Origin of the sequence: Aquabacterium olei, assembly GCF_003100395.1 — a bacterium.
Classification (GTDB): Bacteria; Pseudomonadota; Gammaproteobacteria; order Burkholderiales; family Burkholderiaceae_C; genus Aquabacterium; species Aquabacterium olei.
This window is the reverse complement of the sequence record NZ_CP029210.1, coordinates 169712-226688: the sequence shown is the minus strand read 5'-3', so window position 1 is coordinate 226688 and position 56977 is coordinate 169712. Positions and strand designations below refer to the sequence as shown.

At 66.6% G+C, this 56977-nt stretch carries 53 protein-coding genes and 4 tRNA genes (2 of these 57 cut by a window edge); 5 read left to right on the top strand and 52 right to left on the bottom strand.

Features of this window, described 5'->3' with window-relative positions; genetic code table 11:
* The 20 genes from hydA to DEH84_RS00885 all read right to left on the bottom strand — a co-directional run.
* A protein-coding gene (gene hydA, locus DEH84_RS00980; RefSeq protein WP_109033928.1) for a dihydropyrimidinase crosses the window boundary here: on the bottom strand, positions 1-688 show its 5' end (the start). It extends 773 nt beyond the left edge of the window; 688 of the gene's 1461 nt are visible here — the first part of the coding sequence; the start codon lies at positions 686-688; its stop codon lies beyond the left edge, outside the window.
* Between the two features lie 40 nt (positions 689-728).
* Positions 729-2033: an NAD-dependent dihydropyrimidine dehydrogenase subunit PreA gene (preA, locus tag DEH84_RS00975; protein ID WP_109033926.1), complete on the bottom strand. Its 1305-nt coding sequence runs from the start codon at positions 2031-2033 to the stop codon at positions 729-731.
* 2 nt (positions 2034-2035) lie between these two features.
* A complete protein-coding gene (locus tag DEH84_RS00970; protein WP_425428978.1) occupies positions 2036-3394 on the bottom strand; it encodes an NAD(P)-dependent oxidoreductase in 1359 nt (452 codons plus the stop codon).
* Between the two features lie 443 nt (positions 3395-3837).
* Positions 3838-4344 (bottom strand): peroxiredoxin, encoded by a 507-nt coding sequence (locus DEH84_RS00965; protein WP_109033923.1) that lies wholly within the window; start codon positions 4342-4344, stop codon positions 3838-3840.
* 150 nt (positions 4345-4494) lie between these two features.
* A complete protein-coding gene (gene rpsQ, locus DEH84_RS00960) occupies positions 4495-4764 on the bottom strand; it encodes a 30S ribosomal protein S17 (protein ID WP_109033920.1) in 270 nt (89 codons plus the stop codon).
* Positions 4761-4967, bottom strand: coding sequence for a 50S ribosomal protein L29 (gene rpmC / locus DEH84_RS00955; RefSeq protein ID WP_109033918.1), 207 nt, complete (start codon positions 4965-4967; stop codon positions 4761-4763). Before rpmC ends, rpsQ begins: the two co-directional genes overlap by 4 nt.
* Before the next feature lie 22 nt (positions 4968-4989).
* The gene (gene rplP / locus DEH84_RS00950) at positions 4990-5406 is read right to left on the bottom strand and encodes a 50S ribosomal protein L16 (protein ID WP_109033915.1); all 417 of its coding nucleotides are present in this window, start codon (positions 5404-5406) and stop codon (positions 4990-4992) included.
* A 2-nt stretch (positions 5407-5408) separates the two neighbouring features.
* Positions 5409-6266 (bottom strand): 30S ribosomal protein S3, encoded by an 858-nt coding sequence (rpsC, locus tag DEH84_RS00945; RefSeq protein WP_109033912.1) that lies wholly within the window; start codon positions 6264-6266, stop codon positions 5409-5411.
* A gap of 14 nt (positions 6267-6280) precedes the next feature.
* On the bottom strand, positions 6281-6610 hold the full coding sequence (rplV, locus tag DEH84_RS00940) for a 50S ribosomal protein L22 (protein WP_109033910.1): 330 nt from the start codon (positions 6608-6610) through the stop codon (positions 6281-6283).
* 12 nt (positions 6611-6622) lie between these two features.
* Entirely contained in the window at positions 6623-6898 is a 276-nt protein-coding gene (gene rpsS / locus DEH84_RS00935) for a 30S ribosomal protein S19 (protein WP_109033907.1), read from the bottom strand.
* A gap of 13 nt (positions 6899-6911) precedes the next feature.
* Positions 6912-7736 carry a 50S ribosomal protein L2 gene (gene rplB, locus DEH84_RS00930; protein WP_109033905.1) on the bottom strand — a complete coding sequence of 275 codons (825 nt, stop codon included), beginning with the start codon at positions 7734-7736 and terminating at the stop codon, positions 6912-6914.
* 2 nt (positions 7737-7738) lie between these two features.
* Complete coding sequence (rplW, locus tag DEH84_RS00925) at positions 7739-8050, bottom strand: 50S ribosomal protein L23 (RefSeq protein WP_109033903.1); 312 nt, start codon at positions 8048-8050, stop codon at positions 7739-7741.
* Positions 8047-8670, bottom strand: coding sequence for a 50S ribosomal protein L4 (gene rplD, locus DEH84_RS00920; RefSeq protein ID WP_109033901.1), 624 nt, complete (start codon positions 8668-8670; stop codon positions 8047-8049). The genes rplW and rplD overlap by 4 nt, the downstream gene beginning before the upstream one ends.
* On the bottom strand, positions 8670-9344 hold the full coding sequence (gene rplC / locus DEH84_RS00915) for a 50S ribosomal protein L3 (RefSeq protein ID WP_109033899.1): 675 nt from the start codon (positions 9342-9344) through the stop codon (positions 8670-8672). Before rplC ends, rplD begins: the two co-directional genes overlap by 1 nt.
* A gap of 311 nt (positions 9345-9655) precedes the next feature.
* On the bottom strand, positions 9656-9967 hold the full coding sequence (rpsJ, locus tag DEH84_RS00910; protein ID WP_035037922.1) for a 30S ribosomal protein S10: 312 nt from the start codon (positions 9965-9967) through the stop codon (positions 9656-9658).
* Positions 9968-10042: 75 nt separating this feature from the next.
* Positions 10043-11233, bottom strand: a complete 1191-nt coding sequence (gene tuf / locus DEH84_RS00905) for an elongation factor Tu (protein ID WP_109033866.1) — start codon at positions 11231-11233, stop codon at positions 10043-10045.
* A 157-nt stretch (positions 11234-11390) separates the two neighbouring features.
* Entirely contained in the window at positions 11391-13493 is a 2103-nt protein-coding gene (gene fusA / locus DEH84_RS00900; RefSeq protein WP_109033897.1) for an elongation factor G, read from the bottom strand.
* An 84-nt stretch (positions 13494-13577) separates the two neighbouring features.
* The gene (gene rpsG / locus DEH84_RS00895; RefSeq protein WP_109033895.1) at positions 13578-14048 is read right to left on the bottom strand and encodes a 30S ribosomal protein S7; all 471 of its coding nucleotides are present in this window, start codon (positions 14046-14048) and stop codon (positions 13578-13580) included.
* Positions 14049-14243: 195 nt separating this feature from the next.
* The gene (gene rpsL / locus DEH84_RS00890; protein ID WP_058088974.1) at positions 14244-14621 is read right to left on the bottom strand and encodes a 30S ribosomal protein S12; all 378 of its coding nucleotides are present in this window, start codon (positions 14619-14621) and stop codon (positions 14244-14246) included.
* A 238-nt stretch (positions 14622-14859) separates the two neighbouring features.
* The gene (locus tag DEH84_RS00885; protein ID WP_109033893.1) at positions 14860-15501 is read right to left on the bottom strand and encodes a hypothetical protein; all 642 of its coding nucleotides are present in this window, start codon (positions 15499-15501) and stop codon (positions 14860-14862) included.
* Positions 15502-15812: 311 nt separating this feature from the next.
* On the opposite strand from DEH84_RS00885, the gene DEH84_RS00880 reads away from it, so the two are divergent.
* Entirely contained in the window at positions 15813-16439 is a 627-nt protein-coding gene (locus DEH84_RS00880; protein ID WP_109033891.1) for a PEP-CTERM sorting domain-containing protein, read from the top strand.
* Positions 16440-16553: 114 nt separating this feature from the next.
* Here DEH84_RS00880 and DEH84_RS00875 read toward each other — a convergent pair whose 3' ends face one another.
* From DEH84_RS00875 to DEH84_RS00865, 3 genes are all read right to left on the bottom strand, one after another.
* Positions 16554-16817, bottom strand: a complete 264-nt coding sequence (locus tag DEH84_RS00875; protein ID WP_159098795.1) for a hypothetical protein — start codon at positions 16815-16817, stop codon at positions 16554-16556.
* A gap of 83 nt (positions 16818-16900) precedes the next feature.
* Positions 16901-19411 (bottom strand): DEAD/DEAH box helicase, encoded by a 2511-nt coding sequence (locus tag DEH84_RS00870; protein ID WP_109033885.1) that lies wholly within the window; start codon positions 19409-19411, stop codon positions 16901-16903.
* 3 nt (positions 19412-19414) lie between these two features.
* On the bottom strand, positions 19415-20833 hold the full coding sequence (locus DEH84_RS00865; RefSeq protein ID WP_109033882.1) for an MFS transporter: 1419 nt from the start codon (positions 20831-20833) through the stop codon (positions 19415-19417).
* A 55-nt stretch (positions 20834-20888) separates the two neighbouring features.
* Between DEH84_RS00865 and DEH84_RS00860 the strand changes: the two genes are divergently transcribed.
* Positions 20889-21227: a hypothetical protein gene (locus DEH84_RS00860; RefSeq protein ID WP_245932644.1), complete on the top strand. Its 339-nt coding sequence runs from the start codon at positions 20889-20891 to the stop codon at positions 21225-21227.
* 78 nt (positions 21228-21305) lie between these two features.
* Here DEH84_RS00860 and rpoC read toward each other — a convergent pair whose 3' ends face one another.
* The 22 genes from rpoC to DEH84_RS00750 all read right to left on the bottom strand — a co-directional run bounded on the left by rpoC (position 21306) and on the right by DEH84_RS00750 (position 47194).
* Complete coding sequence (gene rpoC, locus DEH84_RS00855) at positions 21306-25550, bottom strand: DNA-directed RNA polymerase subunit beta' (RefSeq protein ID WP_109033878.1); 4245 nt, start codon at positions 25548-25550, stop codon at positions 21306-21308.
* 20 nt (positions 25551-25570) lie between these two features.
* Entirely contained in the window at positions 25571-29698 is a 4128-nt protein-coding gene (gene rpoB, locus DEH84_RS00850; protein ID WP_109033876.1) for a DNA-directed RNA polymerase subunit beta, read from the bottom strand.
* Positions 29699-30054: 356 nt separating this feature from the next.
* Complete coding sequence (rplL, locus tag DEH84_RS00845) at positions 30055-30429, bottom strand: 50S ribosomal protein L7/L12 (RefSeq protein ID WP_109033873.1); 375 nt, start codon at positions 30427-30429, stop codon at positions 30055-30057.
* A 49-nt stretch (positions 30430-30478) separates the two neighbouring features.
* On the bottom strand, positions 30479-31009 hold the full coding sequence (gene rplJ, locus DEH84_RS00840; RefSeq protein ID WP_109033871.1) for a 50S ribosomal protein L10: 531 nt from the start codon (positions 31007-31009) through the stop codon (positions 30479-30481).
* 329 nt (positions 31010-31338) lie between these two features.
* Positions 31339-32034 (bottom strand): 50S ribosomal protein L1, encoded by a 696-nt coding sequence (gene rplA, locus DEH84_RS00835; protein WP_109033870.1) that lies wholly within the window; start codon positions 32032-32034, stop codon positions 31339-31341.
* Complete coding sequence (gene rplK / locus DEH84_RS00830; protein ID WP_109033869.1) at positions 32034-32465, bottom strand: 50S ribosomal protein L11; 432 nt, start codon at positions 32463-32465, stop codon at positions 32034-32036. Before rplK ends, rplA begins: the two co-directional genes overlap by 1 nt.
* A 316-nt stretch (positions 32466-32781) precedes the next feature.
* Positions 32782-33348, bottom strand: a complete 567-nt coding sequence (gene nusG, locus DEH84_RS00825; RefSeq protein ID WP_109033868.1) for a transcription termination/antitermination protein NusG — start codon at positions 33346-33348, stop codon at positions 32782-32784.
* 38 nt (positions 33349-33386) lie between these two features.
* Positions 33387-33770: a preprotein translocase subunit SecE gene (gene secE, locus DEH84_RS00820; protein WP_109033867.1), complete on the bottom strand. Its 384-nt coding sequence runs from the start codon at positions 33768-33770 to the stop codon at positions 33387-33389.
* 85 nt (positions 33771-33855) lie between these two features.
* Positions 33856-33931: transfer RNA gene (locus tag DEH84_RS00815), tRNA-Trp, on the bottom strand.
* Between the two features lie 29 nt (positions 33932-33960).
* Positions 33961-35151: an elongation factor Tu gene (tuf, locus tag DEH84_RS00810; protein WP_109033866.1), complete on the bottom strand. Its 1191-nt coding sequence runs from the start codon at positions 35149-35151 to the stop codon at positions 33961-33963.
* Positions 35152-35205: 54 nt separating this feature from the next.
* Positions 35206-35280 (bottom strand) — tRNA-Thr (locus tag DEH84_RS00805).
* Positions 35281-35398: 118 nt separating this feature from the next.
* Positions 35399-35472: transfer RNA gene (locus DEH84_RS00800), tRNA-Gly, on the bottom strand.
* 39 nt (positions 35473-35511) lie between these two features.
* Positions 35512-35597 (bottom strand) — tRNA-Tyr (locus tag DEH84_RS00795).
* Positions 35598-35803: 206 nt separating this feature from the next.
* A complete protein-coding gene (locus tag DEH84_RS00790; RefSeq protein WP_218929743.1) occupies positions 35804-37192 on the bottom strand; it encodes a lipid II flippase MurJ in 1389 nt (462 codons plus the stop codon).
* Positions 37193-37237: 45 nt separating this feature from the next.
* Entirely contained in the window at positions 37238-38065 is an 828-nt protein-coding gene (locus DEH84_RS00785) for an acyltransferase (protein WP_109033864.1), read from the bottom strand.
* Entirely contained in the window at positions 38062-39483 is a 1422-nt protein-coding gene (locus DEH84_RS00780; protein ID WP_109033863.1) for an O-antigen ligase family protein, read from the bottom strand. Before DEH84_RS00780 ends, DEH84_RS00785 begins: the two co-directional genes overlap by 4 nt.
* Positions 39471-40757: a glycosyltransferase family 4 protein gene (locus DEH84_RS00775; RefSeq protein WP_218929742.1), complete on the bottom strand. Its 1287-nt coding sequence runs from the start codon at positions 40755-40757 to the stop codon at positions 39471-39473. Before DEH84_RS00775 ends, DEH84_RS00780 begins: the two co-directional genes overlap by 13 nt.
* Complete coding sequence (locus tag DEH84_RS00770; RefSeq protein ID WP_109033862.1) at positions 40754-42115, bottom strand: beta-galactosidase; 1362 nt, start codon at positions 42113-42115, stop codon at positions 40754-40756. The genes DEH84_RS00775 and DEH84_RS00770 overlap by 4 nt, the downstream gene beginning before the upstream one ends.
* Entirely contained in the window at positions 42112-43365 is a 1254-nt protein-coding gene (locus DEH84_RS00765) for a glycosyltransferase (protein WP_109033861.1), read from the bottom strand. The genes DEH84_RS00770 and DEH84_RS00765 overlap by 4 nt, the downstream gene beginning before the upstream one ends.
* 11 nt (positions 43366-43376) lie before the next feature.
* Positions 43377-45362 (bottom strand): exopolysaccharide transport family protein, encoded by a 1986-nt coding sequence (locus DEH84_RS00760; RefSeq protein ID WP_109033860.1) that lies wholly within the window; start codon positions 45360-45362, stop codon positions 43377-43379.
* Between the two features lie 25 nt (positions 45363-45387).
* Positions 45388-46149, bottom strand: a complete 762-nt coding sequence (locus DEH84_RS00755; RefSeq protein ID WP_109033859.1) for a polysaccharide biosynthesis/export family protein — start codon at positions 46147-46149, stop codon at positions 45388-45390.
* 133 nt (positions 46150-46282) lie between these two features.
* Entirely contained in the window at positions 46283-47194 is a 912-nt protein-coding gene (locus DEH84_RS00750) for a glycosyltransferase family 2 protein (protein ID WP_109033858.1), read from the bottom strand.
* Positions 47195-47455: 261 nt separating this feature from the next.
* Here DEH84_RS00750 and DEH84_RS00745 point away from each other — a divergent pair, with 261 nt between their 5' ends.
* The gene (locus DEH84_RS00745; protein ID WP_109033857.1) at positions 47456-48091 is read left to right on the top strand and encodes a hypothetical protein; all 636 of its coding nucleotides are present in this window, start codon (positions 47456-47458) and stop codon (positions 48089-48091) included.
* Positions 48092-48105: 14 nt separating this feature from the next.
* Here DEH84_RS00745 and DEH84_RS00740 read toward each other — a convergent pair whose 3' ends face one another.
* From DEH84_RS00740 to DEH84_RS00725, 4 genes are read right to left on the bottom strand one after another with little or no spacing between them, the layout of a single operon-like run.
* Positions 48106-48897 (bottom strand): uracil-DNA glycosylase, encoded by a 792-nt coding sequence (locus DEH84_RS00740; protein WP_425428977.1) that lies wholly within the window; start codon positions 48895-48897, stop codon positions 48106-48108.
* A 10-nt stretch (positions 48898-48907) separates the two neighbouring features.
* On the bottom strand, positions 48908-49708 hold the full coding sequence (gene trpC / locus DEH84_RS00735; RefSeq protein ID WP_109033855.1) for an indole-3-glycerol phosphate synthase TrpC: 801 nt from the start codon (positions 49706-49708) through the stop codon (positions 48908-48910).
* Between the two features lie 36 nt (positions 49709-49744).
* Complete coding sequence (gene trpD / locus DEH84_RS00730) at positions 49745-50785, bottom strand: anthranilate phosphoribosyltransferase (protein WP_109033854.1); 1041 nt, start codon at positions 50783-50785, stop codon at positions 49745-49747.
* A 10-nt stretch (positions 50786-50795) separates the two neighbouring features.
* Positions 50796-51380: an aminodeoxychorismate/anthranilate synthase component II gene (locus DEH84_RS00725; protein ID WP_109033853.1), complete on the bottom strand. Its 585-nt coding sequence runs from the start codon at positions 51378-51380 to the stop codon at positions 50796-50798.
* Between the two features lie 329 nt (positions 51381-51709).
* Here DEH84_RS00725 and DEH84_RS00720 point away from each other — a divergent pair, with 329 nt between their 5' ends.
* On the top strand, positions 51710-52849 hold the full coding sequence (locus DEH84_RS00720) for an acyltransferase family protein (RefSeq protein ID WP_159098794.1): 1140 nt from the start codon (positions 51710-51712) through the stop codon (positions 52847-52849).
* Between the two features lie 14 nt (positions 52850-52863).
* Here DEH84_RS00720 and trpE read toward each other — a convergent pair whose 3' ends face one another.
* Positions 52864-54342 (bottom strand): anthranilate synthase component I, encoded by a 1479-nt coding sequence (trpE, locus tag DEH84_RS00715; protein WP_109033851.1) that lies wholly within the window; start codon positions 54340-54342, stop codon positions 52864-52866.
* 386 nt (positions 54343-54728) lie between these two features.
* On the opposite strand from trpE, the gene DEH84_RS00710 reads away from it, so the two are divergent.
* A complete protein-coding gene (locus DEH84_RS00710) occupies positions 54729-55397 on the top strand; it encodes a chalcone isomerase family protein (protein ID WP_159098793.1) in 669 nt (222 codons plus the stop codon).
* Positions 55398-55447: 50 nt separating this feature from the next.
* Here DEH84_RS00710 and gph read toward each other — a convergent pair whose 3' ends face one another.
* Together gph and DEH84_RS00700 are read right to left on the bottom strand one after the other, a co-directional pair.
* Positions 55448-56167 (bottom strand): phosphoglycolate phosphatase, encoded by a 720-nt coding sequence (gene gph, locus DEH84_RS00705; protein WP_109033849.1) that lies wholly within the window; start codon positions 56165-56167, stop codon positions 55448-55450.
* Between the two features lie 194 nt (positions 56168-56361).
* Positions 56362-56977, bottom strand: partial view of a hypothetical protein gene (locus tag DEH84_RS00700; RefSeq protein ID WP_109033848.1) — the 3' portion only. The gene runs 203 nt beyond the window's last position; 616 of the gene's 819 nt are visible here — the last part of the coding sequence; the start codon falls outside the window, past its right edge; its stop codon occupies positions 56362-56364.

Below are 56977 nucleotides of genomic sequence, written 5' to 3'. Positions count from 1 at the left end.
TGGCGCGCTGGGCCGCCTCGGCCTCCACCGCGGGTGGCCGCGACAGCGGGTGCCCCTCCGGCCCGGTGATGCCCTTGGCCTTCATCTCCTGCTGCAGCAGGAAGACCAGTTCGCCGTTCTCGGCATGCACGGTCGGCATCGCGCCCAGCTCCAGCGCGCGACGGAAGCTGTTCACCAGCGTCTCGTCGTCGGCCATGATGGCGTTCTTGTACGCCATGAAGTGCTTGAAGCTGTTGACGCCCTCCTCGTGCACCAGCGTGCCCATGTCGGCGCGCACGGACTCGTCCCACCACGTGATCGCCACGTGAAAGCTGTAGTCCGCCGCGGCCTTCTCCGCCCAGCCTCGCCACATGCGGTAGGCGTCCATCAGCGGCTGCTGGGGGTCGGGGATCACGAAGTCGATGATGCTCGTGGTGCCCCCGGCCAGCCCGGCCGCCGTGCCCGTGTAGAAGTCATCGGCCGTCACCGTGCCCATGAAGGGCAGCTGCATGTGGGTGTGCGGGTCGATGCCCCCGGGCATCACGTACTGCCCGCCCGCATCCACCACGGTGGCGCCGGGCGGGGCAGCAAGGTCTGCGCCGACGGCCTGGATGCGGCCGTCGACACACAGCACATCGGCCCGCTGTTCGCGGTCCGCGTTGACCACGGTGCCGCCCCGGATCAGGACGGCGCTGGCGGTGTCGCTCATGGTGTGCTCCTTGCGAAAGGGTGAATCAGGCCAGGCGCGATCAGGCCGTCGCCGCCATCGGGTTGTTCGGGTGGGCCGTCCAGTTCAGCGGCTCGGCCTTCACCGGCTCCCCCGTGCGCTGGTCGATCTCGCCCGGCACCAGGTGGCGCAGCGTGATGCACTCCTCCACCGGGCAGACCGACACGCACAGGTTGCAGCCCACGCACTCCTCTTCCTTGACCTCGAAGTGGCGCACGCCATCCTTGATCGCGGTGATGGCCTGGTGCGAGGTGTCTTCGCACACCACATGGCAGCGCCCGCACGAGATGCACTTGTCCTGGTCGATCACCGCCTTGGACACGTGGTTCAGGTTCAGGAACTTCCAGTCGCTCACCGTCGGCACGGCACGCCCCACCAGCTCATCGAGTGAGCGGATGCCCATCTCGTCCATGTAGTTGCTCAGGCCATCGGTCAGGTCCTGCACGATCTTGAAGCCGTGCACCATGGCCGCCGTGCACACCTGCACCGTGCCGGCGCCCAGGGCGATGAAATCCAGCGCATCACGCCAGGTGCTCACGCCGCCGATGCCCGAGATCGGCAGGCCGCGCGTTTCCGGCGTGCGCGCGATCTCGGCCACCATGTTCAGCGCGATGGGCTTGACCGCCGGCCCACAGTAGCCACCGTGCGAGCCCATGCCCGCCGTGCTGGGCACCATGGTCAGCGTGGCCGGGTCCACCCCCATGATGGAGTTGATCGTGTTGATCAGCGACACCGCGTCGGCCCCGCCGCGCTTGGCCGCCTGCGAGGGCTGGCGGATGTCGGTGATGTTGGGCGTGAGCTTGACGATCACCGGCATGCGCGAGTACTGCTTGCACCACGCCGTCACCATCTCGATGTACTCGGGCACCTGGCCCACCGCCGCGCCCATGCCGCGCTCGCTCATGCCATGGGGGCAGCCGAAGTTCAGCTCGATGCCATCGGCCCCGGTGTCCTCCACCATGGGCAGGATGCGCTTCCACGAGGCCTCGTTGCACGGCACCATCAGCGAGACCACCATGGCCCGGTCCGGCCAGTCGCGCTTGACCTGGCGGATCTCGTCGAGGTTGACCTGCAGCGGCCGATCCGAGATCAGCTCGATGTTGTTGAAGCCCAGCACGCGCCGGTCGGGCGACAGCAGCGTGCTGTAGCGCGGCCCGCTGACGTTGACCACCGGCGGGTCCTCGCCCAGCGTCTTCCACACCACGCCGCCCCAGCCTGCTTCAAAGGCGCGGATGACGTTATAGGCCTTGTCGGTCGGCGGCGCCGAGGCCAGCCAGAACGGGTTCGGGCTGTGGATGCCCACGAAGTTGCTGCTCAGGTCTGCCATGTTCAGGCCTCCGCTTGGAAAGATGCGTGGATGCTCAGGGCGGCCTGCTTGCCGTCCTCGACCGCTTCGACTGTCAGGTCGCGTCCGCCGGCGCGGCAGTCGCCGCCCGCCCAGACGCCCGGCAGCGACGTGCGCCCGTGGCCGTCGACCGACAGGCGCCCCTCCTGCAGGACCAGCCCGGCGTCGACCCACGGCGCCGCTTCGAACAACTGGCCAATGGCCTTGAGCACCATGTCGGCCGCCAGGTCGACGTGCCGCCCGGTGGGCTGCACACGTCCATCTTGCGGAGCCTGCTCCTGAAAGCGCACCCCGGTCACGTGGCCGCCTTCACCCAGCAGCATTTCCGGCGCCAGCCAGTGGCGGATCGTCACGCCGCGCGTCTGCGCCCATTCCTGCTCCACGCGCGATGCCGACATCGCCTCGGGCCCGCGGCGGTACACCATCGTGACCTCGTCGGCGCCCAGCAGCCTGGCCTGCACGGCCGCGTCCACCGCCGTCATGCCCCCGCCGATCACCACCACGCGACGCCCCACCGGCAGCGTCGACAGGTCGGCCGTCTGGCGCAGCCGGGCGATGAAGGCCACCGCATCCTCGACCCCACTCAGTTCGGTCTCGCCGGGCAGCCCCAGCTGCCGCACGGCCCCGAGCCCCAACCCCAGGAAGACGGCGCTGTGCGTCTTGCGCAGTTCGTCCAGATCGGCCGCCGTGCGCAGCGCCCAGCCCGTGCGCACCGTGATCCCGCCGATGCTCAGCAGCCAGGCGATCTCGCGCTGCGCGAAGTCGCCCGCCGTCTTGTAGCTGGCCAGTCCGTACTCGTTGAGGCCGCCAGCCTTGTCGTGGGCGTCGTATACGGTCACGTCATGGCCCAGGCGGGCCAGCGTGTGCGCGCAGGCCAGGCCCGCGGGCCCGGCGCCCACCACGGCCACCTTGTGCCCGGTGGAGGGGGCACGCGTGAAGAGCGGTGCCACGCCGTCCTGCATCACCGCGTCCACGGCGTGGCGCTGCAGGCGGCCGATCTCGATGGGCTTGCCCTGCTGGGTGTTGCGCACGCAGACCTGCTCGCACAGCTCCTCGGTCGGACACACCCGCGCGCACATGCCACCCAGCGGGTTGGCCTCCAGAATGGTCTCCGCCGCACCGCGCAGGTTGCCATCGGCGATGCGATGGATGAAGGTCGGCACGTCGATCCCGGTCGGGCACGCCGTCTGGCACGGCGCATCGTGGCAGTACAGGCAGCGCTCGGCCTCGATCACCGCCTGCATCGGCGTCAACGGGGGCGTTTCGGCAGCGCCGAAGCGTTCGGCATAGGCGGTCGCTGGCAGACGACCGGCCTGGACATCGGGACAGGGGCTCGCGGACACGGGGGGCTCCTTTGACTCAACATCCTGACCAATTGGTCAGGTTCTTGGGTCAGGTGTATGCGCAAACCGTGCCAGGGCTCGTACGTGCTTTGCCGCCCTGTGTGCGTGGTTCCGATGCGGCCGGACGCACCGGTGTCGGGCACGTGACGCATCCGGCCATCCCTACGCCGCACCAACGCAGCGCGAGCGGTGCACCATCGCATCACCACCCAACGGGCGTGGTGCGTCCGCGGGCCATCGAAAGATGGCGCCGTTAGTCCTGAGTCCTGAGCCCTGAGCCCTGGCCGTCAACTCGACGCCCGACCTCTCACGTTCGACAGCCCGCCCGCCCCAGGCGCCGGCGGACCGCAACCGGCATGAAAAAAGGCGCTGCCGCCGGCAACGCCTTGTGCTCGGACCGGGAGGGCCCGGCCGTCGCGTCGGTCGCCGAAGCGACCGAGTACTCAGCCCTTGATCTGCTTGAGCAGTGTGTCCGCGTCGCTCACCGCGTAGCCACCGCCCTTCTCGTCGTTCAGCGCGGTCACCACACCATCCTTGACCAGCATCGAGTAGCGGCCCGAGCGAAGGCCCAATCCCTTGGCGGTCAGGTCCAGCACCAGGCCGGTCGCCTTGGCGAACTCGGCGCTGCCATCGGCCATGAAACGCACCTTGCCAGCGGCCTTCAGTTCACGGCCCCACGCGCCCATCACGAAGGCGTCGTTCACCGACACGCACCAGATCTCGTCCACGCCGGCGGCCTTGAATGCGTCTGCCTGTGCGATGTAGCCCGGCGCATGCTGCGCCGAACACGTCGGCGTGAAGGCCCCCGGGAGACCGAAGATGGCGACCGTCTTGCCGGCCGTTTCCTTCTGGACGTCGAAGGCGTTCGGGCCGAGACTGCAGCCGTTGCCCTCCACCTCGATGTACTCGAACAAGGTCGCGGCAGGCAGCTTGTCACCAACTTGGATCATGGGAAGGTCTCCGGAGAAAGAGGGTTGGAAATGAAAAAAACCGGCCGCCAGTATGACTGGCAGGCCGGTTTTCCGGGACGACACCAAGGTTTTGGCCCCGGTGTCGCCGGGGCGATCCCACCTTTCAGTGGGATCGTTTACAGGCGGTGATCAGATCGCCGGAGCCTTCTCGACCAGACGGGACACAACCCAGCTCTTGGTCTTCGACAGCGGACGGCTTTCCGTGATCTCGACGACGTCACCGAGCTTGAACTCGTTGTTTTCGTCGTGAGCGTGGTACTTGCGCGACTTGGCCACGATCTTGCCGTAGAGCTCGTGCTTCACACGACGCTCGACGAGCACGGTCACGGTCTTGTTGCGGGCGTCAGAGACGACCTTGCCAACCAGGCTGCGAACCACTTTGGTTTGAGCTTCCGTCATTGGGCGGCTCCTTCCTTCTTCTTCTGAGCCAGGATCGTCTTGGCGCGAGCGATGTCGCGACGAGTCTTGCCCAGAGCAGAGGTGTCGTTGAGCTGCTGGGTCCCACGCTGCATGCGCAGGTTGAAGTGGGCCTTCAGCAGGTCCTTGATTTCGGTTTCCAGTGCGGCCACATCCTTGGCGCGCAATTCAGAGGCTTTCGCCATATCTTTCTCCTTGCGCGTCAAATCAGATGCCGAACTCGCGACCGACGAAGGTCGTGCTCAGCGGCAGCTTGGCGGCAGCCAGCTTGAACGCTTCGCGTGCGAGTTGCTCGGGCACACCCTGGATCTCGTACAGCACCTTGCCGGGCTGAATTTCAGCCACGTAGTACTCCACGTTACCCTTGCCGTTACCCATACGGACTTCAGCCGGCTTGTTCGAGATCGGCTTGTCCGGGAAGATGCGGATGAAGATGCGGCCGCCACGCTTCACGTGACGCGAAATCGCACGACGAGCAGCTTCGATCTGACGAGCGGTGATGCGACCACGCTCAGTGGCCTTCAGGCCGAAATCGCCGAAGGACACATCGGCGCCACGGGTGGCGACACCCGTGTTACGGCCCTTGTGCTCCTTGCGGAACTTGCGACGGTTAGGTTGCAGCATGCTTATTCTCCTTTCGCTTCGGCAGCCGGGGCTGCCTTGCGAACGCGGGCACCGGCGCCAGCTGCGGCAGCCTTGTCGCTGCCATCGGCCGGAGCGCCATCAGCGCGCGGGGCACCACGGCCGGCACCACCACGCGGACCACGACGGTCGTTCGGGCGGTCGCCACGCGGGCCACGGCGGTTGCGACGGTCGTCTTCGCGGTCGTCACCCTTGAGCACCGGGGCTTCGCCATTGGCCAGGCGGTCACCACGGTAGACCCAGACCTTCACACCGATCACACCGTAGGTGGTGTGGGCTTCGGAGAAGCCATAGTCGATGTCGGCCTTGAGGGTGTGCAGAGGCACGCGGCCTTCGCGATACCACTCGGTACGGGCGATTTCGATGCCGTTCAGACGGCCGGCGGACATGATCTTGATGCCCTGGGCGCCCAGGCGCATCGCGTTCTGCATCGCACGCTTCATGGCGCGACGGAACATGATCCGCTTTTCCAGCTGCTGCGTGATCGAATCGGCGATCAGCTGAGCATCGACTTCAGGCTTGCGCACTTCTTCGATGTTCACCGAGACCGGGCAATTCAGACGCTTGGCCAGTTCGACCTTCAGGTTCTCGATGTCCTCGCCCTTCTTGCCGATCACCACGCCCGGACGTGCCGAGAAAATGGTGATGCGGGCGCTCTTGGCAGGACGCTCGATCAAGATGCGCGACACAGCCGCGTTCTTGAGCTTCTTCTTCAGGAATTCGCGGACTTCCAGGTCTTCAGCCAGCATCGAGGCGAAATTGCGATTGGTGGCGTACCAACGCGATGCCCAGTTGCGGGTGACGGCCAGGCGGAAGCCGGTCGGATGGATTTTCTGTCCCATGATCAGCCTCTCGCTCAGTTGCCCACGGTCACATAAATGTGGCAGGTCGGCTTGCTGATGCGGTTGCCACGGCCCTTTGCACGGGCGGTGAAACGCTTCAGCGTGGCGCCTTGCTCCACATAAATGGTCTTGACCTTCAGTTCGTCGATGTCAGCGCCGTCGTTGTGCTCGGCGTTGGCGATCGCAGATTCCAGTGCCTTCTTGATGATGCCGGCAGCCTTCTTCTGAGTGAACTCAAGGATGTTGAGGGCCTGATCGACCTTCTTGCCACGGATGAGATCGGCCACCAGTCGACCCTTGTCGACCGACAGACGAACGCCGCGAACGATTGCTTTCGTTTCCATCGCAGCTGCTCCTTATTTCTTGGCTTTCTTGTCGCCAGGGTGACCCTTGAACGTACGGGTCAGGGCGAACTCGCCGAGCTTGTGGCCGACCATCTGGTCCTGGATGTACACAGGCACGTGCTGCTTGCCGTTGTGCACAGCAATGGTCAGGCCGATGAACTCAGGCAGGATGGTCGAGCGACGCGACCAGGTCTTGACGGGCTTCTTGTCCTTGATGGACACAGCCTTCTCAACCTTGGCCAGCAGATGGTGATCCACGAAGGGACCCTTTTTCAGAGAACGAGCCATTTCAGCCTACCTCTTACTTCTTGCGACGCGAAACGATGAACGTCTGCGTGCGCTTATTGTTGCGGGTGCGGTAGCCCTTCGTCATCGTGTTCCACGGCGACACAGGGACCTGACCTTCACCAGTACGGCCCTCGCCACCACCGTGCGGGTGGTCGACAGGGTTCATGGCGACGCCACGCACGGTCGGGCGGATGCCCTTCCAGCGGATGGCACCGGCCTTGCCGTATTGACGCAGGCTGTGCTCTTCGTTGCTCACTTCACCGAGGGTGGCGCGGCATTCGATGTGCACCTTGCGGACTTCACCCGAGCGCAGACGGATCTGAGCGTAGGTGCCTTCCCGGGCCATCAGAACAGCCGAGGTGCCAGCCGAACGAGCGATCTGACCGCCCTTGCCAGGCAGCAGTTCGATGTTGTGGATGGTCGAGCCCACGGGGATGTTGCGGATGGGCAGCGTGTTGCCGGCCTTGATCGGGGCTTCCGAGCCGCTGATCACGGTGGCGCCGGCCTGCAGGCCGCGCGGGGCGATGATGTAGCGACGCTCGCCGTCGGCATAGCACACCAGAGCGATGTGAGCCGTGCGGTTCGGGTCGTACTCGATGCGCTCCACCTTTGCGGGGATGCCATCCTTGTTGCGCACGAAGTCGACCACGCGGTAGTGGTGCTTGTGACCACCGCCCTTGTGGCGCATCGTGATGCGACCGTTGTTGTTGCGGCCGGCGTTCTGCTTCTGGGGTTCCAGCAGCGAAGCTTCCGGCTTGCCCTTGTGGAGGTGCTTGTGCACCACCTTCACCACGCCACGGCGGCCGGGCGAGGTCGGTTTGACTTTGACGACAGCCATGATTACGCGGCCTCCCCGGAGAAGTTCAGCTCTTGACCGTCCTTCAGGGCCACGAAGGCCTTCTTGACGTGGTCACGACGGCCGACACGGCCACCGAAGCGCTTGGTCTTGCCCTTCTGGTTCAGGACTTGCACCGACTTCACTTCGACCTTGAACAGCAGCTCGACAGCGGCCTTGATCTCGGGCTTGGTGGCGTCGCGCAGCACCTTGAACATCACCTGGCCCCGTTCGGCAGCGCTGGTGGCCTTCTCCGACACGATCGGAGCGACCAGCACCTGCATCAGGCGGCCTTCATCGAATTTCAGAGTGCTCATGCGAACATCTCCTGCAGCTTGGCGATCGCGCCCTTGGTCACGAGGACCTTCTTGTAGAAGACCAGCGACAGGGGATCGGCGTAACGGGGCTCGACAACCAGCACGTTCGGCAGATTGCGCGAGGCCAGTGCCAGGTTGTCGTCGACGGTGTCGGCGATCACCAGCACGTGGTCCAGATTCAGGGCCTTCAGCTTGGCAGCGAGCAGCTTGGTCTTGGGGGCTTCGATCGAGATCGAGTCCACCACGGCCAGGCGGCCTTCACGGGCCAGCTGCGAGAAGATGGCGGCCATGCCGGCGCGGTACATCTTCTTGTTGACCTTGTGGGTGAAGTTTTCGTCCGGGCTGTTCGGGAAAATCCGACCACCCCCACGCCACAGCGGCGAGGACGACATACCGGCACGAGCGCGGCCCGTACCCTTTTGACGCCACGGCTTCTTCGTGGTGTGCTTGACCGTTTCACGGTCCTTCTGAGCACGGGTGCCTTGGCGGGCGTTGGCCTGGTAGGCCACCACGACCTGGTGCACCAGGGCTTCGTTGTATTCGCGACCGAACACGACGTCAGAGGCTTCCACCTTGGCGGTGGCCTGACCTTGTTCGTTCAGGAGCTCGAGCTGCGCCATCAGTTGGCTCCTTTCTTGAGCTTGACCTTCACGGCCGGACGCACGGTGACGAGGCCACCCTTTGCGCCGGGCACAGCACCCTTGACCAGCAGCAGTTGACGGGCTTCGTCAACGCGCACGATATCGAGGTTCTGCGTGGTCACAGTCTCGTCACCCATGTGACCAGACATGCGCTTGCCGGGGAACACGCGGCCCGGATCCTGGGCCATCGAGATGGAGCCCGGAACGTTGTGCGAACGCGAGTTACCGTGCGAGGCACGCTGCGAACCGAAGTTGTGGCGCTTGATGGTGCCAGCGAAGCCCTTACCGATCGAGGTGCCCTGCACGTCAACCAGTTGACCGGCTGCGAACAGCGCGGTGGGAGCGATCGTGGTGCCAGCCTTGTACTCGGCAGCGACTTCGGGGGCGACGCGGAATTCCTTGACGAATTCACCGGCTTCGACACCCGCCTTGGCCAGGTGACCAGCTTCAGGCTTGGTCACGCGCGATGCCTTGCGGGCACCGAACACCACCTGGAGGGCGGTGTAGCCGTCGGTCTCAACGGTTTTGACCTGAGCCACGCGGTTGTTGGACACATCCAGCACCGTCACGGGCACGGCGTCGCCGTCGTCCGTGTAGATGCGCATCATGCCCACCTTGCGGCCCAGCAATCCGAGGCGATTGCTAAGACTCATGGTTTTTCTCCAGCCCCACATGGGGGCCTTTTACACATACCCGACAACGATTGGCCGGGCTGACTGGGGTGGTGGCCGCCAGGCGACCACCGTCGAGTTTCCACACCGCTCGGACTGCTCGCCACCCTCCGAAAGACGGCAACGCGCAACCCGCCCAATGCGGGAAAGCCCACGACTATATCAAACGCTGCATTTCCGTGCAAGCGGCGCGTGACGCGCACCGCCACTGCCCTGCCGGAAAAGAGAAAAGGCCTCCGAAGAGGCCTTTGCGTCGGGACACCTGCTGCCAAAGGCCTCAGGTGTCAGCCACATCACTGCAGCTTGATTTCGACGTCCACGCCAGCGGGCAGGTCCAACTTCATCAGGGCGTCAACCGTCTTGTCGGTCGGGTCGACGATGTCCATCAGACGCTGGTGCGTGCGGATTTCGAACTGGTCGCGCGACGTCTTGTTGACGTGCGGCGAACGCAGGATGTCGAAGCGCTGCAGGCGGGTCGGCAGGGGCACGGGGCCCTTGACGATGGCGCCGGTACGCTTGGCGGTTTCGACGATTTCAGCCGACGACTGGTCGATCAGCTTGTAATCGAAGGCCTTCAGGCGGATGCGGATCTTCTGTTGTGCCATGACACACTTCCTTCAATCAAAAGAACGATGACGTCCGCCCGCCGAGAACGGCAAGGCGGACAGGTGTCATGTCGATTACTCGATGATCTTGGCAACCACGCCGGCGCCGACGGTACGACCGCCTTCACGGATGGCGAAGCGCAGACCTTCTTCCATGGCGATCGGGGCGATCAGCTTGACGGTGATCGACACGTTGTCACCCGGCATGACCATTTCCTTGTCGGCCGGCAGCTCGATGGAGCCGGTGACGTCGGTCGTGCGGAAGTAGAACTGCGGACGGTAGTTGTTGAAGAACGGGGTGTGACGGCCGCCTTCGTCCTTCGACAGGACGTACACCTCACCGGTGAAGTGGGTGTGGGGCTTGATCGAACCCGGCTTGCACAGCACCTGGCCGCGCTCGACGTCTTCACGCTTGGTGCCGCGCAGCAGGATGCCGACGTTGTCGCCAGCCTGACCCTGGTCCAGCAGCTTGCGGAACATTTCCACGCCCGTGCAGGTGGTCTTCTGGGTGGCCTTGATGCCGACGATTTCGATTTCTTCGCCGACCTTGACCACGCCGCGCTCGATACGGCCGGTCACCACGGTGCCGCGACCCGAGATCGAGAACACGTCTTCCACAGGCATCAGGAAGGTGCCGTCCACGGCGCGCTCAGGCGTCGGGATGTAGCTGTCCAGCGCGTCGGCCAGGGCCATGATGGCCTGCTCGCCCAGCTCGCCGGTGTCGCCTTCCAGGGCCAGCTTGGCCGAACCCTTGATGATCGGGGTGTCGTCGCCGGGGAAGTCGTACTTGGACAGCAGCTCGCGCACTTCCATTTCGACCAGCTCCAGCAGTTCGGCGTCGTCCACCATGTCAGCCTTGTTCAGGAAGACGATGATGTACGGCACGCCCACCTGGCGCGACAGCAGGATGTGTTCACGGGTCTGGGGCATCGGGCCGTCAGCGGCCGAGCACACCAGGATCGCGCCGTCCATCTGGGCGGCACCCGTGATCATGTTCTTGACGTAGTCGGCGTGACCCGGGCAGTCCACGTGAGCGTAGTGGCGGTTGGCCGTTTCGTACTCGACGTGCGCGGTGTTGATCGTGATGCCACGTGCCTTTTCTTCCGGAGCGGCGTCGATCTGGTCATAGGCCTTGGCCTGACCGCCGAACTTCTTCGACAGAACGGTCGTGATGGCAGCCGTCAGCGTGGTCTTGCCGTGGTCAACGTGACCAATGGTGCCCACGTTCACGTGCGGCTTGGTCCGTTCGAACTTTTCCTTTGCCATTTGTTTCTCCAAACAAAGAACAGTCGCCCATGCGGGTTTAAGGTTTCCGGCACAGGCCTGCCATGGGCAGCAGGCCCACCGCGATCACGCGGCGCCGAAGACCGGCTCAAAAGTGAGAGGCCCGGATGCTAGCACCCGGGCCTGTGCGCATCAAGAATTACTTGGCGCGTGCCGTGACGATGGCGTCAGCCACGTTCTTCGGGGCTTCCGAATAGTGCTTGAACTCCATCGTGTAGGTGGCGCGACCCTGGGTGGCCGAGCGCAGGCTGGTCGAGTAGCCGAACATTTCCGACAGCGGGACTTCGGCCTTGATGACCTTGCCGCCGCCGACCATGTCGTCCATGCCCTGGACCATGCCGCGACGCGAGGACAGGTCGCCCATCACGGTGCCGGCGTAGTCTTCAGGCGTCTCGACTTCCACGGCCATCATCGGCTCGAGGATCACGGGGTTGGCCTTGCGGCAACCTTCCTTGAAGCCCATCGAAGCGGCCATCTTGAAGGCGTTTTCGTTCGAGTCCACATCGTGATACGAACCGAAGGTCAGGGTGACCTTGACGTCGACCACGGGGTAGCCAGCCAGCACGCCCGAGGTCAGGGTGTCGATGACGCCCTTTTCCACCGCGGGGATGTACTCGCGGGGCACCACGCCGCCCTTGATGGCGTCGACGAATTCGAAGCCCTTGCCCGGCTCTTGCGGCTCGACGGTCAGCACGACGTGACCGTACTGGCCCTTGCCGCCCGACTGACGCACGAACTTGCCTTCGACGTCGGTGACCTTCTTGCGGATGGTCTCGCGGTAGGCAACCTGGGGCTTGCCCACGTTGGCTTCCACGCCGAATTCGCGCTTCATGCGGTCGACGATGATTTCCAGGTGGAGCTCGCCCATGCCGGCGATGATGGTCTGACCCGATTCTTCGTCCGTCTTCACGCGGAACGAGGGATCTTCAGCAGCCAGGCGCGACAGGGCGATGCCCATCTTTTCCTGGTCGGCCTTGGTCTTGGGTTCCACAGCCTGTGCGATCACGGGCTCGGGGAAGACCATCTTTTCCAGCGTGATGATGGCGTCCGGATCACACAGCGTTTCGCCGGTGGTCACGTCCTTCAGGCCCACGCAGGCAGCGATGTCACCGGCCAGAATTTCCTTGATTTCTTCACGCTCGTTGGCGTGCATCTGCAGGATACGGCCGATGCGCTCTTTCTTGCCCTTGATCGGGTTGAAGACCGAGTCGCCGGAGTTCAGCACGCCGGAGTACACGCGCACGAAGGTCAGCTGGCCGACGTACGGGTCGGTCATCAGCTTGAACGCCAGCGCCGAAAACTTCTCGCTGTCGTCGGCCTTGCGGGTGGTCGGCTGGTCGTCGTCGTCCGTGCCGCCCACGGGCGGGATGTCCACCGGCGAAGGCAGGTAGTCGATCACGGCGTCGAGCATGCGCTGCACGCCCTTGTTCTTGAAGGCGGTGCCGCACAGCATCGGTTGAATTTCAACGTTGATGGTGCGGGTGCGCAGCGCGAGCTTGATTTCCTCTTCGGAGAGTTCACCCTCCTCGAGGTACTTGTTCATCAGCTCTTCGGACGCTTCGGCCGCGGCTTCGATCATGTTCTCGCGCCACTTCTTGGCATCTTCCACCAGCTCGGCGGGGATGTCCTCGAAGGTGAACTTCATGCCTTGCGAGGCTTCGTCCCAGATGATGGCCTTCATCTTCAGGAGGTCGACGACGCCCTTGAAGTTTTCTTCCGCGCCGATGGGGATCACCACGGGCACGGGGTTGGCCTTCAGGCGGGTGCGCATCTGGTCATAGACCTTGAAGAAGTTCGCACCGGTGCGGTCCATCTTGTTGACGAACGCGAGGCGGGGCACCTTGTACTTGTTGGCCTGGCGCCAGACGGTTTCCGACTGGGGCTGCACGCCACCCACGGCGCAGTACACCATGCAGGCGCCGTCGAGCACGCGCATCGAGCGCTCGACTTCAATGGTGAAGTCGACGTGGCCCGGGGTGTCGATGATGTTGAAGCGGTGCTCCGGGTAGGACATGTCCATGCCCTTCCAGAAGCAGGTCGTCGCGGCCGACGTGATCGTGATGCCGCGCTCTTGTTCCTGCTCCATCCAGTCCATGGTGGCGGCACCTTCGTGCACTTCACCGATCTTGTGGTTCACACCGGTGTAGAACAGGATGCGCTCGGTCGTGGTGGTCTTGCCGGCGTCAATGTGGGCCGAGATACCGATATTGCGGTAGCGCTCGATCGGGGTCTTGCGTGCCATGTGGTCACTCCAGATTGGACAAAGCGCCGGCCGCGAATTTCGCAGGCCGGACGCTCGGTTTGCAGACAGGCTGCAGGTGGTGAATTAGAAGCGGAAGTGCGAGAAAGCCTTGTTGGCTTCGGCCATGCGGTGCACTTCGTCACGCTTCTTCATCGCGCCGCCGCGGCCTTCAGCGGCCTCCAGCAGCTCGTTGGCCAGGCGTTGGGCCATCGACTTCTCGGAACGCTTGCGCGACGATTCCTTCAGCCAGCGCATCGCCAGGGCGATACGACGGGCGGGACGAACTTCAACGGGAACCTGGTAGTTCGCACCACCCACGCGGCGGGACTTCACTTCCACCACGGGCTTGATGTTGTTCAGCGCGACAGAGAAGATTTCCAGCGGATCCTTGCCGGCCTTCTTTTCGACCTGTTCCAGGGCGCCATAGATGATGCGCTCTGCAACGGCCTTCTTGCCGGATTCCATGATCACGTTCATGAACTTGGACAGCTCGACCGAACCAAACTTCGGATCGGGCAGGATTTCACGCTTGGGTACTTCGCGACGACGAGGCATTTCGATTCCTTTCAATGCTTCAGTTGATGCGGGCCTTTGCCCCACATCCGGGATCTCATCAATGGTTCAGAGAGACCCCACTTACTCGGTGAGCGCCGGACCATCCGGACGACACCGCCACCTCGGCCATGCCAGCAGGGTGCCCCTTGCGGGTGACACACCGATGACGCAGACCGACTCTGCTGCTCAGGCCGATCAGGCCTTCTTCGGACGCTTGGCGCCGTACTTCGAGCGGGACTGCTTGCGGTCCTTGACGCCTTGCAGGTCAAGCGAACCACGCACGATGTGGTAGCGCACACCGGGCAAGTCCTTCACACGGCCGCCGCGCACGAGCACCACCGAGTGCTCTTGCAGGTTGTGGCCTTCACCGCCGATGTACGAGATGACCTCGAAACCGTTGGTCAGGCGCACCTTGGCAACCTTACGCAGAGCGGAGTTCGGCTTCTTGGGGGTCGTGGTGTACACGCGGGTGCACACACCACGGCGCTGCGGGCAGTTCTGCATCGCAGGCGACTTGGACTTCGTGACCTCGACCTGACGGCCATGGCGCACGAGCTGGTTGATCGTAGGCATTAGTTTGGTTCCCGTTGAAAAAACACTTGCATGACAGGCACTTGGCAGCAACTTGAACGAGCCGCTGCGGCGCCTGGGACAAGCACAAAACGGCCCTCACGCCCCGCATGCCAGGCACATCACGCCCCCGAAGGACTGCGTTGCCCGAACTTGCGCGGTCACGCGAAAGCCGAAAAGCCTTCCATTGTAGTAGCGCACCGCCGCGCTTGGCAAGCCGGCGGCGTGCAGGCGGCGCCGATCAGGCCGCTGCGGAGGTGGGTGGCAGCCCCCCAGCCATCGGGCCAACGGCGGCCTCGGTGGGCAAAACGACGTGGGGAGCGGCTCGCTCGGCCTTCAAGCGCCGGTACAGCGGAGGGTGGACGAGGCGCCATGCCAGCACGAGCGCCGCGGCCACGGCCAGGGCGAACAGAGCCATGAAACCCGCGTAGCCGAGCAGCGGTGCCAGGGGCCGCGCCACCCCGAGGAACACGGCCACGCTCCAGCCGGCTGCGCTGAAGGCGCCGGCACGGGCGGCGCGGGCGGCCACATGCGCCAGGGGCCGCGCTGCCCGACTCGGATCCAACAGGCTGGGGAGCACCACACGATGGAGGTAGAAGCCGTTGGCCGTCAGCAGCAGCACCACCGTGAGCTTGGCCATGAGCTTGGGTTTGGCCAGGATGGCCGCCCACGCGAACCCGGTGTCCACACCGATGATGGCCAGCCCGCTGAGCCACAAGCCGGCCAGCGCCCAGGCCACCGCGTGAGACGCCTTGCCGAGCAGCACGCCGTCGATCCGGCGACGGCCCAGCAAGGCGTAGTCCCCGAAGGCCACTGCCGCGGCCGCCGCCATCAAGGCGCCGAGATGTGCCAGCACCAAAAACATGCGGACGACTTCTTCCATCACTTCTCTCCCGATGTCTGTTTTTCCATGACAGACGCACTTTATGTGTCCGAAGACATGGATTTGTATGGTCTTTGTAAGGAATGTCGCGGTGAACACCCCCTCCGAAGAGCCGCATGCCCGGTGGCGCGTTACGTCCAAATGGCAGGTTTCCGTCCCCGACGTGGCGGCGGCAGGGGCGGTGGGGGGCCGTGCAGGCGGCAATTCGAGGGGAGACCCTGAGGTGACGGGAGAGGCGGCTCCCCACAATCGGTCGGAACGCATCACATCAGCGGCTGCCCCTGCAGCGGCACACCGACAAGGAGAGACTCATGCAATCGACACGCTGGCTGGCGGGTTTGGCGCTGGTTGCGCTGACACCTCTGGCGGCCCAGGCCACCACCGCCACCTTCGACTTCTACGGGAACGGACCGTTGCTGGAGCAGGCGTCGACCCTCCCCGTGTTCACCAACGGGGCGTTGTCGCTGGAGGTGGGCGCAAAAGCCAAGGGCACATCGGCTCAGGTGGTCCTGAGCAACACCGGGCTGGGGGTGGAAGGCGGCGCGTTTGCCAACAGCATCGAGAGCAACACGGGCGACGCCCTGACGCTGACCTTCAACCAGACGGTGAACCTGAGCGCCATTCAGCTCTCGTACTGGGACAAGGATGGTTGGCTCACCACCGGTGACCGCGCGACGTTGAGCTGGGGCGGCAACACGCTCACGCTGGGCACGGGCAGCCTTCAGGGCACCAGCGGCTGGGAATCGACGAGCTTCTCGCTGAGCGGCGTGGTGGGCAAGACCTTCACGCTGACAGCCACGGGAACGGGCACCCAGTTCCGCCTTGCTGGGCTGTCCGCGACACCGGCCGTGCCGGAGCCAGGCACGTGGGCCACGATGGGGCTGGGCCTGCTGGGCGTGGCCGCACTCGCGCAGCGCCGCCGCCGCAGCGCTGACTGAAGAGGGGCCGGCCGCGGGCTACGCGGCGGCCACAGAAACAAAGGGCCCACGCGGGCCCTTTGTTGTTTTGGGGACGCGCTTGCGGTCAGGCTGCAGGCGCGCGGTGTGGGTGAGTCAGCCTCGGCGCCGGGCCCATGCCGCGGTGCTGGTCCCGAGGCGCAGCCCCAGCCAGGTGGTGGCCGCCACAGCGGCGACGGCGGAGCCCTCTGCCAGCCAGGTGGGCAGACCTTGGGACAGCACGAGGTCATGCACCAGTCCCAGGCCGAACGGCAGACCGGCGACGAAGCCGGCCATGACGCCCAGCTTTTCTGCTTCCAGAGCGGTGCGTTCGCCTTGATGAGCAGAACCCGAACGAACACCAATCGATGAATGAGCCATGTTGAACCTCCTTCGGTCAAGCCATGGCCGCAGTCTAGAGGAAAACCCGCGGTTTTAGGTGAAAACCCTTGTAATCAAATGCATCAACCGCCGACATCGGCCGAGGAGCGCGCCAGGGGGGCGAGCAGCATGACGAGGTCCTCCTCGTTGAATTTCTCGGCCAGAGCGCCATCCTCACCGAGCACCGCCTCGGCCAGGACGGCCTTGCGCTGCTGCAGTGCCAGCATGCGTTCTTCGATGCTGCCCGCCACGACCAGGTGGTAGGCGGTGACGGGATCGGCCTGCCCCAGGCGGTGGGCGCGGTCGGTGGCCTGACGCACCACGGCGGGGTTCCACCAGGGGTCGAGGTGGATGACGGTGTCGGCCGCGGTGAGGTTGAGCCCCACCCCGCCAGCCTTGAGACTCAGCAGCATCACCGACACCTCGCGGGCCTGAAAACGGGCGACGGCCTCGGCGCGTCGGGTGGGCGGCATGTCTCCAGTCAGGGACAGCGCAGGGCACCCGAGTTCGTCGAGCAGGTCGGCGACGAGGCCCAGCATGGTCGTGAACTGCGAAAAGACCAGGATGCGCCGGCCGGCTTCAAGCAGGGCCGGTAGCTGCGCGCGCAACCAGTCGAGCTTGGCCCGGGGCGCGGTGCGGGGCAGCGGTGGCGCCCCGGGCACCAGGGCCGGATCACAGCAGACTTGCCGCAAGCGCAGCAGGGCATCGAGCACGGTCAGGTGGGCGCCTTGGAAACCATGGCGGTCCAGCGCGCGGCGCACGAGGTGGTCCGCGGCGACACGGACCGTTTCGTACAGACGGCGCTGCGCCCCTTCCAGCTCGACCGCCTGGATGACGTCGGTGCACGGGGGCAGTTCTGCGGCCACCTCGGCCTTGCGGCGGCGCAGGATGAAGGGCCGAACCCGGCCCGCCAGCAGCTGGGCGCGGACGGACTCGCCGTTCTTCTCGATGGGGTCTCGCCAGCGGCGCTGGAAGCTGCGCCAGTCGCCAAGGAATCCGGGCATCAGGAAGTCGAACTGGGCCCAGAGTTCACCGAGGTGGTTTTCCAGCGGCGTGCCGCTGAGGCAGAGTCGGTGCCGTGCGGGCACCTGGCGCACGGCGGCCGCGGCCCGGCTGCCGGCGTTCTTGACGGTCTGGGCCTCGTCCAGCACGAGCAGGTGCACGGGCAGCGCTTCGAACACGGCCGCGTCACGCCACAGCAGGGGGTAGGACGTGAGGATCAGGTCCGCGTGGGGCAAGCGCCCGGCATGCTGCTGCCGCTGCCCCCCGTGCCACAGGTGCACGCGCAGACCAGGCGCAACGCGGCGGGCCTCGGCCGCCCAGTTGAGCAGCAGCGAGGTGGGCGCGACCACCAGGGCGGGTCGGTCCAGCCGGCCGGCGGCGCGTTCCGTGAGGATGTGGGCGAGGGCCTGCGCCGTCTTGCCGAGGCCCATGTCGTCGGCCAGGATGCCGCCCAGGTTCTGCGCCCGCAGGTGCTGCAGCCATGCCAGGCCCTGCAGCTGGTAGGGGCGCAGCTCAAGCTGGAGGCCCGGCGGCGGTGCGACAGGCGGGGGACGTCCCGCCTCCCGCAAGCGCGCGGCAAGCCGGGCCAGACCGGCATCGCCCTGCAGCGCCCACTGGCCCACCGGGCCGGCACGCTCGGGCTGGCTCGCGGCCAGGCTGTCAGCCAGCGAGAGGAGGCGCGCCGCGTCCGCCGGATGCACGGCCAGCGACCCGGTGGCGGTGGCGGGGCGCTCCATCAACAGGTCGAGCAGCGTGGCGACGATGGCTTTCAAGGGCGCCGCGGGCGCCTCGATCTGCACACCACCGGGCGCACGCAATCGCACCAGACTCCGGGGGTCGATGTCGGCCAGTTGCCGGACGTCGAGCCAGCGCCGGTCACGACGCAACAGGTCGGCCAGCATGGGGGCCAGGTCGAGCACGCGGCCCGCCACCTCCACGCCCAGGCTCACGAGCCACGACCCCATGCCGCGCGGCGCACCCAGCCCGGTGGGCGCGGGCACTGCCGGCGGCAAGGGCTCGGCCGGCTCCCAGCTGACCGGCTCGCCGTCGGGGCTGCGCACCACCAGCCGCCAGGCCGACACGGGCGTGCTCTGATGGGCGAAGCCGGGGCGCACGACGACCTGCCAGCCCTCACGCTGAAGCACGGGCACCTGCTCGGCCCAGAAGTCGCCGAAGTCTTCCTCCTGAATCAGGCTCCAGAGGGGGCGCTCGGGGCCCCCCAGTTGCGCCGCGAGCGCCGGGGCACGCCATTGCAGGGCGTCGTGGGGCAGCGGGCGAAGGCCCAGGGTGCGCAGGCGGTCCAGCGCCTCGGCCTCGGCCTCGCGCTGACGGTGGAACGGCCGGTGCGCCCCCTCGGGCGTCGCGAATGCAGGGGCGGGGGACCTGGCCGGGCTCAGCACCGAGGGCGCCGCCGGGGCCGTCCAGACCAGTCCCTGCGGGTGGGTGTAGACCCAGTCTGCCCACGCCACGGTCACCTGCCCGCCACGCGGCCCGAAGGCGCCGATTGGCGTGAGGCCCAGCAGCCCGTCACCACGGCCCAGCGTCTGCAGGGTCAGGCGCGGCCGGAAGCGGACCCCTTCGTCGTCGACCATGGCTCAGGCTGGCGCACCGCGCCCGCTCACTTCGTGGCCGGCCTGCGGGTGCAGGCGCAGGTAGGCCAGCCCACCGGCCACACCCAGCCCACCGCACAGAAGAAAGGCCCAGCGGAAGTCGGCCAGCGCCAGCGTCGTCCTGTCGGACGCGGCCATGGCGAGGTTCAGGAGGCCCGCCGCCAGCGCCGTGCCCAGCATCGCGTTGATGGGATGCAACATGCTGGAGATGGTGGCGGCCGTGCCGCGCAAGCGGTCCTCGAGGTCGGCAAAGCTCAGCGTATTGAGGCTGGTGAACTGCATGGAGCGGGTCAGGCCGGCCAAGACCAGCAAGGGCAGCAGCAGCCACAGGGGGGTGTCCGGGCCGAGCAGGCTGCACGCCATGACGCTGGCGCCCAGGGCCACCCCATTGGCCACCAGCACCGGGCGGAACCCGAAGCGCCGCAGCACCGGCGTGGTCACACTCTTCATCGCCAGGTTGCCTGCGAAGTAGGCCATCACCAGGCTGCCGCTGGCCGCGGCGCTCCAGCCGAATCCGACCTGAAACAGCAGGGGCAGCAGGAAGGGCGTGGCCGCGATCGCCACCCGGCTGCAGGTGCCGGCCGACAGGCTGCACAGGGCAAACGTGGGCACGCGGAACACCGCGAGGTTCAGCAGGGGGCGCGGATGACGCTGCAGATGCCGCAGGGCCACGGCGCCGATGGCCAGGCCGACGGCGATGAGCGCCAGCGTCCACGCCCAGGGCAGCTGCTGCTGCGAGGCGACCTCGAGCCCGAGCATCACGCAGACCAGCGCCGCCCCGGTGAGCAACGCGCCGCGGTGATCGAAGGCGCCGGGCTCGCGGGCCCGCACATCCGGGATGTGACGCCGCACCAGCCAGACCCCGACCAGGCCGATCGGCAGGTTGATCCAGAAATTCCACCGCCAGTCCAGCCAGGCGGTGATGGCGCCCCCCAGCACCGGGCCGATCACCGGACCGATCAGGCCGGGCCAGGTGATGAGCGCAGTGGCCTCCAGCAGGTGGCGCTTTTCGGCCTGACGCAGCACGACCATGCGGCCCACGGGCATCATCAGCGCGCCCGCCCCGCCCTGCACCGCCCGGGCCACCAGAAAGCTCCCCACGCCGGGCGCCAGTGCGCACCCGACCGAGGCCAGCGTGAACAACGCGATCGCGCCACCCAGCACCACGCGCGCGCCAAAGCGCTCTGCCAGCCACGCGGCCACCGGAATGAGGGCCGCGTTGCACAGCAGGTAGACCGTGATGGCGGCACTCATCTCGACCGGCCGCACGCCGAAGGTCTGCGCCATCTGCGGCAACGAAGTCGTCAGGATGGCGCTGTCGAGCGTCTGCATGAAGAACGCGCTGGCCACGATGAGGGCGACCAGGCGCGTGTCACGCGGGAGGGGGGAGGGACGAAACCACATGGGGGATGCCGATGCTAGCAGCAGGCACAATCCAGGGCTGCGCCGAGGGGCGCCCATGCGCAGCAGGACCAGCATGTCGGACGACTACCAGATCGAGATCCCGCCCTCCTTCCAGGCCTTGCACACCGATGCACGAGGCCGGTTGACGGTGCCGCTGGCGACCTACCGCGCGCGCTACGAACTGTGCGAGGACCTGGCCCAGCACCTGACCGAGCACTGCCGCAGCGTCCACGTGGAGATCGGTGTGGACGAGCAGGAGGTCCTGCAGCGCTGCCACCTCGGTCTCGTCGGGCCTGATGCCGTCGTGGCAGAGAATGAAGCAGGCTGGGTCGTGACCCGGCTGGCCGAGTTGCTGGACTGGCCGGCGCCCTCCTTCCTGCCCGACGCCCCATGAAAAAAGCGCCAGCCCCCTTCGGGACTGGCGCTTTCATCTGAAGCGCACCCGGGATCACGCGGATCCCGGTGTCGGACTTCACTCGGCTGCGGTCTCGCCACCTTCGGCCGGGGCCGCGTCGGTGGTTTCCTCCAGCGCCGCCAGCTCCATCGCAGCGCGCTCCTGCGCTTCCTGCATGGCGATGGCGCGACGCTCGGTGTCGTCCATCTCTTCCTTGGCCTTGCGAGCCTGGTGGAAGGCCATGCCGGTGCCGGCGGGGATCAGGCGGCCCACGATGACGTTTTCCTTCAGGCCACGCAGCTCGTCGCGCTTGCCCATGATGGCAGCCTCGGTGAGCACGCGGGTCGTTTCCTGGAAGGAAGCGGCCGAGATGAAGGAGTCAGTCGACAGCGAAGCCTTGGTGATGCCCAGCAGCACATCGCTGTGCGTGGCGATCATCTTGCCTTCGGCACGCATGCGGTCGTTGGTGTCCAGCAGTTCCGAACGCTCGACCTGCTCACCGGCGATGTAGTGCGTGTCGCCCGGGTTGACGATCTGGACGCGGCGCAGCATCTGGCGAACGATCACCTGGATGTGCTTGTCGTTGATCTTCACGCCCTGCAGTCGGTAGACGTCCTGCACTTCGTCGACGATGTAGCGAGCCAGCTCTTCGATGCCCAGCAGACGCAGGATGTCCTGCGGATCGGCCGGGCCGTCGACGATGGATTCGCCCTTGTTGACCACCTGGCCTTCGTGCACCAGGATGTTCTTTTCCTTCGGAACCAGGTCTTCCCACACCTTGCCGTCCGGGTCGGTAATCTGCAGGCGAACCTTGCCCTTGGTTTCCTTGCCGAAGGACACCGTGCCGGTGATTTCAGCCAGGGCGCCCTTGTCCTTCGGAGAACGGGCTTCGAACAGCTCGGCCACACGCGGCAGACCGCCGGTGATGTCGCGGGTCTTCTGACCTTCGATGGGGATGCGCGCCAGCACTTCGCCCGGCGACAGATCCTGACCGTCGCGGATCTGGATCAGCGCGCCGACCTGGAAGCCGATGGTCACGGCGTGGTCGGTGCCCGGGATCTTCACTTCGGCGCCCGAGGCATCCAGCAGCTTGACCTGCGGACGCACGACCTTGGCGGCACCACGGCGCTTCGGGTCGATCACGACCAGGGTCGACAGACCGGTCACTTCGTCCACCTGCTTGGCCACGGTCACGCCTTCTTCGACGTTCTCGAACTTGGCCTGACCGGCGAACTCGGTGATGATCGGACGGGTCAGCGGATCCCAGTTGGCGAGCACGGTGCCCGCCTTGATGGTCTGGTCGGCCTTGACCGTCAGGATCGCGCCGTACGGCACCTTGTGACGCTCGCGCTCACGGCCGTGCGGGTCGGTGATCACGATTTCGCCCGAACGCGAAATCACGACCAGCTCGCCCTTGCCGTTGGTCACGTAGCGCATCGTGGCGTTGAAGCCGATGATGCCGTCCGACTTGGCTTCCACGCTCGAGGCGATGGCAGCGCGCGAAGCGGCACCACCGATGTGGAAGGTCCGCATGGTCAGCTGGGTACCCGGCTCACCGATGGACTGGGCGGCAATCACGCCGACCGCTTCACCGGAGTTCACCAGCCCACCGCGGCCCAGGTCGCGGCCATAGCACTTGGCGCACAGGCCGAAGCGCGTGGCGCAGGTCAGCGGGGTGCGAACCTTGACTTCGTCGACCCCAGCGGCTTCCAGCAGGTCGAGGGCGTCCTCGTCCAGCATCTGGCCGGCGGAGATGACCACCTGCTGTGTCTCCGGGTGCAGCACGTCGATCGCGGGCACGCGGCCCAGGATGCGGTCGCGCAGCGATTCGATGACTTCACCCCCTTCGACCAGCGCGCGGGTGTTGATGCCCTGATCGGTGCCGCAGTCCTCGGTGGTGACCACCAGATCCTGCGTCACGTCGACCAGACGGCGGGTCAGGTAACCCGAGTTCGCGGTCTTCAACGCCGTGTCGGCCAGACCCTTACGGGCGCCGTGGGTCGAGATGAAGTACTGCAGCACGTTCAGACCTTCACGGAAGTTCGCCGTGATGGGGGTCTCGATGATGCTGCCGTCCGGCTTGGCCATCAGGCCGCGCATGCCGGCCAGCTGGCGGATCTGGGCCGCGCTACCGCGGGCACCGGAGTCGGCCATCATGTAAATCGAGTTGAACGATTCCTGGTCGACTTCGTTGCCGTTGCGGTCGATGGTCTTCTGCTTGGACAGCTGCGACATCATGACCTTGCCGACTTCGTCGCCGGTCTTGCCCCAGATGTCCACCACCTTGTTGTAGCGCTCACCAGCGGTCACGAGACCGGAGACGTACTGCTGCTCGATCTCCTTGACTTCCTTCTCGGCGCGCTCGATCAGCTCGTACTTCTGCTTCGGCACCAGCATGTCGTCGATGCCGATGGAGATGCCGGCGCGCGTGGCCAGACGGAAACCGCTTTGCAGCAGCTTGTCGGCCAGCACCACGGTTTCCTTCAGACCGCACTTGCGGAACGAGGTGTTGATGAGCTTGGAGATTTCCTTCTTCTTGAGCGCCTTGTTGATGTTGGCAAAAGGCAGGCCCTTCGGCAGGATCTCGGACAGCAGCGCGCGGCCGACCGTGGTCGCCACGAGCTTGGTCTCGGGGACGAACTCGCCCGTTTCCTTGTCCTTCGTGTACTCGGTCAGGCGCACGTTGATCTGGGCGGTGATCTCGACCACGCCGTTGTCCAGCGCACGCTGCAACTCGGCCAGGTCGGAGAAGACCATGCCTTCGCCCTTGCCGTTGATGCGCTCGCGGGTGGCGTAGTACAGGCCCAGCACCACGTCCTGCGACGGCACGATCGACGGTTCGCCGTTGGCCGGGAACAGCACGTTGTTGGAGGCCAGCATCAGCGTGCGGGCTTCCATCTGGGCTTCGATCGACAGCGGCACGTGAACGGCCATCTGGTCACCGTCGAAGTCGGCGTTGAAGGCCGCGCAGACCAGCGGGTGCAGCTGGATGGCCTTGCCTTCGATCAGCACGGGCTCGAACGCCTGGATGCCGAGACGGTGCAGCGTGGGCGCACGGTTCAGCATCACCGGGTGTTCCTTGATCACTTCTTCAAGGATGTCCCAGACCACCGGCGTGCCGGATTCGACTTCCTTCTTCGCGGCCTTGATCGTGGTCGCGATGCCCATGGCTTCCAGGCGCGCGAAGATGAAGGGCTTGAACAGCTCCAGCGCCATCAGCTTGGGCAGACCGCACTGGTGCAGCTTCAGGGTCGGGCCCACGGTGATCACCGAACGACCGGAGTAGTCGACGCGCTTGCCCAGCAGGTTCTGACGGAAGCGACCCGACTTGCCCTTGATCATGTCGGCCAGCGACTTCAGGGCGCGCTTGTTGGCGCCCGTCATGGCCTTGCCGCGGCGGCCGTTGTCGAGCAGCGAGTCGACGGCTTCCTGCAGCATGCGCTTTTCGTTGCGCACGATGATTTCCGGGGCCTTCAGCTCGAGCAGGCGAGCCAGACGGTTGTTCCGGTTGATGACGCGGCGATACAGGTCGTTCAGGTCGGAGGTCGCGAAACGACCGCCGTCCAGCGGCACCAGCGGACGCAGGTCCGGCGGCAGCACGGGCAGGACTTCCAGCACCATCCAGTTGGGCTTGATGCCCGACTTCTTGAAGGCCTCCATGACCTTCAGGCGCTTCGAGTTCTTCTTGACCTTCAGCTCGCTGCCGGTCATGTCGTTGCGCAGCTTGTCGATCTCGACGTCAAGGTCCATCTCGGCCAGCAGCTTCTGGATGCCTTCGGCGCCCATCAGGGCCTCGAATTCATCACCGAACTCACGGCGCTTCGCGTCGTAGTCGTCCTCGGACATGATGCTGAACTTCTTCAGCGGGGTCATGCCCGGGTCCACCACCACGTACGCTTCGAAGTACAGCACGCGCTCGATGTCGCGCAGCGTCATGTCGAGCACCAGGCCCAGACGCGACGGCAGCGACTTCAGGAACCAGATGTGCGCGCACGGCGCAGCCAGCTCGATGTGACCCATGCGGTCACGGCGAACCTTCGTCTGGGTCACTTCGACGCCGCACTTCTCGCAGATCACGCCGCGGTGCTTCAGACGCTTGTACTTGCCGCACAGGCACTCGTAGTCCTTGATCGGGCCGAAGATCTTGGCGCAGAACAGGCCGTCACGCTCGGGTTTGAACGTGCGGTAGTTGATCGTCTCAGGCTTCTTCACCTCGCCGAAAGACCACGAGCGGATCTTCTCGGGCGAGGCCAGCCCGATCTTGATCGCATCGAAATGCTCATCGGGCGTGAATTGCTTGAACAGGTCCAGCAAACCTTTCATGGGGCGCTCCTATTCCTATCTCAGTTGCGTTCCAGCTCGATGTCGATACCGAGCGAACGAATTTCCTTGACCAGCACGTTGAACGACTCGGGCATGCCGGCGTCGATGGAGTGCTCACCCTTGACGATGTTCTCGTAGACCTTGGTACGGCCGTTGACGTCGTCGGACTTGACCGTGAGCATTTCCTGCAGCACGTACGACGCGCCATAGGCTTCCAGTGCCCACACTTCCATCTCACCGAAACGCTGACCACCGAACTGCGCCTTACCACCCAGCGGCTGCTGCGTGACGAGCGAGTACGGGCCGGTCGAGCGGGCGTGCATCTTGTCGTCGACCAGGTGGTGCAGCTTCAGCACGTGCATGTAGCCCACGGTGACCGGACGCTCGAAGGCGTCGCCCGTGCGGCCGTCATGCAGCACGGCCTGCGTGCGGGTCGGCGTCAGGCCCTTGGCCTTGGCGATGTCGGCCGGGTAGGCCAGCTGCAGCATCGCGCGGATTTCCTCTTCCTTGGCACCGTCGAACACCGGGGTGGCGAACGGCATGCCCTTCGAGAGGTTCTGCGCCATCTCGATCACCTCGTCGTCGGTGAAGCTCGAGATGTCTTCCTTCTTGCCGCCGGACTGGTTGTACAGCTCGTCGAAGAAGCGGCGCAGTTCGGCCACGGCGGCTTCGCGCTGCAGCATGTCGCCGATGCGCTGACCGATGCCCTTGGCGGCCCAGCCCAGGTGCACTTCCAGAACCTGACCCACGTTCATCCGCGAGGGCACGCCCAGCGGGTTCAGCACGATGTCGGCAGGCGTGCCGTCGGCCATGTAGGGCATGTCTTCGATCGGGACGATCTTCGACACCACACCCTTGTTGCCGTGACGGCCGGCCATCTTGTCGCCAGGCTGCAGGCGACGCTTGACGGCCAGGTGGACCTTGACCATCTTCAGCACGCCGGCGGGCAGCTCGTCGCCCTGGGTCAGCTTCTTGCGCTTTTCTTCGAAAGCCAAGTCAAAGCTGTGGCGGGTCTGCTCCAGCGAGTTCTTGATGCTTTCCAGTTGGTTGGCCAGCTCGCCGTCTTCCGGACGGATGTCGAACCAGTGGAACTTGTCCACCGAGCCCAGGTAGGCCTCGTCGATCGCCGTGCCCTTGGCCAGCTTGTTCGGGCCGCCGTTGGCGACCTTGCCGATCAGCAGCTTCTTGATCCGGTCGAACGCGTCGGCTTCCACGATGCGGAGCTGGTCGTTCAGGTCCAGGCGGAAGCGCTTCAGCTCGTCGTCGATGATCTGCTGGGCGCGCTTGTCACGCTGGATGCCTTCACGGGTGAAGACCTGCACGTCGATCACGGTGCCCGAAGTGCCCTGGTCCACACGCAGCGACGTGTCCTTCACGTCCGAAGCCTTCTCGCCGAAGATGGCGCGCAGCAGCTTCTCTTCCGGGGTCAGCGTGGTTTCGCCCTTCGGGGTCACCTTGCCGACCAGCACGTCGCCCGGGCCGACTTCGGCGCCGATGTAGACGATGCCGGATTCATCCAGACGAGCCAGCTGGTTTTCCGACAGGTTCGGGATGTCGCGGGTGATTTCTTCCGAGCCCAGCTTGGTGTCGCGGGCCATCACCACCAGTTCCTCGATGTGGATCGAGGTGTAGCGGTCTTCGGCGACCACGCGCTCCGAGATCAGGATCGAGTCTTCGAAGTTGTAGCCGTTCCAGGGCATGAAGGCCACGAGCATGTTCTGACCCAGGGCGAGTTCGCCCAGGTCGGTCGATGCGCCGTCGGCCACCACGTCACCCTTGCCCACCAGGTCGCCGCGCTTGACGATCGGACGCTGGTGGATGTTGGTGTTCTGGTTGGAACGCTGGTACTTGATCAGGTTGTAGATGTCGACGCCGACTTCACCGGCCACGGTTTCCGCGTCGTTCACACGGATCACCACGCGGTTGGTGTCGACGTAGTCCACGATGCCGCCGCGCTTGGCGGTCACCACCGTGCCCGAGTCGACCGCGGCCACGCGCTCGACACCGGTACCGACCACGGCCTTTTCAGGGCGCAGCACGGGCACAGCCTGACGCTGCATGTTGGCGCCCATCAGTGCGCGGTTCGCGTCGTCGTGCTCGAGGAAGGGCACCAGCGAGGCCGCCACCGACACGATCTGCGTCGGGGCCACGTCCATGTACTGGATGCGCTCGGGGCTGGTCAGCACCGATTCGCCCTTTTCACGGGCCGACACCAGTTCGTCGATCAGGCGACCTTCTTCGTCCAGCTTGGCGTTCGCCTGGGCGATGACGTACTTGCTTTCCTCGATGGCCGACAGGTAGTCGATCTGGGTCGTGGTCTTGCCGTCCACCACGCGACGGTACGGGGTCTCGAGGAAACCGTATTCGTTCAGGCGGGCGTACAGAGCCAGCGAGTTGATCAGACCGATGTTCGGGCCTTCCGGCGTTTCGATCGGGCACACGCGGCCGTAGTGGGTCGGGTGCACGTCACGGACTTCGAAGCCGGCGCGCTCGCGGGTCAGACCGCCCGGGCCCAGGGCCGAGACGCGACGCTTGTGCGTGATCTCGGACAGCGGGTTGGTCTGGTCCATGAACTGCGACAGCTGCGACGCACCGAAGAACTCCTTCAAGGCCGCAGAAATCGGCTTGGAGTTGATCAGGTCGTGCGGCATCAGGGCTTCGGTCTCGGCCTGGCCCAGACGCTCCTTGACGGCCTTTTCGATGCGAGCCAGGCCCGAGCGGTACTGGTTCTCGGCCAGTTCGCCCACGCAACGCACGCGGCGGTTGCCCAGGTGGTCGATGTCGTCGACTTCGCCGCGACCGTTGCGCAGCTCGACCAGGATCTTCACGACGGCCAGGATGTCGTCGTTCGACAGGGTCATCGGACCGGTCGATTCGTCGCGGCCCACGCGGGCGTTGAACTTCATGCGACCCACGCGCGACAGGTCGTACGTGTCTTCCGAATAGAACAGACGCTGGAACAGGGCCTGCACGGCGTCTTCGGTCGGCGGCTCGCCGGGGCGCATCATGCGGTAGATGGCGACACGGGCGGCCAGCTCGTCGGCCGTCTCGTCGGTGGCCAGCGTCTGGCTGATGTAGGCGCCCTGGTCCAGTTCATTGGTGAACAGGATTTCCAGGTCGAGGATGCCGGCGGCGCGCAGCTTCTTGAGCAGCGTCTCGGTCAGCTCTTCGTTGGCCTTGCCGATGATCTCGCCGGTCTCCGGATCGATCTGGTTCTTGGCCAGCACGCGGCCCAGCAGGAAGTCTTCGGGCACGCTCAGGTGCGTGGTGCCGGACTGCTCGAGGGCGCGGGTGTGACGTGCGGTGATCCGCTTGTCCTTCTCAACGACGACGGCACCCGACTTGTCGGTGATGTCGAAGCGGGCGATTTCACCCTTGAAGCGCTCGGGCACGAAGGCCAGCTGGGCACCGACGTCCATCAGGCGAACCTGGTCGTTCTGGAAGAACGTGGCCAGGATCTGCTCGTTGTTCATGCCGATGGCCTTCAGCAGGGTCGTCACCGGCATCTTGCGGCGACGGTCCACGCGGAAGTACAGCAGGTCCTTGGGGTCGAACTCGAAGTCGAGCCACGAACCGCGGTAAGGAATGATGCGCGCGCTGAACAGCAGCTTGCCCGAGCTGTGGGTCTTGCCCTTGTCGTGCTCGAAGAACACGCCCGGCGAACGGTGCAGCTGCGAGACGATGACGCGCTCGGTGCCGTTGATGATGAAGGAGCCGTAGTCGGTCATCAGGGGCACTTCGCCCATGTAGACCTCTTGTTCCTTCACTTCCTTGACCACCTTGGACTGGGACGTGGACGTCTCACGGTCATAGATGATCATCTGCAGGCGTGCACGCACGGCCGACGCAAACGTCAGACCCCGCAGCTGGCACTCGCGCTCATCGAAGGCGGGTTTCGCGATGTTGTACTCGATGAACTTCATCTCGACGAAACCGTTGTGCGACACAATCGGGAACGCCGAGATGAAGGCGGCCTGCAGGCCTTCGGGCTTGCGCTGCTGCGGTGGCACGTCCTTCTGCAGGAATGCGACGTAGGAGTCCTTCTGCATCGTCAGCAGATACGGGACATTCAGCACGCTGCCACGCTTGGCAAAGCTCTTGCGAATCCGCTTGCGCTCGGTGTAGCTGTAGGGGGTTGCTTGCGCCATAAACTCTCCGTTTCGGACACCCAAGACGGGTCGGTCCGCTTCGAATTCCGCCTGCGCCCTGGCCAAGGGAACAGACCGTTGTTCGGCGACTGGCCGTTCAGATATTGCATCTGAGGCTTGGTGGTTGGCCACTACCAACCGCTGGCAGACAACCCGGGCATTGCACCCAGGCTCGACCAAACCGGTTCTCCGCAGTCGGTTCAGAGAACACTCGAAAAGCCCTCCAGTGTACTACTGGCGGGCCTTTCGAGTGATCTCAGGGTTTTTATACCCTGAAAAGCCGAAAGCTGCCCCCTTGCGAGGGCAGCTGTGCACGTCGGTATTCCGACTGGCCACCAGGGCGGCCAGGTAGGGAATTACTTCAGTTCGGCCTTGGCGCCGGCTTCGACCAGCTTCTTGACGGCAGCTTCGGCGTCGGCCTTCGCCACGCCTTCCTTGACGTTCTTCGGAGCGCCGTCGACCAGGTCCTTGGCTTCCTTGAGGCCCAGACCGGTGATTTCGCGCACGGCCTTGATGACGCCGACCTTGTTGGCGCCAGCTTCGGTCAGGACGACGTTGAATTCGGTCTTCTCTTCAGCGGCCGGAGCAGCAGCGCCACCGCCAGCAGCGGGAGCAGCCATGGCGGCAGCGGACACGCCGAACTTCTCTTCGATGGCCTTGACCAGCTCGGAGAGTTCCATCACGGACATGCTGTCCAGGGCGGTCAGGAATGCGTCTTTATCGAATGCCATTTTGGGTTCCTAAAATCGGTTGGATGTTGATTCAGTACGAAGCGGTCGCTCAGGCAGCCGGAGCTGCTTCTTCGGCGGCGGCGGGGGCAGCAGCGCCACCCTTCTGCTCGCCAACGGCGGCCAGGACGCGGGCCAGACCCGAGATCGGCGATTGCAGCAGGCCACAGATCTGGGCCAGCAGCACTTCCTTGCTCGGGATCGAGGCCAGGGCCTTCACGCCATTGGCGTCGAGGGCCTTGCCGGCGTACGCGCCAGCCTTGATGACCAGCTTGTCATTGCCCTTGGCAAAGTCAGCGATCACCTTGGCAGCGGCCACGGCGTCTTCAGAGAAGCCGTAGATCAGCGGGCCGCTCATGGACTCGGCGGCGACTTCGAACGGCGTGCCGGCAACAGCGCGACGGGCCAGGGTGTTCTTCAGCACGTGAAGATACACACCTTGTGCACGGGCGGTCTTGCGCAGCGCGTCGAGTTGAGCCACCGTGAGACCGCGGTACTCAGCCAGTGCCAGCGTCTGCGACTTGCCCGCCTGGGCAGCCACTTCCGCGATCACGGCTTCTTTCTCGTTGCGATTGAGACTCAAGGTCTACTCCTTAAAACATGCCTTTCGGCTGTCGGCCACAGGGCACGACCCCCTCCGGGCACACCCGGTTGCAGCGACCTTCTGCCTCGGAACCCACAGACCGCCTTGCGGCGACCATGGAAACCTTCAACAGCGGGTTCGCCATCTGCGTAGGCTGGGAAATTAAGCCTCGGCACGCCTGTACGAGCGCGCGCCTTGACGCCTACGGTCTTTGATAGCCTGCGGCGTTGCCGCCGCAGCCCACCAATTCGGTACGACCTTGCTCACCAGACTCGTGAGCGGATCGGCAGGCCGGCGCCGGGCGCCAGGCCTGCAGTGTCTTGCGACGGTCAGCCAGCGGTGATGCTGTTGACGTCGACGCGCACGCCCACACCCATGGTCGACGAGACGGCGACCTTGCGCAGGTACACACCCTTCGACGAAGCGGGCTTCAGCTTGGTCAGCGCTTCGAGCAGCGCAGCCAGGTTGCCCTTCAGCTTGGCGTCGTCGAACGAGCGACGGCCGATCGTGCCGTGGATGATGCCACCCTTGTCGACGCGGAACTGGACCTGGCCAGCCTTGGCGTTCTTGACAGCGGTGGCGACGTCCGGGGTCACGGTGCCGACCTTCGGGTTCGGCATCAGGCCGCGGGGGCCCAGCACCGTACCCAGGGTACCGACGATGCGCATCGTGTCCGGCGAGGCGATGACCACGTCGAAGTTGATGTTGCCAGCCTTGACTTGCTCGGCCAGGTCTTCCATGCCGACGATGTCGGCACCAGCGGCCTTGGCTTCTTCAGCCTTGGCGCCCTGGGCGAACACGGCAACGCGCTTGGTCTTGCCGGTGCCGTTGGGCATCACGACGGCGCCACGCACCACCTGGTCCGACTTCTTGGCATCCACGCCCAGCTGCACGGCCACGTCGATGGACTCATCGAACTTGGCGGTGGCGGCACCCTTGATCAGGGCCAGGGCTTCTTCCAGGGCGTACAGCTTGGTCGTGTCGACCTGGCCCATGGCTTGTTGACGCTTGGTTTGCTTGGCCATTACACGCCCTCCACGATGATGCCCATCGAACGAGCCGAACCGGCGATCGTGCGGACAGCAGCGTCCAGATCGGCGGCGGTCAGGTCCTTCTGCTTGGTCTTGGCGATTTCTTCCAGCTGAGCGCGGGTCAGCTTGCCGACCTTGTCAGACTGGGGACGTGCCGAACCCTTCTCGATCTTGGCAGCCTTCTTCAGCAGCACCGTTGCGGGCGGCGTCTTGATGATGAAGGTGAAGGACTTGTCTGCGTAGGCGGTGATCACCACGGGCAGCTTCAGACCGGGCTCGACGCCCTGGGTCTGGGCGTTGAACGCCTTGCAGAACTCCATGATGTTCAGGCCGCGCTGACCCAGCGCGGGACCGACCGGCGGCGACGGGTTCGCCTTGCCAGCCGGGATTTGCAGCTTGATGAAGCCGACAATCTTCTTGGCCATGTTTTCTCCTAGAACCCGGCTGACGGCCTGTCATTCGGGTCGAGTGCTAGCGCCTGGTTCGACATCGGCTGGCGCTAGCGCCTGGGTCGATGCCCGTCCGGGCTCCTCATGTCGCCGTCTCGTTGGCGACTGGTCACGGCAGTTGTTCTGGGGCGCCTTGATTCTTGCGAGCAAAGCACAGCCACCCCGCTGCGAGGGGAAAGACCGCGATTCTATGCCGAGTCGAGCCACGTTGGCAAGCCCTCGACATCCCGCGGGCAAAGAAAAAGGCCCCGAAGGGCCTTACGCTGGTTCGCCGGGAGGCGAGCACCCCGGATCAGATCTTTTCGACCTGACCGAAGTCGAGCTCCACCGGCGTGGCACGACCGAAGATGGTGACCGAGACGCGCAGCTTGGACTTGTCGTAGTTGACCTCTTCGATGGAGCCGTTGAAGTCGGTGAACGGGCCTTCCTTGACACGCACCACTTCGCCCACTTCCCATTCGACCTTGGGACGCGGCTTCTCGATGCCTTCCTGCATCTGGTTGACGATCTTCATGACCTCGTCTTCCGAGATGGGCACCGGGCGGTTCTTGGCGCCGCCAACGAAACCTGTCACCTTCGAGGTGTTCTTCACCAGGTGCCAGCTGTCGTCGCTCATGACCATTTCGACCAGGACGTAGCCCGGGAAGAAACGGCGCTCGGTCACGGACTTCTTGCCGTTCTTGACTTCGACGACCTCTTCGGTCGGCACGAGAATGCGGCCGAACTGCTCCTGCATGCCGGCGCGGTCGATGCGCTCGCGCAGGTTGCGCTCGACGGCCTTTTCCATGCCGGAATAGGCGTGCACCACGTACCAGCGCAGCGGTGCGGCGTTGGTGGGGGTGGTCTGAACGTCGCTCATGGGGTCAACCTCGCTTGTTGGATCGTTAGGGACTGCCGTCACTGCTTCCAGCCGAGGATCAGGCTGTAGATCACCCACTCCAGCGACTTGTCGGTCAACCAGAGGAACAGCGCCATGATCACCACGAAGGCAAACACGTACAGCGTCATCTGCGTGGCTTCCGGGCGGGTGGGCCACACGACCTTGCGGAGCTCCTTCAGCGCATCCTGGCCGAAGGCGATCAGCTCCTTGCCGGGCGCCGAGGTGAAGAACACCCCCACGGCCGACGCGACCAGCACCAGCAGCGCGATCACACGCAGCCACAGGCTCTGCTGGCTCAACAGGTAGAACGCGACCACGCCAGCCACCACCAGCAGGCCGGATGCGGCCAGCTTGGCCTTGTCGGCGCTGGTCGTGACGGTTTCGACGGACGAAGTAGACATGAAGGTGGTGATTGAGGCAGCAAAGCCCGCAAACCGGTGGGCCTGCGGGCTGCTGTGAGACAGCGGCGGTTTTGTGTTCAGCGGGTGGCAGGGGCAGAGGGAATCGAACCCCCAACCTTCGGTTTTGGAGACCGACGCTCTGCCAATTGAGCTATACCCCTATCGGCCACAAACTGAACAGAAACCGGATTTACTCGATGATCTTGGCAACCACGCCGGCGCCGACGGTACGACCGCCTTCACGGATGGCGAAGCGCAGACCTTCTTCCATGGCGATCGGGGCGATCAGCTTGACGGTGATCGACACGTTGTCACCCGGCATGACCATTTCCTTGTCGGCCGGCAGCTCGATGGAGCCGGTGACGTCGGTCGTGCGGAAGTAGAACTGCGGACGGTAGTTGTTGAAGAACGGGGTGTGACGGCCGCCTTCGTCCTTCGACAGGACGTACACCTCACCGGTGAAGTGGGTGTGGGGCTTGATCGAACCCGGCTTGCACAGCACCTGGCCGCGCTCGACGTCTTCACGCTTGGTGCCGCGCAGCAGGATGCCGACGTTGTCGCCAGCCTGACCCTGGTCCAGCAGCTTGCGGAACATTTCCACGCCCGTGCAGGTGGTCTTCTGGGTGGCCTTGATGCCGACGATTTCGATTTCTTCGCCGACCTTGACCACGCCGCGCTCGATACGGCCGGTCACCACGGTGCCGCGACCCGAGATCGAGAACACGTCTTCCACAGGCATCAGGAAGGTGCCGTCCACGGCGCGCTCAGGCGTCGGGATGTAGCTGTCCAGCGCGTCGGCCAGGGCCATGATGGCCTGCTCGCCCAGCTCGCCGGTGTCGCCTTCCAGGGCCAGCTTGGCCGAACCCTTGATGATCGGGGTGTCGTCGCCGGGGAAGTCGTACTTGGACAGCAGCTCGCGCACTTCCATTTCGACCAGCTCCAGCAGTTCGGCGTCGTCCACCATGTCAGCCTTGTTCAGGAAGACGATGATGTAGGGCACGCCCACCTGGCGCGACAGCAGGATGTGTTCACGGGTCTGGGGCATCGGGCCGTCAGCGGCCGAGCACACCAGGATCGCGCCGTCCATCTGGGCGGCACCCGTGATCATGTTCTTCACGTAGTCGGCGTGACCCGGGCAGTCCACGTGAGCGTAGTGGCGGTTGGCCGTTTCGTACTCGACGTGCGCGGTGTTGATCGTGATGCCACGTGCCTTTTCTTCCGGAGCGGCGTCGATCTGGTCATAGGCCTTGGCCTGACCGCCGAACTTCTTCGACAGAACGGTCGTGATGGCAGCCGTCAGCGTGGTCTTGCCGTGGTCAACGTGACCAATGGTGCCCACGTTCACGTGCGGCTTGGTCCGTTCGAACTTTTCCTTTGCCATGATTCTCGCTCCTAGCGATCCTGAAGTGAGGCGAATGAAGAAGGGAAGGTGGTGTGGTGCCCATGGGCAGGATCGAACTGCCGACCTCTCCCTTACCAAGGGAGTGCTCTACCACTGAGCCACATGGGCATCGACACAGGTCTGGACTGCAGTCAACCCAAACCAGTGCCGACGTTTGACACTTGCAACCTTCGCCTTCAGCGAAGACCGCGACTTTACCACGCCTTGTGTGACAGAACCGTGGCCTTGGAGCGGGAGACGGGAATCGAACCCGCGTCATTAGCTTGGAAGGCTAAGGTTCTACCATTGAACTACTCCCGCCCGGGAGCCGCTCTGGAGCGTTCAGCAAATAGGTTTGCCTGGTGGAGGAGGCTGGATTCGAACCAGCGTAGGCGTAAGCCAACAGATTTACAGTCTGCCCCCTTTAGCCACTCGGGCACCCCTCCAAGGCAAGACCGCAACTATAACACCGTTGCGCAAGCCGATTCAAGTGGGGCGGCGGGCGTTGCAGCAAAAAGACAGGCGGGCCTGTCAGCGCGATGCGACAGCCTGCCTGCGGGGGCACGGAGCCGCGCCTCGGGAACGGCAAGTGCCATGGGCGGGCGAGCGTGAACGCGATGCCGACCGACAGCCGCACCCTGCACGGGCCGCTTCAGCCCGGCGCGGCACGCCACGGGCGCAACCACGCGGCCAGCAGGAGCAGGCACGCCAGGCCTGCTACGGTGGAGGCGGCGAGTCGCCAGCCGGGTAGCGGTGGCCACCAGGGCAGCACGGCGGCGCCGAGCAGCAGGGGCAGCCCACCAGCCAGTGCCAGCCGGGACAGATGCAGGTGGTGCCACAGCCGATTGAAGTGCAGCAGCAACCCGCCGTTGACCAGCACGCCCAGCAGGACTGCGGCGGCGATGCCCTGTGCACCGGCGAACCAGCCGAGCAGGGGCAAGGCGATGGCCTGCGCCAGGTTGGCCGCGGTTTCGCACACAAAGGGCAGGCGGGTGTCACCCGCGGCGTGGTTGTAGCGGGCCAGCAGCGTGGTCCAGCCGGCCAGCACCAGCGCCACGGCATACCACCCAAGCAGCGGCGCCAGCAGTGCCGTGCCCTGCACGCGCGGGAACAGCAGGGCAACGATGGCCTGGGCAGAAAGCAGGAGACCGACCGCCGCGGGCGTGCTGATCAGGGTGTTGAGGGCGAGCCCCTGGCGCAGCAGTCGCAGCCGATCGGTGCCGGCCTGCCGGCTCATCAGGCCGAGCAGCACCTGGTTGACCGACATGAGCGCGACCAGCGGCAGGTTGGCCAGCTTGCGTGCGAGGTTCAGCAGCGTCACCGCCCCCTCACCCAGCCAGGAGGCCACCATGCGCTCCAGCAGCATCAGGCCCTGCCCCCCCAACGCGCCGCCCAGCAACGGCCCGACGCGGTGGCCCAGTTCGCGCAGCACACCGGCATCCCAACGCAGCACGCCAGGTTGCAGGCCGGTGCGCAACATGGCCGGCAACAGCAGCAGCGCGGACGCCCACGCACCGACGACGAAAGCCAGGGCCAGCTCGGACTCGGTGGCCTGGTCGCGGCGCCAGGCCATCCAGAGCACGGCAGGCAGGTTGTAGACGAGCGAGCCCACCCCGGCCAGCAGGAAGCGCCCTGCCGCCTGCAAGGGCACCGACCACAGCGCCTGGAGCACCAGGGCGGGCAGGCCCCAGGCGAGCAGGGACAGGGCCTGGGCGACGGTGGCCCGGTCTGCATCGGGCAGGCCGGGGCCGACGAGGTGGGTCAGCGGGCCTGCGCCCACCGTGCACGCCGTGGCGAGCCCCACCCCGAGGCCACCGAGGCCCAGCGTGGTCGCGCCCAGCCAGCCCGGCCGTTGGGGGGCGGTACGGGCCTGCCACAGCGCCAGCGCGGCCGAGGACAGGACGCCGCCCGCCAGCATGGTGCGCACGGCCTCGGGCAGGAACAGCGCCACGAGGAAGCCATCGGTTCGGGCGCCTGCGCCCCAGGCATCCACAAGCAGCCACTCGCGCGCCAGCCCGGCCACGAGGCCCAGCAAGGTCACGGCGGTGAGAAGTCCGGCGGCACCCAGCATCGCGATCGCCCGGTGTCAGTGCAGCAGGGTGAACAGGCCCTTGCCGCCCACCTTGTAGTTGAGACCGCGCGCGCGGTGGCCCACGGTCTTGCCGCCCTGGCCGGCGACGATGGCGTAGGGCTCGACCTTCTTGCCGACGGTGGTGTTGGCCGAAACGACGGCGCCTTCGCCGATGTGGGCGCCGGGCAGGATCATGGCGCGGGAGGTGATCCAAGCCCAGTCGTCGATGCGCACGGGCGCGGACACGGACCAGAACTCCGGCGCTTCGAGGTCATGTCCGCCCGCCACGATCAGCACGTGCGAGGCGACGGTGACGTGGTGGCCGATGACGAGACCCGAGCGCGCGTCGATCTGGCAATGCCAGCCGATGCAGGTGTCGTCGCCGATGGTGAGGCTTTCGATGCCGAGCACCTCGGTGTTGCGCCAGATGGTCGAGCCCTTGCCGATCCGGGCGCCGCCCAGACGCAGCCAGGCCAGCCGCACCGTGTGACTGGGGATCTTGTTGATGAGGATGTTGTAGACCTGCTCCCACATGCGGCGCAGGCGGTCGACCAGCGTCGCCCAGTTCTTGCCGTAATGCGGCAGCTTGCGGCCGGGCAGTTCGTCGAACAGCGTGACGAAAAGCAGGCGCGCCATCGGGTCGAGGATGCTGCGACGCACGTCCATCACGCAGATGTGCACGACGGTGTCGTCCGGTCCACGCCCCTGGGACTCGAAGAACAGGTTGTGCTGCAGGCCCCAGTCGTAGCCGGCCTCGAGGGCGGCTGCGTCGACGCCGAGGCGGGCGGCGTACTCGGGCAGGCGGGCGCGCACGTTGTGGCTGTGCAGGATGCGGTGTTTCATGGGCGGGACACGCGGAAGGACACGGGAAGAGAGGCGGCTTCAGCCGGGCGCGTGCGGGCCTCGACGAGCCCCATGGCCAGGATCAGCCAGAACAGCGCGATCAGGACCTGGGTGAAGCTGAAGTAGTGGTCGATGAAGCCGGTGGCCAGCGCGGCGAGCACCGTGCCGGTGGTGGCGATGCGCATGGCGTTGTCCGGGCCGATGCGCGTGAATCGCCCGGCCAGCCGGACTTCGCGCCACCAGGCCAACGTGACGGCGATGAACAGCAGCATGCCGGGCAGGCCGAGCTTGAACCAGTGGTTGAGCCAGAGGTTGGAGATGCCGTAGACCCCGGTCTCCGGGGAGCTGGCCGGCGTCTCGGCCTTGAAGCCCAGACCCAGCGGGTAGCGCAGCGCGTTCTGGGGGAAATGGGCGTACTCGTCGAAACGCACGCCGGTGCTGACGTCCTTGCCGGAAAACAGCGAGGCGAAACGCTGCTGCGCAGGCGGGTAGACCGCCAGGAAGGCGACGGCCAGCAGGGTGGCCAGCACCAGGCCGCGGCCGGCGTACGGCGTGCGGCGCCATGCCAGCCACACCACGAACAGGCCCAGGCAGAGCAACGCCCCGCGCGAGCCGCAGAAGACGATGCCCGCCGCGCTGCCGACGAACACGAAGGCCCCGAGCGCGCGTCGCCAGCCTCGGTGCATGCCCGCGTAGAACAGGCCCAGCGGGGCGGCAAGCAGCAGCGCGCCCCCGGTCGAGTTGGGGTGCACCCAGGGCGACGCCATGCGGGTGTAGTCGGCCGAGAAGATGTCCTGGATGACCTCCGGGTGGGCGTAATGCAAGGCCGCCAGGAAGGGAATCATCAGGCGGGCGTCGCGACCACGGACAAAGAAGCCGAGGGAGATCAGCAGAAGCACGGCGAACCCGAGCAACAGGCACAGCATCAGGCGATCGCGGGTGCGGGTGTCGCGCACCAGCAGCGGCACGAGGAACACGGGAGACAGGTTGAGCAGCCAGCGAACCCAGTTGACCGGGCCATTGCCGTCGCCCTGAGGCATGAACTGGCCCGCGACCAGGGGCACGATGCTCCAGAGCATGAAACGCCGCATGGCGCGTTCCGTCGGGCCGTCGGGCCAGGCGGGCAGACGGCCGGCAAGCCATTGCACGAAGACACCGACCCAGGTGAGGCCGAGCAGGGCCTCGGGCACCGGCAGGGGTGCGCCGATCTTCATCCAGGGCAGCGCGGGCGCCAGCATGCAGAACAGCAGGAGCCCGCGCAGGGGACGCGTGACGATGAAGACCGCCGCCGCCACGGCGACGGCCAGCGCGGAACCGAGCACCGGGTGCACCAGCGTCATGCCGGCCGCCGCCGCGGTGGCCAGCACGGCGGCCATGGCCACACCGAAGGCGGGCGCGCCGGCGCTCACGCCGGACATGGGCGGACGACCGGCATGGCGCCGGCAGGGGACAGGCGGGCGTAGACGGCCTCGAGCCGGGTGGCGGCCTGGGACCAGTCGAAGTGCTCGCGCACGTGTGCGCGGGCCGACTCGCCCATGGCACGTGCCGCAGCCGGGTCGCTCAGCGTGCGCACCAGGGCGTCGGCCAGCGCGTCGGCGGTGTCGCCGACCTGGGCGTGCACGCCGTCGCTGGCGCCCAGCCCGGAGAGTCCTTCGCGCGTGCTGACGAGCGGCAGCCCGGCGGCCATCGCCTCGAGCACCTTCAGCTTGGATCCGCCGCCGAACCGCAGTGGCGCCAGGAACGCCGCCGACGCCGACTGCACGTCGGCCAGGCGCGCCACATAGCCATGAAAGTGCACGCGGGGATCGGGGAAGCGGCTGCGCCAGCCTGCGGGCAGGCCATGTCCGCACACCGTGAAGTGCGCCTCGGGCATGCGCTGCCAGACACGGGGCCAGATGTGGGTGAGCGCCCACTCGACGGCATCGATGTTCGGCGCGTACTCGTAGTTGCCCAGAAAGAGCACGTGGCGGCTGTGCACATTCGGCCAGACGTCGGCGAAGGCGCGGGTGTCCACCCCGTTGGGCACGACGTGGGCCGGGCGCCCGCCGATGGCCGTCAGCGTGCGCGCGTCGGACTCGGTGACGGCGACGATGGCCTCGGCCCGCGACAGCACGTGGCGCTCCCAGCGTCGGGCCCGGGCCTGGTCGTATCGCGCGAGCAGGCGCAGTGCGGCGGGCCATTTGCCGTAGGTCGCCGCGCCCAGCTCGGATTCGACGTTGTGCTCGGTCAGCACGAAGGGCTGGGCACGTCGGGCAAGTTCGGTCTCGAAGGGCTCGAAGCCATAGCTGTGCTCGATCTGAACGACATCCCACCCGCCTTCATCCAGCAGGCTGACGAAACGGCGCGTGAGTTCGGGCGCAAAGCCGTTGACCGTGGTGAGGAGGGGCAGGGGCGACACCGCGGCGTGCCACAGCGTGCGGGGATGCCGCAGTGAGCGGCGCGGGAGCACCACCAGACGCTCGACCAGCGGCCCCAGTGCGGCCTCGGTGGCGGCATCGGCTTCGGTCTTGGATTGCACCAGCAGGGTCAGCTTGTGGCCCCGGGACGCGAGCTCGCGGATCAGGTGAAACTGCCGGGCCTTGCCGCCGCTGGTGATGGGCCAGGGCAGGTAGGGCAGCGTGATCAGGATGCGCAGGGGCCGCAGGGACGCAGCCGGAGCCCGGGCATCGGGGGTGATGGAGGCGATGCTCATGCGCCCAGCACGATCTGCAGGGCGGTGGTGACCGGCACGCGCACGCCTTCACCCGCGTCCTTCAGCGGGCGTTCGCCGCCGCTGAGCGGCTGGTGCACCGTGGCCTGGCTGACGCCCTTGAGCTGCACCTCACCGGGCTCGCGCGCCCACAGCATCCACAGCGGGCGCCCGTCGCCGCGGCGCCAGCCGATGGTGATGAGGCCGTCGGGGGCCTGGCCCAGGATGGTCGGCGGCGCGGCAGGCTGCAAGGCCGGGCCGCACAGCTGCAGAAAGCGCTGCAGCGCGTGGTAGACCGGCTTGGGCTCGCCGTTGCGGCGCAGCAGGCCATAGTGCTGGTCGCGCCGGGTGGCGCGCTCGTCCAGGTCGGCCAGGGTGAACAGGAAGACGCGGTCGTAGTCGAGCGCGGCCATCAGGGCCAGCCTGCGCAGCGTGAGGTCGGCCTGGCCGTCCTCACCGACGATGGGCTGCTCCTCCTTCGGGCCGGGGTAGCTCGACCAGCCCCACTCGGTGGCCCACACCTGGCGCACGCCAGCACTGCGCAGCCATTGGTGGGCCGGCACGACGCGCTTGACGAAGTCGCGTGCATCCTGGTCGGAGCCCTCGGCCGTGGCGGTGTAGGGGTGGTAGGCAACGATGGGGTTGAGGTTGAACGCACCCAGGCGCGCCAGCTCCTGGATCATCAACCCGCCGCGTCGGTCGATCTCGCTGAAGTACGCCATGCCGGCCAGCGCCACGGGCTTGTCGGGCGCCGCCGCGCGCAGGGCCTGATAGGCCGGCACGAACAGGCGACCGTAGGCTTCGGTATCCGGCTGGGGCGCCCAGAACCCGATCAGATTGGGCTCGTTCCAGACCTGCCACACGTCGACCTGCGGATAGCGCCGTGCCAGCATGCCGAGTCGCTGCGCGAGCACGGCCGGGTTGCGGGGCGGGAACTTGTCGAAGAAGCGTTCGTAGGCGTCGCCCTTGGCCACGCTGGATGCATAGCGCGGCGTGCCCACCACGTAGGTGACGTTGCGCAGGCCGGCCTCGCGCACCAGCGCCATCATGCGGTCGATGGGTTCAAGTTGGAACTGCCCCTCTTCGGGCTCGAGCAGCATCCAGTGCAGGCCCAGTCGGACCCAGTTCAGGCCCAGGGCCTTCAGGCGCTCCACCTGTTTGCGGGCCACCGCATCAGGGAACCACTGGAACTGGGCATTCACGCCGAGGAAGTCCTTCCACACGACCGGCCGCACCGGCTTCAGGGCCATCGGCTCCAGCCCGCGCCAGGGCCATGCCGCGAGCGCGTGCGGTGCGGCAGCCAGCGCGGCGCCGCCGATGAGGGCAGCACGGCGATCGGGGTTCAAGGGCGCATGGCTCATCGTGCGCCTCCGGAAGATGAGGTGGCGGGTTGCGGCGCACCGAGGGCCGTGTCGGGCAGCTCGGAAACGCCCGTCTTGAGGGCCGAGAAGTACGCAGCAAACGCGCGCCCGGTGCGTGACCAGGCCCGCTGCTCGGACAGGGCTTGCGCGGCACGGGCCCAGTGCGCCACGCGCTCGGGCTCGCGCAGCGCGCCGGCGAGGGCCTCGGTCAGCGCGGCCACGTCGCCCTGCGGATAAGCCTCGCCATTGCCATGGCTGATCTCTTCGGCAAACGCGCGGGCGTCCGAGGTGATGACGCCGCGGCCCGCGGCCACGGCCCAGGCCAGCGCCCCGGAGGTGCCACGCATCTGGCCCATCAGCGCCAGCTTGCGGCTTTCGCGGTAGGGCAGCACCATCACGTGGTGGCGACCGACCAGCTCGGGGATGTCGCGCTCATCGACATCGAGCACCCACTCGATCTGATCCTGCAGCCCCAGCGACGCAGCACGGGCGCGCAGCCCGTCGAGGTAGCTGTGGCGCCCGCCAAAGGCGATGTCGGGGGCCGTGCCGCCCGCGATCGTGAGGCGCACCTGGGCCGCCAGCTCGGGCTGCTGCTGCCGCAGTCGGCCCAGTGCGTCGACCAAGTCTTCGATGCCCTTGCCGGCGTAGATGAAGCCAAAGTACAGCAGGCGCACGGGCGCGAGCAGCGGCAGCGGTTGCGTGGGCAGAGGCAGCGTGCCGTGCGGGATCACGCGGACGCGGCCAGGGGGCAGCTTCATGCGGCGGCTCAGGCGCTGGGCGCCCGTCTGGGTGAGCGTGACCACGCCGTCCAGCCGGCGCGCCAGGCGGCGCTCGGTCCACAGGGTGTGCGGATCGACCAGCACGGCGAGCGCCTTGCTCACGGCGCCAGGCAGCCAGCGCACGGCATCAAGCCGGCGCCACAGCGCGCTCACCGGCCGCCACACCAGCCGCTCGGGATCGTGCACGGTGGCCGACAGCCGCGGACGCACGGGCATCGCCGCCAGCGCCTTCAGCACGAAGAACTCGCTGTGGCGACCACCACCCAGTTCGGCGTGCACCACGTCGACCTTGCTCCAGTCCCGCTCGGCCACCCAGCGGCGTGCAGCTTCGAACGAATGCAGCGGCTTTTGCCCCTGCAGCGGTGTCAGCACGTGCACGCCGGCGGACTGCACCGCGCGGCGCCAGTGCGCCGCATAGTCGGCAATGCCGGTCTGCTCGGGGGGCAGCGGGGACAGGAGGGCCACACGCATGTCGACGCCCTTCAGGCCTGCAGCCAGCGCAGCACGCGCGGCGGCACTTCGAAACGGCGACGGTTCAGCACGATGCCGTCGACCTTGCGGAAAGCCGTGCGCAACACGCCCAGCGCGTTGTCGACCACCGGCACCAGACTGGCGCGCGCCTCGACCACCAGCACGATCTGGTCGGCCCGGCTCAGGCGCAGGAAGGCCTCGCGGTTGCGCAACAGGTCGGACGCTTCCAGCAGCACGACCTCGCCCGGCTCGGCGCGGCTTTCAGCCTGCGGCGGGTTGACGCGCACGCGCAGGCCCTGGGCTTCCAGCACGCGGCGCAGGTGGTCGGCCAGGAAGGACACGCCTTCCCCGGCGCGCGAAGAAGCCAGGCCCAGCGTCAACCCCCGCTCGGCCACCTGCTCCAGCGGCAGCGTGCCGTAGATGCGGTGCAGGCTGGCGTGGAAATCGTTGTCTTCGCCGGAGTGGGCGATGTCCTTGAGGGAGGACCACAGCGGCACGCCAAAGCGCGCCTCGACGCGGCCGCCATCGTGAATGCGCTGGTCGGCGACCGAACACAGATAGAGCGTGACCCCGCCCACCAGCAACCCCGCCGGCAGCGCCAGCAGAAGCAGCAGCAGGCTGCGCGGCGCCACGCGCGACGGGTTCAGCGTGGCCGCCTCGATCACGGCGATGTTGTTGATGCGGCTGTCGTCGAGCGCCTGGTCGATGCGGGCCTTCTCCAGACTGTCGAGGTAGAGCAGCCGGCTCTTTTCGGCCACGGCCAGGGCCTGTTCGATGCGGCCGAGTTCCGGCTCGCTGGCCAGCACCTTGCGGCGGGCGTCGGTCAGTTGCGACAGCTCGCGCTCGACGCTGGCGGCCATGGAGCCGAGCTCCTTCAGGCGCAGCGACTTCTCGAGCGTGTTGCGGGCCAGCAGCGTGCCCAGTTCGTTGGGCGTGCGCTTCTCGCTGCGCTGGGTGTTGCGCTCTTCGTTCTTGAGCTGGGCTTCCACGGTGGCGATGCTCTCGTTGAGCGAGACCACGCTGGGCGCCGTGTCCTTGTAGACGCGCAGGGCCTCGATGCGCTGCCGCTTGAGTTCAGCCAGCTGGTTGCTCAGCACCAGGAAGTTGGGGCCCAGCCCGACGTCGCGCTCGGCCACGACATCGCCCGACAGGGACCGCGCACGCCCCTGCGCGAAGGCCACGCCCTGCTCCAGCGCCGTGCGCTCGGCCAGCAGCTCGGCCTGGCGGTCACGCAGTTCGTTGATCCGCTTGGTGATGGCGGTGAGTCGTTCGCTTGCACTCAGGCCGTCGATGGCCTCCAGCCGCGCGCGCAGCTGGCCCTTGAGCGAATCCACCTGCTGGTCTGCATCGCGAACCTTGCCATCGTAGAACGCCACCAGACTCTTGCGGCCCAGCACCGCCGTGCGCTCGTCGGTGTAGACGCGCACCCAGGTCTGCAGCACCCGCTGCGCCACCAGCGGGTCGTCCCATGTGAAGCGCAACTCCATCACGTTCGAGCCGGGCGTGTGCGTCACGGTGAACCGGTCTTCGAACCGCGCAGCCAGGCGCTCTTCGGGGCTCTGCGCCTCGGTCAGGCCGATCAGCACCAGCGCGCTGCGCGCGCCATCGAGCACCGCCTGCACGGCCTGCTTCGCGCCCAGCTTGATCTTCTTCCAGACGCTGGCCGGCGCCTGCTGCGCCTGCGCCATCTCGTTGAGGTACAGGCGCGCCACCTGCATCACCACCGTGCGGCCGGTGAGCATCTTTTCTTCGTCGGCAATCGGGTCGCGCTGCGTGGACATGGGCGCGAACGCCTGCCGCTCGCCCACATCGATGGGCACGGTCAGGTTCTCGCGGCCGGGCTTGACGAGCAGCCGCGCGTCCGAGGCATAACGGGTGGGCAGCAGGAAGGCGCCGGCCACCACCAGGGCCACGGTGAGCCACAGCGCAATCACGAAGGCGCGACGGTAGATGTAGAAGAGCCGGACGAGGTCGCGGAAGGAACGGATGTCGATCATGGTCTGAGGGGGTCCGCGTGCGTCGTCACTTGATCTTGGTCTCGCCCCAGCTGTAGCTCACACCCAGCGAACGGGTGAATGGCAGCAGCTGGTTGATGTACACGTCGACCCCATCGCCCATGTTGCCGGCCCAGGCCTTCGGAACGAACAGGATGTCGCCGCGGCGGAAGGCCAGGGTCGGCAGACCGGTCACCCCGTCGAGCAGCCCGCTGAAGTCGATGAAATAGAGCTGATAGCGCTGGGCGCCGTCCAGGCGCAGCAGCGCCACGCGTCGCGGGTCGGCCGTCGGCAGGAGCCCACCGGTGGCGAACAGTCCCTGTTCGACTGTGGCCACGGCCGACATGTCGAAGGCGGCCGGCGTGCGCACCGCCCCCCCGATGACGACCTTGCTGCTCGGCGAACTGACGATGTTGATGGTGACCCCCGGCTCGCGGTAGACCGACGCCAGGCGCTCACGCAAGGTCTGCGCCAGTTCGTCCGGTGTCTTGCCTCCGGCCTGGATGCGACCGGCATGGCGGTAGGAGAAGCTGCCGTCCGGGCGCACCACGTAGAGCTGCGTCTGGCTGTCTTCCACAAGGTTGCGCAGGTCCATGGCCCCGTCCTGGGCGTCGCGGATGATGCGCAGGGTGTCGCCCGGGTGGACACGGGTCGGCTCCGCCGCCATGCGGGCCACATCCGCCGGGGTCAGCACGCGCAGCCGGGCCATTTCGGCCGACGGGGTCAGGTTGCCCATGGGCGTGCAGGCCGACAGGGCCGCCAGGCAGAGCGCGATCAGAGGAAGCTTCATGGGGCACACCAGCACCCGGTTCGGGTACTGCGAGGTCTGGGGCTAGGGGTGGGCAAGACCGGCGCACGGGGGACGGGACGGCCTCGTCCGATCATACGAGGGGCCGCCGTGCTGGCGACGCCGTCACACCCATTCATGTGGCCGCATCACGGTGGGCGCGGTGCACCTCGTCGAACTGGCGGCGCCAGCGCAGGTAGGCGCGCTGCATCTGCTCACGCCGGGGACGCCACAGCCAGGGCACGCCGAATTTGTGAAAGAAGCGGACCATGCTGCGCAGGTGGGTCTGCCCGGAGTTCGACCAGATGCCGGCGGCGCTGTGGCGCTGGTGCTCGTGCACCAGTTCGACTTCGGGCAGGGCCATCACGCGCCAGCCCTTGACCCACATGCGCGCGCACAGGTCGACCTCCTCGAAGTACAGGAAGTAGCCCTCGTCCATGCGCCCGACGTCCTCGAAGGCGGTGCGGCGCACGACGAAGCCCGTGCCCATCACCCAGTCGGCCTCGAACGGGCCCTCGCGCCAGTTGCGCTTCAACAGGTGCGAGTTCACCAGGCGGCGCAGGGGCGCCACCCGGCCCAGTGCCGTGCGCCGGGCCAAGATGTCGGGCAGCGAGTAGAAACGCCGCGCCGAATACTGCAGCGAGCCGTCCGGGTTGATGAGTTTGAGCCCGGCCACGCCGAGCCGCTCGTGCCGGGCAAACAGCCCCTGTACCGCCTCGACCTGGTTGCGCCGGAAGTAGGTGTCGGGGTTGAGCACCAGTACCAGATCCGTGCGCAGTGCAGCCACTCCGATGTTCACGCCGGCCCCGAACCCGCCGTTGCAGCGCGACAGCACAGCCACCACGCCGACCGGCAGGTCACGCCGCAGACGCTCGCCGGAGCCGTCGGGCGAATCGTTGTCGACCACCACGATGTCGCCCGCCGCCGCGATGGCATGGGCCAGGAGCGACGCCACGCACTGCATCGTCAGATCGTAGGTGCGGTAGTTGACGATCACGACGCCCAGCGAGGGGGGCTGGGGACGCGGGGCCGTCTGAGGGGTGGGCATGAGGGAAGGCTTTCTGTCGAGGGCAGGCGCACCGCGTGCGCACCACCCCAATCTGAAAACAGCTGCGACCTGATAAGGCATGCGCACCTGTAACAGGTTGATTCTGAAGGCGGTTCTGCTTTCCGGACGCCCCCTTGATCCGGTGGAGGCAATCCCGCCTTTGTGTCATATCCGACAAAACCCGGGCGCCCTCCGGTGTCCCTTCCCCTCTCACCGCGGGCATGATCGGGTCTGCGCTTTCATCACATCTCAGGGAACGCCATGCGCTTTACCATCGTCGCGGCGCTGCTGTGCAGCGTTTTTTCCACGGTCCACGCGCAGCAGAGCGCGGCTTCGCCCGCTGCACTGCGGCCTTTTGTCGGAATCGGTTACACGAGCGGGGGCGAAACCCTGGTTCCGGTGACCGTCAGGCCGCGCGGCGGCAGCGCCGAGTTCGACGAGGACATCAGCGCCGGGGCCGGCATCGAGGGCCGGGTGGGGCTGTCGTTCCGCCTGGCCGACATGCCGGTATCGGTGCGCGCCAGCTATGGCATCCACAACGACCAGTCCAACGGCATCGACAACGACCGCGTCTTCTTCCGCCGCTATCCGGTCGAGGTGCTGGGCTTCTATCACTTCAGTGACCGGGCCTCGCTGGGGGTGGGGGTGCGCCGCGCGACCCGGCCCGTGCTGCGCTACAAGAACGCCAACGTCGCGCTACCGGACGGCACGGAGGTGACCGGCTTCGACGCCACCTACCACCTTCAGAGCGCCCCTGGCGTCGTGCTGGAAGGCGAATGGCGGGTGACGCCGAGCTGGGGCTTGAGCCTGCGCTACGTGAAGGAGCACTTCAAAGTGCAAGGTGCGCGGATCGACGCAGACCACGTCGGCGTCAACACGCAGTGGTACTTCCGCTGAAGGTCAGCCCGGGTTCAGCTGAAAGCCCAGTCTAGGTGGTGCCCGTGCGCGGCCCAGAAGTCGCGTGCGGCCCCGAAGTGCCCGTTGCCCACGAAGGGCACGGGGCCCCGCGTGGCCGACAACGGGGACGGGTGGTTGCTCTGCAGCACCCGGATCTCGCCAGACCGGGCTTCGCCGGCCGCTTCGATCAGCGCCAGCTTGCGCTGCGCGTGCGCGCCCCACAGCATGAACACGCGCGGGCCGGGGTCGGCCGCCACGGCGGCGATGAGCGCGTCGGTCAGCGCCTCCCAGCCCCAACCGGCATGGCTGGCCGCCTGGCCCTGCTCCACCGTGAGCACGGTGTTGAGCAGCAGCACGCCGCGGTCGGCCCAGGCCGTGAGGCTGCCATGCGCCGGCGCAGGCAAGCCGAGGTCGCGCTGGACCTCTTTGCGGATGTTACGCAGGCTGGGCGGGATGGCCACCCCCGGCTGCACGGAAAACGCGAGGCCATGCGCCTGACCGGGGCCATGGTACGGGTCCTGACCCAGGATCACGACGCGCACGCCGGCACGGCGAGTGTGGTGCAGGGCCGCAAACACATCGGCGGGATAGATCACTGCGCCCGCTTCACGGGCCGCATCGACGCGCGCGATCAGCGCCTGTCCGGCCGGTGAGGCACGAAAGGCGTCGGTGAGCGGCCGCCAGTCAGGCGGCACGGCGTCGAACAGGTCGGCCAGCGGGGCCGCCAGCGCGACAGGTCGGTTTTCAGCCGGATCGGCCGCCGACGGTTGCCCCTCGGCGGCACCGAACAGATCAGGCTGGCTCACCCGCTGCGCCTCAGGCAAACAGCGTGGCCAGCGCCACGCCGGGGTCAGGCTGGCGCATGAAGGCCTCGCCCACCAGAAAGGCATGCACATTGGCCTCGCGCATGCGGCGCACATCGTCGGCGCCCAGGATGCCGGATTCGGTCACCAGCAGGCGGTCGGCCGGCACGCGCGGCAGCAGGCCCAGTGTGGTGTCGAGCGTGACCTCGAAGGTGCGCAGGTTGCGGTTGTTGATGCCGACGAGCGGGGTCTTGAGCTTCAGCGCCCGGTCGAGCTCCTTGCCATCGTGCACCTCGACCAGCACGGCCAGGCCCAGCGCATGGGCCACGGCCTCGAAGTCCGCCATCTGCGCGTCAGACAGGCTGGCGGCAATCAGCAGGATGGCGTCGGCGCCCCAGGCTGCGGCTTCGAACACCTGGTACTCGTCGACCAGGAAGTCCTTGCGCAGGGCGGGCAGCGTGCAGGCGGCGCGGGCGGCTTTCAGGTAATCCGCATGGCCCTGGAAGAAGCGTTCGTCGGTCAGCACGCTGAGGCAGGCGGCGCCGTGCGCGGCATAGCTGCGGGCGATGTCGGCCGGCACGAAGTGCTCGCGCAGCACGCCCTTGCTGGGGCTGGCCTTCTTCACTTCGGCGATGACGCCCGGGCGGCCCGCCGCGATCCTGGCGCGCAGGGCCCCGACGAAATCGCGGTGGTCGTGGCCAGCGCGGTGACGGGCTTCGGCCTCTTCCCGCACGGCCTGCAGTGGCTTGCGCTGGCGGGCGGCCGCCACTTCTTCGTGCTTGACGGCGTTGATCTTGTCGAGGATGTCGGACATGGTGCGCAATCGGGCTCGGAGGGTCGGGGGGGCGCGTCAGGCGCGGGGTGCGAAGGCCTGCGTGGCCTGCACGAATCGGTTCAGCGTGTCGCGGGCACGGCCGCTGGCCAGGGCCTCGCGCGCGCGCTCGACGCCGTCGGCCAGCGTGTCGGCCACGTCAGACGCATACAGCGCCGCGCCCGCATTGAGCAGCACGATGTCGCGAGCGGGGCCGGCCTCGTTGGCCAGCACGCGCTGCACGATGGCCACCGACGCCTCGCGGTTGTGGGCCTTCAGCGCCGAGCCGTCGTGCTCGGCCATCCCGAACTGCTCGGGGGTGACGGTGTACTCGTTCACCTGGCCATCCTTCAGCTCGGCCACCATGGTGGGGCCCGCCAGCGTGATCTCGTCCAGCCCGTCGCAGCCATGCACCACCATCACGTGGCGAGAGCCGAGGCGCTGCAGCACACGTGCCTGGATGCCGACCAGATCGGGATGGAACACGCCCATCAGCTGGTTCGGCGCGCCGGCCGGGTTGGTCAGCGGGCCCAGGATGTTGAACATGGTGCGCACGCCCAGTTCCTTGCGAACGGGGGCGGCGTGCTTCATCGCGCCGTGGTGGTTCGGCGCGAACATGAAGCCCACGCCGGTGTCGGCCAGGCAGCTCGCTACCTGATCGGGGCTCAGGTTGATGTGGGCGCCCAGCGCCTCGAGCACATCGGCGCTGCCAGTGCTGGACGACACGCTGCGGCCACCGTGCTTGGCCACACGGGCGCCGGCGGCGGCGGCCACGAACATCGCGGTGGTCGAGATGTTGAAGGTGTGGGCGCCGTCCCCGCCGGTGCCGCACAGGTCGATGAGGTTCGCAGTGTCATCGATCTGCACCGGGGTGGCGAACTCACGCATCACCTGCGCGGCGGCCGAGAGTTCGCCCACGGTTTCCTTCTTGACGCGCAGACCGGTCACCAGCGCGGCCATGACGACCGGCGACATCTCGCCCTGCATGATGCGGCGCATCAGCCCCAGCATCTCGTCGTGGAAGATCTCGCGGTGCTCGATGACGCGTTGCAGCGCCTGCTGGTCGGTCAGTTGCGTCATGACGCCGTCCTCACATCGTCAGGAAGTTCTTGAGCATGGCGTGGCCGTGCTCGGTCAGGATCGATTCGGGGTGGAACTGCACGCCTTCCAGCGGCGCGAAGCTCGGGTCCGTCTGTGGGCCCTTGTGGCGCACGCCCATGATCTCGCCGTCGTCGGTCCACGAGGTGATCTCGAGGCATTCGGGCAACGTGGCGCGCTCGATGGCCAGCGAGTGGTAGCGGATGACGGTGAACTCGGCGGGCAGGCCGGCATACACACCCTTCTGGTCGGTGTGGATGACACTGGTCTTGCCGTGCATCTGCACCTGCGCGCGCACCACATGGCCGCCCAGCGCGGCACCGATGCTCTGGTGGCCCAGACACACGCCCAGGATGGGCAATTGGCCGGTGAAGCGCTGCAGCGCGGGCACGCACACCCCGGCTTCAGCGGGCGAGCACGGGCCGGGCGACAGCACCAGGCGATCGGGCTTGAGCGCGGCGATGTCGTCGAGGGTGATTTCGTCGTTGCGAACGACCTTGACCTCTTCGCCCAGCTCGCAGAAGTACTGCACCAGGTTGAAGGTGAAACTGTCGTAGTTGTCGATCATGAGCAGCATGGGCACATCCTGTGTGGAGGTGGTTCATGGGGCGGGCAGGCCGCCTTCGGTGCACGGTTCAGACGCCGTGACGTCCCCCCTCGGGGCCTCTGATCAGATGGCGCACCGGTGGGGACCGGCCGCAGAGGCAAGCGTGTCCGTCTGGCGTCACCGCCACCAGCGGTGCATCAGGCGGAGGAAGTCCGAGGGTTGCTGCATGCGAATGATTCTACATGGGCTGTCCGGCCGTGTGGCCCCGTGTCGACATGGCCCTGATCCGGGGGCCTCGGGTGGCTGCACGGGCGTCGACGGGCGTGCCAAGATCGACAGCCCACCGTCCTGCCTCCGCCGTGTCGCTTCCCGCACCTCCCGTCGCCCTGCCCGGCCAGCCTGCCGCCCCCGCCCGCAACCGCGCGGCGAGTGAGCCTGCGCTCCTGGGCCTGGAGGTCTTGCGCTTCGCGTGTGCGGTGTCGGTGCTGCTGTGGCACTACAACCATTTCTACATGGCGGGCCACAGCCACCAGGGCTTCAGCGTGAGCGGCCAGCCGCTGTACGCGTGGCTCAAGCCGTTTTACGAGGCGGGCTGGTTGGGCGTGCAGGTGTTCTGGGCCCTGTCCGGTTTCATCTTCTTCTGGAAGTACGCCCGGCCTGTGTCCGCGGGGGAGGTGCCGGCGTGGCGCTTTGCCGTGCTGCGGTTTTCGAGGCTGTACCCATTGCACCTGCTCACGCTGCTGGCCGTGGCCGGCATGGCGTGGCTGTACCGCGCGCAGCACGGCGTGGACTATGTCTACCAGCACAACGACCTGAAACATTTCGTGCTGCACCTGTTCCTGGCCAGCGACTGGCCCGGGCGCAGCGAGTGGTCGTTCAACGGCCCGATCTGGAGTGTTTCGATCGAGGTCCTGGCGTATGGCCTGTTCTACGCCCTGTGCCGGCTGGGTTGGACGCGCACGTGGCACGTGGTGGCCATCATCGGCTTGGCAGGGGCGGTGTACGCCAGCCACCTCACCGAGCACCCGCTGGTGCTGTGCGTGTTCTTCTTCTACCTGGGCGCGCTGACCCATCTGGCGCACGAGGCGCTGGGCCGGTTGCCAACAGGCTTGCAACGCGCCAGTCTGGCGGCGGGCGCGCTGCTGCTGGCCCTCGGCACGACGGCCACGGCGCTGGGCTGGCTGCGGCCGATGTTCTACGTGGCATTGCTGGCCCCGCTGGCGATGCTCGGGCTGCTGCGCGGCGTGCGCCCCCGCCCGGGTCGGCTGGCCGACCTGATCGGCACGCTTGGCCACACCACCTACGCGAGCTACCTGCTGCACTACCCGCTGCAGCTCGCCGTGGCGCTGCTCAGCGGCGGACAGCCTGACCGTCTGCCGCTCGCCTCGCCCTTCTGGCTGCTGGGCTACCTGGTGGTGACGTTTGCGCTGGCCGTGCCCGTGTACCGGCTGGTCGAGATGCCGGCCCAGGCGGCCCTGCGGACACGCCTGCTGCGCTGAGCCCGCTCAGCGGCTCACAGCCCCTGCTCGGCCATCTCGGCGGCGCGCACCACGGCACGGGCCTTGACCTCGGTTTCCTTCCATTCCAGCTCGGGCACCGAATCGGCCACGACGCCGGCACCGGCCTGCACGTACAGCGTCTGGTCCTTGATGACGCCGGTGCGGATGGCGATGGCCACGTCCATGTCGCCGGCAAAGCTGAGGTAGCCCACGGCGCCGCCGTAGACGCCGCGCTGCACCGGCTCGAGCTCGTCGATGATCTCCATCGCGCGGATCTTGGGCGCGCCGCTCAGCGTGCCGGCCGGGAAGCTGGCGCGCAGCACATCCAGTCCTGTCATGCCGTCCTTGAGGTCGCCCTCGACGTTGCTGACGATGTGCATGACGTGCGAATAGCGCTCGATCCCGAAGGCCTCGGTGACCTTGACCGAACCGGTCTTGGCGATGCGACCGATGTCATTGCGCGCCAGGTCGATCAGCATGACGTGCTCGGCGCGCTCCTTCGGGTCGGCCAGCAACTCGACTTCGTTGGCCTGGTCCTGCTCGGGCGTGGCACCGCGCGGGCGCGTGCCGGCGATCGGGCGGATGGTGACGGTTTCGCCGCCTTCGGCATTGCGCTCCTGACGCACCAGGATCTCGGGGCTGGAGCCGACGACATGGTGGTCGCCCATGTCGTAGTAGTACATGTAGGGGCTCGGGTTGAGCGAACGCAGGGCGCGGTAGAGCGTCAGCGGCGAGGCGGTGAAACGCTTCTGCAGACGCTGGCCGATCACGACCTGCATGCAGTCACCCGCGGCGATGTAGTCCTTGCACTTGAGCACCGCGGCCTCGAAATCGGCCTTGGCGAAGTGACGCTCGACGGGGTAGGACTCGGTGGGCGCGATGGGCGGCACCGGCACCACGGCGTGGAGCTGGGCCTGCAGCTCGGCGATGCGGGCGGCGGCACGGTCGTACGCGCCGGGCAGCGCGGGATCGGCATAGACGATCAGGTAGAGGCGGTCGGCGAGGTTGTCGATGACGGCCAGTTCCTCGCACTGCAGCAGCAGGATGTCGGGCGTGCCGATGCCACCGGGCTTGTGCGTGTTCGCCAGGCGGTGCTCGATGTGGCGCACCGTGTCATAGCCGAAGTAGCCAGCCAGCCCCCCGCAGAAACGGGGCAGGCCTTGCGGCACTGCCGCCTTGAAGCGCTGCTGGTACTGGGCGATGAAATCGAGCGGGTTGGTGTCGTGGCGCTCGACCACGTGGCCGTCGGTCACGACCTCGACCGCACGGCCGGTGGAGCGCACCAGCGTGCGCGCGGGCAGGCCCACGAAGGAGTAGCGCCCGAAGCGCTCGCCGCCGACGACCGACTCGAGCAGAAAGCTCAAGGGCCGGCCTTGCGTGAGCTTCAGGTACAGCGACAGCGGCGTGTCGAGGTCGGCCAGGGCCTGGGCGACCAGGGGGATGCGGTTGTGGCCCAGAGCGGCCAGGGCGTTGAATTCGGTTTCAGTGATCATGGTGATGGGCCTCCAAGCCCAAGGGCACGGCCGCCAGGGACCGAGCCCGATGTCATCTGATGTCACCCCCGGGGCCGCTGTGCCGGAACCGGCTTCGACAGCGGCGCCTTCTCGAGGGGAAGGGCGCAAAGCCTGTGAACCGCGCCTGCTCAGGCAGCGGACGGCTGTCACACGCAGGCGTACCCGCGACGCCAGGGCCATGCCCCCCGGTCGTGCGACCCTTTGGTGTGCTTGCGAGAGATGAACATCGGACCAGTGTATCAGGGCCCTCCTGGCACGTCTTGCCCCTCGGCCGAGGGCCTGCGCCACCGCGCCGAGGGCAAACCCAGCTTGCGCGACGGGATGGGCTCGCAACAATCGCCGAGACCCCATCGGGAACGACATCCATGCATGAGACACCATCCGGCACGCCCGGCCGCAGCGGGCCACACCGCCGCACGGGCCTGCTGCGCGCGGCATTCGCCTCCGGGCTGGCCACCGCCGCCCTGACGCTGCCCGCGGCATGGGCGCAACCCACCGAGCTCTTCGGGATCAGCTATCCCCAGACGCTGAAGGTGGAGGGCCGTACGCTGCAACTCAATGGCGCAGGCGTGACCTACCGGGCCGTGGCCAAGCTCTACACGGTGGCGCTGTACACCCCGGAAAAAAGCAGCCAGGCCGAGGCCGTGGTCACCATGTCGGGCCCCGTGCAGCTGCGCTTTGTGATGCTGCAGGGCATGCGGGTGGACGAGATCGGCAAGACCATCACGCGCGGCATCGAGCTCAACAGCAACCGCGAAGCGTTCTTCAATCTCATCCCCGCCATCCGGCAGATGGGCGAGCAGTTTTCGCACATCAAGCGGCTGAACGCCGGCGACACCTTTGCGATCGACCACGTGCCCGATCGCGGCACGATGTTCTTCGTCAATGGCCAACCGGCCGGGCTGCCGATTGCCGACAAGCGCTTCTTCCCCGCCGTGCTGCGCGTGTGGCTGGGAACCAAGCCGGCCTCGCCTGACCTGCGGGACGCCCTGCTGTCGTACAAGGCGCCGGCGGTGCTGGACGCGCTGGAGTGAGGTCCACCGGCTCTTGAGAGGCTGTGCCGGGAATGCGCGCGCGGGCCCGGTCAGGCCAGCAAGGTGGGCCAGTCGGCCTGATCCAGGCGAGCGATGTGCGCGCGGGCCGGCACCTCCTGCACGGGGTGGCCGTGGTTGTAGCCATAGGTGACCAGCACCACCGGGCAACCGGCTGCGCCAGCCGCCTGGGCGTCGTTGCTCGAATCGCCCACCATCAGGGTGCGCGCGGGCTCGGTGCCCAGCGCCTCGCAGGTCTTGCGCAACGGCAGAGGGTCGGGCTTCTTGCGCTCGAAGGCGTCTCCGCCGAACACGTGCTGGAAGAACGGCAGCAAGCCTTTGCGCTCCAGCAGTTGCCGGGCGAACGCGGTGGGCTTGTTGGTCAGGCAGGCCAGGGGCACCCCCAGCGCCCGGAGTTGCGCCAGGCCTTCGGCCACACCGGGGAAGACATCGGCATGCTGGCCGTTGTGCTCGGGGTAGTGGCGATGGTAGACGGCGAGCGCCTCTGGGAGGGTCTGGGCCACCTCGCTCGACTCCGGCAGCACGCCCCACGCGTGCGCCAGGCTGCGGCGCAACAGGTCCTCGGTGCCCTTGCCGACGGTCATCGAGATGAAGGTGCGGTCGACGCGCGCCAGTTCGACGGGGTGACAGCCGAGGTCGGTGAGGGTGTGGCGCAGGACGACCAGGAAGTCGCCGAGGGTGTCGACCATGGTGCCGTCGAGGTCGATGATGGCGGCGGAGGTGGTTGTGGAGGGGACAGAAGACAGCGCCATGGGGATTTTCGCTCCAGATGCATCCAAGCAGATTAGACCAGAGGGGCGTTGCCCTCGCCGGCGCGCCGGAGCATCAATTGGCGCGACCGAGGGCACGTTCGATGCCGTCTTGTGCCCTTTGCTCCGATGTAGGGCTCGCGGGTCCGCCGCTTCCGTGGATTCACCGAACAGAGCCTACAGCCATTCACTACGAACTACGGAATGCTGATGGCTTTCAATCGCTGATCGACAATCGCTCCACCGTCGCCCGATGTGACCTCGAAGATCCATGTCTGATTGGTTTCCGGACCAGTCTTTCCCTTCGGTGCCGCATAAATTTGTGGACCAGAATCCATGTAAAGCAGTTCCAGTCCAAGCTGCTTGCGTCGGGACTGAATCTCTTTCAGAGACATGTTCGGGCCAATGGGTATGCCATCGACTTCAAAGTAGCCCGAGAAGGCGTTCTCCGGTGTGTTGCCGGCCATGGAGCATCGCTCGTGAATGAGCTCCTTCCGCGCGGCTTCATTCCTGGGAAATCCATGTTCCTTCTCTACTTGATCCATGGTCTCAAGCCGAAACTGGACGGAATCGCGATGCCTTGCAAGGGCTGAGGCATCGCAGTCTCGATGCTTGCCGTAGTCGATCCCAGGCCTCACCCATACCACAACCCGGTGAATCAACTCTGGCGAACCCGGGAGGGCGCCATCATCTGGGGCCGCATGAATTTGCAGTCCCATTGCGTTCCAGTATGCATCGGATGACGCTTGACTGGAAATGTCTGTGCCGATGATGGGTATCAGATCGGTGGCTCTCGTTCGGTATTGCTTGATC

Coding starts and splice junctions, on each gene's coding strand:
- DEH84_RS00750 (WP_109033858.1), bottom strand. CDS start 47,194: ATGCCCACCCCTCAGACGGCCCCGCGTCCCCAGCCCCCCTCGCTGGGC.
- rplD (WP_109033901.1), bottom strand. CDS start 8,670: ATGGCGCAGCTCGAGCTCCTGAACGAACAAGGTCAGGCCACCGCCAAG.
- trpE (WP_109033851.1), bottom strand. CDS start 54,342: ATGATCACTGAAACCGAATTCAACGCCCTGGCCGCTCTGGGCCACAAC.
- rplL (WP_109033873.1), bottom strand. CDS start 30,429: ATGGCATTCGATAAAGACGCATTCCTGACCGCCCTGGACAGCATGTCC.
- DEH84_RS00745 (WP_109033857.1), top strand. CDS start 47,456: ATGCGCTTTACCATCGTCGCGGCGCTGCTGTGCAGCGTTTTTTCCACG.
- rplP (WP_109033915.1), bottom strand. CDS start 5,406: ATGCTGCAACCTAACCGTCGCAAGTTCCGCAAGGAGCACAAGGGCCGT.
- rpsC (WP_109033912.1), bottom strand. CDS start 6,266: ATGGGACAGAAAATCCATCCGACCGGCTTCCGCCTGGCCGTCACCCGC.
- rplC (WP_109033899.1), bottom strand. CDS start 9,344: ATGAGTCTTAGCAATCGCCTCGGATTGCTGGGCCGCAAGGTGGGCATG.
- gph (WP_109033849.1), bottom strand. CDS start 56,167: ATGGCGCTGTCTTCTGTCCCCTCCACAACCACCTCCGCCGCCATCATC.
- rpmC (WP_109033918.1), bottom strand. CDS start 4,967: ATGGCGAAAGCCTCTGAATTGCGCGCCAAGGATGTGGCCGCACTGGAA.
- secE (WP_109033867.1), bottom strand. CDS start 33,770: ATGTCTACTTCGTCCGTCGAAACCGTCACGACCAGCGCCGACAAGGCC.
- DEH84_RS00785 (WP_109033864.1), bottom strand. CDS start 38,065: ATGAAACACCGCATCCTGCACAGCCACAACGTGCGCGCCCGCCTGCCC.
- DEH84_RS00865 (WP_109033882.1), bottom strand. CDS start 20,833: ATGTGGTTTCGTCCCTCCCCCCTCCCGCGTGACACGCGCCTGGTCGCC.
- rpsL (WP_058088974.1), bottom strand. CDS start 14,621: ATGCCTACGATCAACCAGCTCGTGCGCCATGGCCGTCAGGTCGAGGTC.
- DEH84_RS00875 (WP_159098795.1), bottom strand. CDS start 16,817: ATGGCTCATTCATCGATTGGTGTTCGTTCGGGTTCTGCTCATCAAGGC.
- rpsQ (WP_109033920.1), bottom strand. CDS start 4,764: ATGACGGAAGCTCAAACCAAAGTGGTTCGCAGCCTGGTTGGCAAGGTC.
- nusG (WP_109033868.1), bottom strand. CDS start 33,348: ATGAGCGACGTTCAGACCACCCCCACCAACGCCGCACCGCTGCGCTGG.
- rpoC (WP_109033878.1), bottom strand. CDS start 25,550: ATGAAAGGTTTGCTGGACCTGTTCAAGCAATTCACGCCCGATGAGCAT.
- tuf (WP_109033866.1), bottom strand. CDS start 35,151: ATGGCAAAGGAAAAGTTCGAACGGACCAAGCCGCACGTGAACGTGGGC.
- DEH84_RS00860 (WP_245932644.1), top strand. CDS start 20,889: ATGCGCAGCAGGACCAGCATGTCGGACGACTACCAGATCGAGATCCCG.
- DEH84_RS00765 (WP_109033861.1), bottom strand. CDS start 43,365: ATGCGTGTGGCCCTCCTGTCCCCGCTGCCCCCCGAGCAGACCGGCATT.
- DEH84_RS00780 (WP_109033863.1), bottom strand. CDS start 39,483: ATGTCCGGCGTGAGCGCCGGCGCGCCCGCCTTCGGTGTGGCCATGGCC.
- tuf (WP_109033866.1), bottom strand. CDS start 11,233: ATGGCAAAGGAAAAGTTCGAACGGACCAAGCCGCACGTGAACGTGGGC.
- rpsJ (WP_035037922.1), bottom strand. CDS start 9,967: ATGGCACAACAGAAGATCCGCATCCGCCTGAAGGCCTTCGATTACAAG.
- DEH84_RS00760 (WP_109033860.1), bottom strand. CDS start 45,362: ATGATCGACATCCGTTCCTTCCGCGACCTCGTCCGGCTCTTCTACATC.
- DEH84_RS00770 (WP_109033862.1), bottom strand. CDS start 42,115: ATGAGCCATGCGCCCTTGAACCCCGATCGCCGTGCTGCCCTCATCGGC.
- preA (WP_109033926.1), bottom strand. CDS start 2,033: ATGGCAGACCTGAGCAGCAACTTCGTGGGCATCCACAGCCCGAACCCG.
- rplA (WP_109033870.1), bottom strand. CDS start 32,034: ATGGCCAAGCAAACCAAGCGTCAACAAGCCATGGGCCAGGTCGACACG.
- DEH84_RS00775 (WP_218929742.1), bottom strand. CDS start 40,757: ATGAGCATCGCCTCCATCACCCCCGATGCCCGGGCTCCGGCTGCGTCC.
- rplV (WP_109033910.1), bottom strand. CDS start 6,610: ATGGAAACGAAAGCAATCGTTCGCGGCGTTCGTCTGTCGGTCGACAAG.
- rplB (WP_109033905.1), bottom strand. CDS start 7,736: ATGGCTGTCGTCAAAGTCAAACCGACCTCGCCCGGCCGCCGTGGCGTG.
- rpsS (WP_109033907.1), bottom strand. CDS start 6,898: ATGGCTCGTTCTCTGAAAAAGGGTCCCTTCGTGGATCACCATCTGCTG.
- DEH84_RS00725 (WP_109033853.1), bottom strand. CDS start 51,380: ATGCTGCTCATGATCGACAACTACGACAGTTTCACCTTCAACCTGGTG.
- DEH84_RS00870 (WP_109033885.1), bottom strand. CDS start 19,411: ATGGTCGACGACGAAGGGGTCCGCTTCCGGCCGCGCCTGACCCTGCAG.
- DEH84_RS00880 (WP_109033891.1), top strand. CDS start 15,813: ATGCAATCGACACGCTGGCTGGCGGGTTTGGCGCTGGTTGCGCTGACA.
- rplK (WP_109033869.1), bottom strand. CDS start 32,465: ATGGCCAAGAAGATTGTCGGCTTCATCAAGCTGCAAATCCCGGCTGGC.
- trpC (WP_109033855.1), bottom strand. CDS start 49,708: ATGTCCGACATCCTCGACAAGATCAACGCCGTCAAGCACGAAGAAGTG.
- DEH84_RS00885 (WP_109033893.1), bottom strand. CDS start 15,501: ATGGAAGAAGTCGTCCGCATGTTTTTGGTGCTGGCACATCTCGGCGCC.
- rpoB (WP_109033876.1), bottom strand. CDS start 29,698: ATGGCGCAAGCAACCCCCTACAGCTACACCGAGCGCAAGCGGATTCGC.
- DEH84_RS00965 (WP_109033923.1), bottom strand. CDS start 4,344: ATGATCCAAGTTGGTGACAAGCTGCCTGCCGCGACCTTGTTCGAGTAC.
- rpsG (WP_109033895.1), bottom strand. CDS start 14,048: ATGCCTCGTCGTCGCGAAGTACCCAAGCGTGAAATCCTGCCCGATCCG.
- fusA (WP_109033897.1), bottom strand. CDS start 13,493: ATGGCACGCAAGACCCCGATCGAGCGCTACCGCAATATCGGTATCTCG.
- trpD (WP_109033854.1), bottom strand. CDS start 50,785: ATGACGCAACTGACCGACCAGCAGGCGCTGCAACGCGTCATCGAGCAC.
- rplW (WP_109033903.1), bottom strand. CDS start 8,050: ATGAGCACTCTGAAATTCGATGAAGGCCGCCTGATGCAGGTGCTGGTC.
- DEH84_RS00710 (WP_159098793.1), top strand. CDS start 54,729: ATGCATGAGACACCATCCGGCACGCCCGGCCGCAGCGGGCCACACCGC.
- DEH84_RS00755 (WP_109033859.1), bottom strand. CDS start 46,149: ATGAAGCTTCCTCTGATCGCGCTCTGCCTGGCGGCCCTGTCGGCCTGC.